At 44.4% G+C, this 57,671-nt stretch carries 31 protein-coding genes, 1 tRNA gene and 1 CRISPR repeat array (2 of these 33 cut by a window edge); of the genes, 13 read left to right on the forward strand and 19 right to left on the reverse strand.

Features of this window, described 5'->3' with window-relative positions; translation table 11 throughout:
* Together ACE1CD_RS11735 and tnpA are read right to left on the reverse strand one after the other, a co-directional pair.
* A protein-coding gene (locus ACE1CD_RS11735) for a phosphatidylglycerol lysyltransferase domain-containing protein (protein ID WP_374824143.1) crosses the window boundary here: on the reverse strand, positions 1–1,439 show its 5' portion. Its footprint begins 244 nt before the window's first position; the window shows 1,439 of its 1,683 coding nt (coding positions 1–1,439); its start codon is at positions 1,437–1,439; its stop codon lies off the left edge, out of view.
* Between the two features lie 211 nt (positions 1,440–1,650).
* Positions 1,651–1,998 (reverse strand): IS200/IS605 family transposase, encoded by a 348-nt coding sequence (gene tnpA / locus ACE1CD_RS11740; RefSeq protein WP_374795990.1) that lies wholly within the window; start codon positions 1,996–1,998, stop codon positions 1,651–1,653.
* Between the two features lie 28 nt (positions 1,999–2,026).
* On the opposite strand from tnpA, the gene ACE1CD_RS11745 reads away from it, so the two are divergent.
* A complete protein-coding gene (locus ACE1CD_RS11745; RefSeq protein ID WP_374795991.1) occupies positions 2,027–3,322 on the forward strand; it encodes an RNA-guided endonuclease InsQ/TnpB family protein in 1,296 nt (431 codons plus the stop codon).
* On the opposite strand, the gene ACE1CD_RS11750 is transcribed toward ACE1CD_RS11745, so the two are convergent.
* On the reverse strand, positions 3,255–4,223 hold the full coding sequence (locus ACE1CD_RS11750; RefSeq protein ID WP_374824146.1) for an alpha/beta hydrolase: 969 nt from the start codon (positions 4,221–4,223) through the stop codon (positions 3,255–3,257). The two genes, ACE1CD_RS11745 and ACE1CD_RS11750, sit on opposite strands and share 68 nt — an antisense overlap.
* A gap of 5 nt (positions 4,224–4,228) precedes the next feature.
* Positions 4,229–4,525, reverse strand: coding sequence for a PepSY domain-containing protein (locus ACE1CD_RS11755; protein WP_374795993.1), 297 nt, complete (start codon positions 4,523–4,525; stop codon positions 4,229–4,231).
* A gap of 187 nt (positions 4,526–4,712) precedes the next feature.
* On the opposite strand from ACE1CD_RS11755, the gene ACE1CD_RS11760 reads away from it, so the two are divergent.
* Both ACE1CD_RS11760 and ACE1CD_RS11765 read left to right on the forward strand, forming a co-directional pair.
* On the forward strand, positions 4,713–5,423 hold the full coding sequence (locus ACE1CD_RS11760) for a response regulator (protein ID WP_374824149.1): 711 nt from the start codon (positions 4,713–4,715) through the stop codon (positions 5,421–5,423).
* Between the two features lie 6 nt (positions 5,424–5,429).
* Complete coding sequence (locus ACE1CD_RS11765) at positions 5,430–6,521, forward strand: sensor histidine kinase (RefSeq protein ID WP_374824152.1); 1,092 nt, start codon at positions 5,430–5,432, stop codon at positions 6,519–6,521.
* Positions 6,522–6,526: 5 nt separating this feature from the next.
* Here ACE1CD_RS11765 and ACE1CD_RS11770 read toward each other — a convergent pair whose 3' ends face one another.
* The gene (locus tag ACE1CD_RS11770) at positions 6,527–7,381 is read right to left on the reverse strand and encodes a GGDEF domain-containing protein (RefSeq protein ID WP_374824154.1); all 855 of its coding nucleotides are present in this window, start codon (positions 7,379–7,381) and stop codon (positions 6,527–6,529) included.
* Positions 7,382–7,515: 134 nt separating this feature from the next.
* A complete protein-coding gene (locus ACE1CD_RS11775; protein ID WP_374824157.1) occupies positions 7,516–8,805 on the reverse strand; it encodes an HhoA/HhoB/HtrA family serine endopeptidase in 1,290 nt (429 codons plus the stop codon).
* 165 nt (positions 8,806–8,970) lie between these two features.
* On the opposite strand from ACE1CD_RS11775, the gene ACE1CD_RS11780 reads away from it, so the two are divergent.
* The 3 genes from ACE1CD_RS11780 (at position 8,971) to ACE1CD_RS11790 (ending at position 14,911) form a co-directional block, all read left to right on the forward strand.
* Positions 8,971–9,408, forward strand: a complete 438-nt coding sequence (locus ACE1CD_RS11780; protein ID WP_374795998.1) for a DUF2127 domain-containing protein — start codon at positions 8,971–8,973, stop codon at positions 9,406–9,408.
* Between the two features lie 392 nt (positions 9,409–9,800).
* A complete protein-coding gene (locus ACE1CD_RS11785) occupies positions 9,801–11,591 on the forward strand; it encodes an efflux RND transporter periplasmic adaptor subunit (RefSeq protein WP_374824160.1) in 1,791 nt (596 codons plus the stop codon).
* Between the two features lie 188 nt (positions 11,592–11,779).
* Positions 11,780–14,911: an efflux RND transporter permease subunit gene (locus tag ACE1CD_RS11790; RefSeq protein WP_374824163.1), complete on the forward strand. Its 3,132-nt coding sequence runs from the start codon at positions 11,780–11,782 to the stop codon at positions 14,909–14,911.
* A 217-nt stretch (positions 14,912–15,128) separates the two neighbouring features.
* On the opposite strand, the gene ACE1CD_RS11795 is transcribed toward ACE1CD_RS11790, so the two are convergent.
* Both ACE1CD_RS11795 and ACE1CD_RS11800 read right to left on the reverse strand, forming a co-directional pair.
* Complete coding sequence (locus ACE1CD_RS11795; RefSeq protein WP_374824166.1) at positions 15,129–16,586, reverse strand: response regulator; 1,458 nt, start codon at positions 16,584–16,586, stop codon at positions 15,129–15,131.
* 2 nt (positions 16,587–16,588) lie between these two features.
* Entirely contained in the window at positions 16,589–22,588 is a 6,000-nt protein-coding gene (locus tag ACE1CD_RS11800) for an AAA family ATPase (RefSeq protein ID WP_374824169.1), read from the reverse strand.
* 817 nt (positions 22,589–23,405) lie between these two features.
* Here ACE1CD_RS11800 and ACE1CD_RS11805 point away from each other — a divergent pair.
* The 3 genes from ACE1CD_RS11805 to ACE1CD_RS11815 all read left to right on the forward strand — a co-directional run bounded on the left by ACE1CD_RS11805 (position 23,406) and on the right by ACE1CD_RS11815 (position 29,627).
* Positions 23,406–24,491 carry an EAL domain-containing protein gene (locus ACE1CD_RS11805; RefSeq protein WP_374824172.1) on the forward strand — a complete coding sequence of 362 codons (1,086 nt, stop codon included), beginning with the start codon at positions 23,406–23,408 and terminating at the stop codon, positions 24,489–24,491.
* Positions 24,492–25,102: 611 nt separating this feature from the next.
* On the forward strand, positions 25,103–26,842 hold the full coding sequence (locus tag ACE1CD_RS11810) for a sensor histidine kinase (protein WP_374824174.1): 1,740 nt from the start codon (positions 25,103–25,105) through the stop codon (positions 26,840–26,842).
* 199 nt (positions 26,843–27,041) lie between these two features.
* Entirely contained in the window at positions 27,042–29,627 is a 2,586-nt protein-coding gene (locus ACE1CD_RS11815) for a response regulator (RefSeq protein WP_374824177.1), read from the forward strand.
* Between the two features lie 327 nt (positions 29,628–29,954).
* On the opposite strand, the gene ACE1CD_RS11820 is transcribed toward ACE1CD_RS11815, so the two are convergent.
* The 7 genes from ACE1CD_RS11820 to pbpC form a co-directional block, all read right to left on the reverse strand.
* Entirely contained in the window at positions 29,955–35,675 is a 5,721-nt protein-coding gene (locus ACE1CD_RS11820) for an alpha-2-macroglobulin (protein ID WP_374824180.1), read from the reverse strand.
* A gap of 195 nt (positions 35,676–35,870) precedes the next feature.
* On the reverse strand, positions 35,871–36,065 hold the full coding sequence (locus ACE1CD_RS11825; protein ID WP_374824183.1) for a hypothetical protein: 195 nt from the start codon (positions 36,063–36,065) through the stop codon (positions 35,871–35,873).
* Positions 36,066–36,069: 4 nt separating this feature from the next.
* Positions 36,070–36,615, reverse strand: a complete 546-nt coding sequence (locus ACE1CD_RS11830) for an Hsp20/alpha crystallin family protein (RefSeq protein WP_374824186.1) — start codon at positions 36,613–36,615, stop codon at positions 36,070–36,072.
* 100 nt (positions 36,616–36,715) lie between these two features.
* The gene (locus ACE1CD_RS11835; RefSeq protein WP_374824189.1) at positions 36,716–37,102 is read right to left on the reverse strand and encodes a response regulator; all 387 of its coding nucleotides are present in this window, start codon (positions 37,100–37,102) and stop codon (positions 36,716–36,718) included.
* Complete coding sequence (locus ACE1CD_RS11840) at positions 37,099–41,721, reverse strand: PAS domain S-box protein (RefSeq protein WP_374824192.1); 4,623 nt, start codon at positions 41,719–41,721, stop codon at positions 37,099–37,101. Before ACE1CD_RS11840 ends, ACE1CD_RS11835 begins: the two co-directional genes overlap by 4 nt.
* 25 nt (positions 41,722–41,746) lie before the next feature.
* Entirely contained in the window at positions 41,747–43,657 is a 1,911-nt protein-coding gene (locus ACE1CD_RS11845; protein ID WP_374824195.1) for a response regulator, read from the reverse strand.
* A gap of 8 nt (positions 43,658–43,665) precedes the next feature.
* Positions 43,666–46,047 carry a penicillin-binding protein 1C gene (pbpC, locus tag ACE1CD_RS11850; protein WP_374824198.1) on the reverse strand — a complete coding sequence of 794 codons (2,382 nt, stop codon included), beginning with the start codon at positions 46,045–46,047 and terminating at the stop codon, positions 43,666–43,668.
* Positions 46,048–46,111: 64 nt separating this feature from the next.
* Between pbpC and ACE1CD_RS11855 the strand changes: the two genes are divergently transcribed.
* A complete protein-coding gene (locus tag ACE1CD_RS11855; protein ID WP_374824201.1) occupies positions 46,112–46,618 on the forward strand; it encodes a class I SAM-dependent methyltransferase in 507 nt (168 codons plus the stop codon).
* Between the two features lie 320 nt (positions 46,619–46,938).
* On the opposite strand, the gene ACE1CD_RS11860 is transcribed toward ACE1CD_RS11855, so the two are convergent.
* Both ACE1CD_RS11860 and ACE1CD_RS11865 read right to left on the reverse strand, forming a co-directional pair.
* Complete coding sequence (locus ACE1CD_RS11860; protein ID WP_374824204.1) at positions 46,939–49,515, reverse strand: tetratricopeptide repeat protein; 2,577 nt, start codon at positions 49,513–49,515, stop codon at positions 46,939–46,941.
* A 173-nt stretch (positions 49,516–49,688) separates the two neighbouring features.
* Positions 49,689–49,761: transfer RNA gene (locus ACE1CD_RS11865), tRNA-Ala, on the reverse strand.
* 161 nt (positions 49,762–49,922) lie between these two features.
* On the opposite strand from ACE1CD_RS11865, the gene ACE1CD_RS11870 reads away from it, so the two are divergent.
* The 3 genes from ACE1CD_RS11870 (at position 49,923) to ACE1CD_RS11880 (ending at position 56,138) form a co-directional block, all read left to right on the forward strand.
* Positions 49,923–50,756, forward strand: a complete 834-nt coding sequence (locus ACE1CD_RS11870) for a rhodanese-related sulfurtransferase (RefSeq protein ID WP_374824431.1) — start codon at positions 49,923–49,925, stop codon at positions 50,754–50,756.
* Positions 50,757–50,813: 57 nt separating this feature from the next.
* Positions 50,814–53,713: a CRISPR direct-repeat array (repeat unit 37 nt; unit sequence GTTTCAATCCCTGAAAGGGATTTTAGTGGTTTCCAAC).
* Between the two features lie 607 nt (positions 53,714–54,320).
* A complete protein-coding gene (locus ACE1CD_RS11875; RefSeq protein WP_374824207.1) occupies positions 54,321–55,358 on the forward strand; it encodes a CobW family GTP-binding protein in 1,038 nt (345 codons plus the stop codon).
* A 411-nt stretch (positions 55,359–55,769) separates the two neighbouring features.
* Positions 55,770–56,138, forward strand: a complete 369-nt coding sequence (locus tag ACE1CD_RS11880; protein WP_374824210.1) for a hypothetical protein — start codon at positions 55,770–55,772, stop codon at positions 56,136–56,138.
* 14 nt (positions 56,139–56,152) lie between these two features.
* Here the strand turns inward: ACE1CD_RS11880 and ACE1CD_RS11885 are convergent, their stop codons facing one another.
* Both ACE1CD_RS11885 and ACE1CD_RS11890 read right to left on the reverse strand, forming a co-directional pair.
* On the reverse strand, positions 56,153–57,100 hold the full coding sequence (locus tag ACE1CD_RS11885; protein ID WP_374824213.1) for a phosphorylase: 948 nt from the start codon (positions 57,098–57,100) through the stop codon (positions 56,153–56,155).
* A 31-nt stretch (positions 57,101–57,131) separates the two neighbouring features.
* On the reverse strand, positions 57,132–57,671 hold the 3' portion of the coding sequence (locus ACE1CD_RS11890) for a prephenate/arogenate dehydrogenase (RefSeq protein WP_374824215.1). It continues 315 nt past the right edge of the window; only the last 540 of its 855 coding nucleotides appear in the window; its start codon lies off the right edge, out of view — the gene reads right to left on this strand; it ends in the stop codon at positions 57,132–57,134.

Below are 57,671 nucleotides of genomic sequence, written 5' to 3' on the forward strand. Positions count from 1 at the left end.
AGCGCTGACAAACCGAGATTGAAACTATCGTATCCCATTTCTTTGCCGTGCTGAAGCATAGATACGAAGAGAAATTCCATTATCCCGTTTTCAACTTCAGCGCGTCGCCGCATCAAATCGACAGCAATTTGATTGAGTTGGTAAGCTCCTATTAAGTTAGCGAAAGCGCTGACGCGACCTTCTGAGTTATGTATGACTGCGATCGCACTATCGCGGATATAATTATCGTCAAACCAACCCACAGAAAAACGCTTCTCTGCACCCTTCATCATCTGAAGCCATTCATCGCTGACAGATTTCAATTCGCGCAGCAAATCATCTGCAATCGGGGGCTCGTAAAATTTGAATTTATATCCCAACTTAGTGAATTTATTAACGGCAGTTCTTAAATTTTGATTGGCTTTACCTTTGGTAGAAAAAGCATTGAGATCGACAATAGCTTCTTGACCGATTTGCAACACTCGAAAGCCAAGCGATTTGTAAAGTTCCAGTTCATCGGGTAATGTTTGGTAAAAAGCGGGATACCAATCATTGCGATCGCAATATTTTTGAAATCCCAAAATCACCTCTTGCCGCTCTGACGGTGGGCCAATGGGGTCTCCTAGCGCGATCGCACCCCGACCCTTCGGGACATAAGCAATTACACTCTGACCAGAAGCGCTAAAATAATAAGACTTATCATCAAATAAAACAAATCGCGCCAAAGAAGACCGACCGTACTGCTGCACAATTTCTTTCGCCATTTCTCGCTCTTTTGATGTCGCTGAGTTACGCAGCAAAACAGGTCGAAAAAGCATAAAGAGAGCATAACTCAATGTGACAGCACCGACAATATAAATAGAATCGGCAAAAAAGTTACCAAATCGAGTTTTAGGTTGCAAACCGGCATTGTCTTCTGTGAAGAACATCGCCAAAGTTTGCAGGATAGCGCCGGGAAAATCGAAGTTAATCGGTTGTTTGTTGACCTGGAACTTTCCATCCATGATGAAAAAGCCAGCTGTTCCATATGCCAAAGTGAACAACAATGCGCCAATCAGCACGCGAATCCCTTGCGCGATCGAAGGTCGATCCGACTGCGCCGTAAACGCATTTCGCATCACCAGTAAATGAATTAACAGCACTCCCGCTAGCAAACTTTCCTCATAGTCAAATCCTTTTAATAAATGGCTGACTATGGAGACAATTAACAACACAATTGTGAGCAACCAAGCAACTCGTTTGCGTCTTAACAAATTAGCTGCTAAAGTTAACAATATAAAACCTGCGATCGCCGCAAACAAATGCCCGCCCGCTCGAATATAAAATGGAAATATTTCCTTCAGCCACGCTGTCCGCTCTGGTTCGCTGGGCGTCACAGCAGACCACAGGTTGACAATTCCCACCAACCCCGTCAGCAACGCCGCAGTCCACAGTCCAATACGAGTGTGTTTTGCCAGCACAGTATCTCCGCTACTTTTACCCCCATCGACCCTAAAGTAGCGATTTATTTGTTTAAGTGCAAATTGAACTGTCTTCCGCCGCGCATTCCTCCTCCAAATCTTTGATTTGGGGGAGGTTAGCGGCGGTCAGGATATTAAAACACGCATCAATCAGGTTCGTCTTGGTGCAAGGATATAAGTTTTTAGAATTTCTAATGGCGCTCCACCTGCACTAATTACACTTGGGAGCGCCAGTCCAAAAAACAGGTTTCCAGTAAAACTTATTAATATGTTCTGCAAATTCTTTTCTAATTAAACGCGTCGAAACTGTTTTGAAGCTGTTCACTAATTTTGCTGGAGCTACATCGGGAGATCTATCTATTAAAAGATGTACGCGATCTGACTCTCCCCCAAACTCAATTAACGCAAGATTTCTGTCCAGCACATATTCTGGAAAATATCTCCTAATCCTCGTAAGTATTTCTGAGGTAATGACCTGGCGTCGATATTTAGTTACGAACACTATATGTAAGTTGATCTTGTAAACGCAATGCCTGTGAGAGTTTAAGTTAGTTGACATCTTTGTACACTAATGTTAGATTAGTTATATGTTAGCAACACGACGCACAACTTTTCGCTTATACCCGAATCAAAATCAAACGGCAAAATTGTTTGAGTGGCGACGGTTACACTGCTGGTTCTATAACCAAGCATTAAGTGACCGTCAAGTTGCGTATAAACGGGATAAAAGAAGTGTTGGCTATTTTGACCAACAACGTGCAGTTAAGGTTATACGCCAAGTATTACCAGAATTTAAAGAACTCGGTTCTCACGCACTGCAAGCAACTGCTAAACGGGTTGATTTTGCCTTCGTGCGATTTTTTCAGGGATTAGGAAAATATCCACGTTTTAAGTCATTAAGACATTATTCGGGTTGGACTTATCCTTGTACATCTGGATGGAAAGCGCATACAACTGGTACTAATGGTTATCTCGATATTTCCAATCTGGGACAGATCCAAATGAGGGGAAAAGCGAGAACTTGGGGCAATCCTACTACTTTAACTATTGTTTACCGTAACAAAAAATGGTATGCCTCAATCACAGTTGTTTGTGATGTACAACGAGAAACTGGTAACGGCTTAATTGGCTTAGATTTTGGTTGTAACGTTGCAGTAATGGGAGCAGTCCATTTAGGTGATGGTGAGTATGAACAAGTAGCTATCGACAATCCCAGACACCTAAAACAAGTTCAAACCAAAATCAAATCAGCTAACCACCAGAAACGGCGGAAACGCTCGCATAACTATAAGAAAAAGATTAAAGCATCAAAAGGATGGAGGAAAGCTCAGAATAAAATTAGTAAATTAGTCCGTAAAGTTGCCAATCAGCGACAAGATTTTATTCACAAAGTAGCGGCACACATTGTCAGCAGTAATAGCATGGTTGCTACTGAGAAACTTCATCTCAAAAACATGACCAAGAAAGCCAAAAAGGGTAGTAAACGGAAACAGCAAAAAACTGGATTAAACCGTTCTATCTTAGATGTGGGAATGGGAATGTTACGGTCAGCGATTGAGTATAAGGTTGAGGAAGCTGGTGGGATATTTGTAGAAGTTACTACCCAGAAAATTAAACCTTCTCAACGCTGCCCAAAATGCGATTATGTTAAACCTAAAACTTTAACAGAAAGAATTCATTATTGCGTTCAATGCAACTATACCTGCGACCGTGATTTTGCTTCGGCTCAGGTTTGTGCAGAGTATTTACGCACGGGGTTGGGAACCAGCCTCGAAAAGCATGGATGTTCGACCTCTATTTCTAACCCCAAAGTTGTCAAAAACTGCGGAGGTTTAAAACAAGTTGGACAGAAGAAGTGCCAGAAACTTCGTCCAAATCTTTGATTTGGGCGGAGTAGTTCATCTGCTTTCCTACATAAGTCAACGCATCCGCAAGGTGTTTGTGCCAATAGTTCCAGCCTGCATCTGGGCCAACAATCCCATGTCCCCCAGAAAAGGCGTGAAACTCATTGGCAATGCCTAATTGATTGAGCTTTTGGTGAAACTGTTGCGTAGAGGTGAGAAAATTGCGATCTTCTTCTCCCGCATCCAAGTATACGCGCAGGCGCTGACGTACTTGCATTGGTAGCTGTTGTACAAAAGATTGCGGACTATTAGCTGCGCCACTGGAATCAATAAAGTAACCGCTGGAACTGAACAAAATATTAAAGTTATTCCAATGTCGCAAACCAATATTAAACGCACCCCAACCGCCGGATGACTGACCTCCCATCGCCCAAAACTGCGGTTCTGGCAAAGTCCGGTAGCGCGATTTTACCACTTGTACCAGTTCGGAGCCGATCGCAGTTCCCACCTTGCCATTTGGCCCATCGTAGTATTGCGGGTCCCAGAAAGGACTCGTACCCCGGCGATCGTTCCCATCCGGCGTAATTACAATTGAAGGAGGCAATTTGTTGCTTTTGTAGAGGTCGTGAAGTACGGAGGTAACAGCAGCTTTCTCCTCCCACGCACTCGCATCCCCATGTCCCCCGTGCAGCAGAAAAATGACTGGATAGCGTTTTGTAGCATTTTGGGCATAACCTGGTGGCAAAATCAAGCCGTAGGTACGTACCTCACCCATCGCCGCGCTATTGTACGTCTGGAGCTGAAAAGTCAACCCAGTATTCCTTTCCACTTGAGGCGGGTCTAACTGAGGGACACCTGCAATAAACACGTACCAGTAACCACCACCAGCTAAGATAGTTACCGTACTTGCACAAATAATAAGTATCTTTCTCAGTTGCACGGCGGTCAAATTTCCTCAGAGCGGTTTCTAGACTTGGGTCGCGTCCGGAACCACAACATGATACCGGTGATAGCGAGAGTTAGCAAACCCAAAGCGTTCAGGAAAGGGTAGATAGCTTCTAAATTCAAGGGGCCAAATTCACCCTTGTGCCAATCTAGCAACCAATCAAAATCGCCCGCTTTGTCTGTCATATCCGCAACCTGATAAAGCGATCCGGTAATCAACGTCAGCAGGATCGGTAAAATCATGATGGGGGCAAAGATCCGATGTAGCTGACGCAGACGTGCTTGATAAATTCTCATAGCAGTGTTTTGATTAAGTAGAAAGAACAGCGATCGTCTATGAATGCCTGACCGATCGACTGGTAAATCTTAATTTAAGACTTACACAGCCATTTGTCATTGCCATGACAATACAATAAACCTGATATGACAAATCTTAAACTTTGCTGAAATCTAACTTTTGACTTTTAACTTTTGACTTTCTCTGATGGATATTTTAATTGTTGAAGACGAACCGGAAATCGCCAAACTTATCCAACTGACTTTGGCAGCAGAGGGATTTTCTTGCCAACAATGCCGCGATGGACTGACGGCATTGCAAATGTTTCCCAAATTGCAACCCGATGTAATTTTACTCGACCTCATGCTTCCCGGTTTGGATGGATTGGAAGTATGCGCCCGCATTCGCCAAAAACCCGGCCCCAAAGACCCCTATATTTTGATGCTGACGGCTAAAGGGGAGGAAATCGATCGCGTCATCGGTTTGTCTACTGGTGCCGATGACTACTTAGTCAAACCTTTCAGTCCCAGAGAACTGGTAGCCAGAGTGCGTGCCTTATTGCGGCGCAGTCTTCGTCACAGTGCAGAAAACTTGGTTTATCGCACCCAACATTTTACCGTTGATGTCGATCGTCGTACCGCCTACCGCCATATGAATGTCGATCGATCTGAAGAACTCGACTTAACCACATTGGAATTTAACCTTTTAACTACTTTTATCAGCCATCCGAATCGCGCTTGGAATCGCACCCAATTAATCGATAAACTTTGGGGAGACGACTTTTTTGGCGACGAACGGGTAGTAGATACTCATGTAGCCAGACTCCGTAAAAAAATCGAACCCGATCCGGCTAATCCCATTTTTATCAAAACAGTGATCGGCATTGGCTACAAATTTGAAGACGGCGTGAGTAATTAAATTTTTATGCCAAAGCTTAATCTGGGAACGCGCTTATTTCTTTCCCACCTGCTAGCGATCGTAGTAGGAATAGGCAGCTTTTTCATTATTGGCAAAGTCTCTTCACCCCGTTTATTTGTGCTGCACCTGCAAGAACTCGAAGGAAGGGGATTTTATTTACGCTATGCGCGTACTCAGCTAGTGCAAGGATTTGAAAGCGCCTGGAGTCGCAGCAGCTTTTGGGCATTCATCGCCGGAGCCACCGCCGCCGGTGGATTGAGCTATTGGGTATCCCAGCGCATTATGCAGCCTCTAATCCAAATGGAACAAATTACCCAAAAGTTTGCCGCTGGAAAATTAGATGAGCGAATGCCTGCATTGGAAATTCCAGAACTCCATCAATTGGCTGTCAGTTTTAACCGCATGGCATCCAGTCTGGAAGGTGTGGAACAGCGCCGCCGAGAATTAATTAGCGACCTCACTCACGAGCTGCGAACGCCGCTAACGGTGATTCGCGGTTACTTGGAAGAACTTGCAGACGGCAGGATTCCACCATCTCCAGAAATTTATCAGCAATTAACAAAAGAGACAAAGCGCCTAGAGCGATTGGTAAACGATTTGCAAGAACTATCGAAGGCAGAAGCAGGTTATTTACCGATCAATTTGCAGTCAGTTAATTTGCGTCCTTTGTTGGAATCTTTGGTACGAAGATTTGCCGACCAGTTACTGGAAGACGGCCCCGTTTTGCGATTGGAATGTCCGCCCCAATTGCCTCTCGTAAAAGCCGATCTTGACCGAGTGGAACAAGTTATGGTAAATTTGCTGGGAAATGCCGTGCGGTATACTTCGGAAGGTTCTATTACTATTCGCGTCTGGACTGAAGCAAGCAAACTTTGGATTGCAGTTATCGACACAGGACAAGGTATTGCACCGGAGGATTTACCTCATGTGTTTGAGCGTTTTTTCAGGGCCGATCGCTCGCGTGCCAGACATTCTGGAGGGACAGGAATTGGTTTGGCTATTTCGCGCCGATTAGTTGAACTTCAAGGCGGTAATATTCAGGTGGAAAGTCAACTTGGCAAAGGTAGCACTTTTCAGTTTTGGCTTCCTTTAGTTTGAAAAACTTATTGTTCGATTATATGCTCTACCTTATTTTTACCTTCATTCTTGATGCAGTACATTAAATAATCAGATTTTTCGATGATTTCCTCAACTGATTCTGGTGGATTTAGGAAAGTTATCGCCCCGATACTAAAGGTTGCAGGCCATTTGTTTTCATCCATTAGATGCACAAGTTGCTGTTGAAGTCTGGCGATAACTGTCTCGGCTGTGTCGTATCCTATTCCAGGCAGAAGCACAGCAAATTTATCGCCTCCCATGCGAGCAATTATATCTGTATCGCGAACATTATTTCTTAATTTTTGGGCTAAAGTTTGTAGAACTATATCTCCTAATTTATAACTACCGTAATCGTTAATTTTTTTAAAATCATCAATGTCTATATATACAACTGTAAAAGAATGTCCGTATCGACGGGCTCTTTTTATTTCCATGCTAGCTAATTCGCTAAACGCCAGTCTATTTTCTACGCCTGTGGTGGGGTCTGTTCTGACTAGCTTTTTCTCTCGGTTTCGGGCTATCTTCAATTCAGATAAAAGATAGCTAACCGTTAAAAAGAAACCTAGTCTGACTGATGCGTTCCAATAATGAAATGCAGAAGACAGGGGTGATTCTATGGGATTTACGTTAGATATAAACCATGCAATTGCACTGGCAAAGCATATTAATATACCAAACTTGTCTCCCGTATACCAGGTCGCTATGCTAATTGGAATTAAATAAAATATTGATAAAGAAATATCGTTGTTTATCAGATAGTCAATACAGCCAATAAGAAACACCAACAAAAACGATAATACTAACAAGAATGGCCTTGGTTTATTTTCGAGATGTTTTGTTATATAGCGCAAAAAAATCATAAATCCATATAAAAACAAAATGCTGGTATGGATTATAGTCTAATTACAACAAAAGGGATAGGCAGCACACCCTATCCCTTGAGAAAAATTTGCGATTGCCCTGACAAATCCGTCAGCCATCCCCGGCCAGCAGGCTACTGTTGTGCGGTAGGAAAAGCACCGGGTCGCACCGTTAAATTAACGTTTTGACCGTTCCGACGCACTTGTAGTTGCAGATTGCTGCCGACACGACTATCTTCTACTGTCTGCTGTACAGTTTTGGCGTCGGCGGCAGTTCGATCGCCAATTTTCTGGATCACATCACCGGCACGCAATCCCGCTTTGGCAGCCGGAGAGTTTGGCATCACTTTCACGACCAAAACACCATTATCTTCATCCACAGTCAAACCGCTGTTAGGATCGCTGTTAATTCTTTGTTTGATTTCCGGAGTAAGATCGACCATTTGCACACCCAAGTAAGGATGTTCCACTTTACCGTTGGCAACTAGCCCAGAAGCAATGCGCTGGGCGGTGTTGATCGGAATTGCAAAACCGATGCCTTGGGCACCTTGGATAATCGCCGTATTCATACCCACCACCTCACCGGCGGCGTTCAACAGCGGGCCACCGGAGTTACCGGGATTGATAGCGGCATCAGTTTGGATAAAGCTGACTCGCTTATCGGGGACGCCAACTTGACTGCTGGTACGACCTGTGGCGCTAATAATGCCTGTAGTGACGGTATTATCCAAGCCAAGGGGGTTACCGATCGCGATCGCCCATTCTCCTGGTTTCAAATTATCCGAATTTCCCATCCTAATCGCTGGTAAATTGTCAGCTTCTATCTTGACAACAGCCACATCTGTAACCGGATCTGTACCCAAAACTTTGCCCTTGAAAGTGCGACCGTCTTTCAACGTCACCGTTACGGTATCGACACCATCCACCACATGGGCATTAGTTAAAATTTGACCGTCCGAGTTAATAATAAAGCCCGACCCGGTACCCTGTTCCACTCTTTCTCTCGGTACACCCGGTAACTGAGAACCAAAAAACTGACGGAAGAAGGGATCGTCGAAAACAGCCGGCATATCGTTCTTGACTGTTCGCGAGGAATCGATCCTGACCACCGCCGGCCCAACTTTGTCCACCACTTCTGTCACAAAATTGGTATCTGCGGTTATCGGTAATTTCGCCTCCAGCTTTGGCGTCACTGGCACAATAGAAGCCTGGGAAATAGAAGGCTGGGAAGAAGCTTTGTTTTGCGAACCCAGGTAGCTACCTGTAAAGCTGACACTTGCCCCCAGCAGCACTAGGGATAGATAAGTTACTGGCTTTTGCCAGGAAGAATTATAGGACTTAGCAGTCTTGCCATCTGAGAAATTGTATTCTATGTTGTTCGGTTCTCTGGAACCATTACTTAAATAAGATTCTTTTGTTTGCATATCGGTTGCCCGCCGCCACAAGGTTAATTTTTCACACTTCTGAATATATAAATTCGCTGTGACGTTCCTGTGACAGGATGATTACTTCAATGTGAAAATTAGCGTGGGTGCATTCGCTCGATCGCATTCCCTCTTACAAAAAAAGGACAAACACCTAAAATTGCCATGAAAAAATTCCAGAAGCGCCCGCCAGCCTTATTAGCCATTGTTGTTTACAAAGCGATTACTTCCTTATTGCTGGCTGTAACTTCGATCGCTTTACTGTTAACGTTTAAAAACTATGATAACTTGGTTGATTTTTCCCAGTCTTATGTTTGGGCAGACAGATTGCCAACCGTCGAATGGTTGTTGAATCTGCCTCCTAAAACTATAGAATTCAGCAGTCTTGCCGCTGGAATTTATGCAGTTGTGACCGCAATTGAAGCCTTCGGTTTATGGGCTCAGAAAACTTGGGCGAAAATTTTAGTATTGGTGCTTGTCGGCCTTAGCATTCCAGCCGAAATTTTTGAACTATTTAAAGGAATATCGCCCCTGAAGTTGATAGTTTTTCTTATAAATGTAGCAGTATTTTGGTACTTGCTGCGCCATACACAATCTAAATGATCGAGGCTTTCAGCGCGGCTCGATCATTTGGTTGAAAACTTTGATTATGACGACTTACGCTGCGATCGCTCTCACAAATAAACGCGATCGCCATCAATTTTTTTACCTTGTCCCTCTATTCCGTCATCCCGACGCCCTAACCCCGACGCCTTAGTTTCTATCTTACTTGCCTATTTCCTAAATTTATATCAAACTGATATAATTGTCATTAACTTTTCTTCATAAATCATCGCGATCGAAAATCGATATGTGGTGCTGCCAGCCCTGGCGTCAGGTAGGTGGCAAAGGCTCCAGAGAGCAGTTTCGGTATCCTTCCTGGGAATTTGGTTAGGGCTGTTTGTAAAAGTGGTTCTAAGTTAAAAAGTTTTTGCCCTAGAGAGGGATAGATAGCAGTGGCGCAAAAATCCTTACCAGAACAAGAAAAATACGAACTCAATGGCAAGGGAACTCCCCTGAGTTCCGGACTAGAAAAACAGGAAGTCGATCTCGCGATCGCAGATAGCCCTACTACTGCTGAGATAAAGCCAGAAATCTTATCCCAGGAGGAAGAGGAATTCGAGCAAGACTTACCTCCCAGTGAAAGGAAACGCAGAAGCAAAGGAGGATGGCTTACCCCTGCTGTGCTGGGGATGGGAGTCGGTGCAGCCGTAGCGGTAGGAGTAATGCACTCTCAATCAAACCAAAACAGCCAAAAACCCGCCTCAGCACCGGCACCCTCAGCAGCAGCCCCAGCACCACCAGCAAGCATGACCGTTACCGTCGCGTCGGTAGAAACGACTCCCGTAGCCAACACCGTCACCGCCACAGGTACAGTTGCGGCATACAATCTTCTGCCAGTATTACCCCAGGCCAGCGGCTTGCAAATCAAGCAAGTCTCGATCGAAGAAGGGCGACCCGTGAAAGTAGGTCAAATTATGGCCGTACTCGATAATTCCGTGCTGCAAACGCAACTGAGTTCCACGCAAGCACAGCTAGAAGCATCACTAGCCGCAGTGCAGCAAAAACAAGCAGGTTTGGCACAAGCACAAGCAGAGCTAGCTAGGGCACAAGCGACTTTAGCACAAGCGCAAGCCGATCGCGGTAGGGCAGAAGCCAACTTAGCCGACGCCAAGAGCAAGCAAGCAGACGCCGACAGAACTCGTAAGCGGTACGAATACTTAGCCGAGCAAGGCGCAATCAGCCGTGAAGTTTTAGAAAGCCGCGTTACCAGCGCGACATCGGCGGGAGAAGCAGTGCGAGTTGCCCAAGCCGGAATTAGCAGCGCCGATGCCAATATTACCAGTGCCAAAGCCAGTATCGGCAGCGCCCAAGCAAATATCAACAGTGCCAAAGCTTTTCTATTGAGCGCTCAAGCCGATGTCCGCAACAGCGAAGCCAAAGTGCGGCAGATCCAAACTCAACTGGGACAAACTCAGGTTGTCGCTCCTGCTAGCGGTATTGTAGTCGCTCCCAGCGCTGACGGTCGTTGCGATGGGAATGCCGCCGCCGGGACAACCGTCGCCAGTCAGTCGATCGCACCCACAGTCGCTCGCGTGGGCGATACCTCTGGAAATAAAGCACTTTTTTGCATTATTCGCAATGGCTACCTGGAACTGCAAGTCAAGATTCCGGAAACCGAGTTAAACAAAGTGCATTTAGGCGCACCAGTCAGCATCAGCAGCGATGCCGATCGAGACATCTGGCGAGGGAGAGTGCGAGAAATTGCGCCCGTAGTCGATCCGCAAACCCGTCAGGCAACTATTAAAGTCGATTTACCTTCTAATGCCCCACTCAAACCGGGAATGTTTCTCAAAGCAGCGATCGCTTCTTCGATGACTCAAGCCCTCTCAGTTCCGGCAACCGCAGTTCAGCGTCAAACTGATGGTAACCCCATTGTTTATTTGTTAGATGGTAACGAAATCGCCCACGTCGAACCAGTGGAAGTGGGTGCAACTTTGGGCGGTAACAAAGGCGATATTTCTGGAGCCAAAACGGAAATCAAAAGCGGTTTGAAATTAGGCGATCGCGTTGTAGTTGCCGGTGCTGGCTATCTTAAAGAAGGTGACAAAGTGCGCGTAGTCGATCGAATAGAGGAGCGGGGTCGCGGGGTCGCGGGAGAGCGGGGGAGTGGGGGAGTGGGGTCGCGGGGGAGCGGGGGAGCAGGAGAGCGGGGTCGCGGGGGAGCGGGAGAGCGGGGGAGCTAAAAGTCAATCATTCGTAGGGGCGGGTGAGAGTCAATCACTCCCGATCGCAAGTCTAGGGTTTGTACAAAACCCGCCCGTACAAAGTCAAAATTCCTCTTCTTCTCTCTCCCTCTTCCCCGACGCCCTAACCCCTAACAGCCAATCCAAAATCCAAAATCCAAAATCCTTGCATCGGGTGACCGATCTTTATGTCTTTCAACATTTCCGCTTGGTCTATCAAGCAACCGATACCCACAATTGTTTTATTTTTAGTTCTGACAATAGGTGGTTTATTCTCATTTCCAAATTTGGGTATTGACGATTCACCTAACGTCGATATTCCTTCAGTTTCCGTCTCCGTCGCCCAACCGGGAGCCGACCCAGCCGAACTGGAATCCCAAGTTACCAAAAAAGTAGAAGATGCCGTTGCGGGATTGGGCAACATCGATCATATTCTCAGCACTGTCACCGATGGTGCCTCTAGTACAACGATAAATTTTGTTCTGGGAACGAATAGCGATCGCGCTACCAACGATGTGCGTAACGCCGTCGCCCAAATTCGTCAAAGTCTGCCGCAAGACATCAACGACCCCGTAGTCAAACGAGTAGATTTTGTCGGCGGTTCCATCATGTCCTACGCCGTCACCTCCGAACGGCTATCCCCAGAACAGTTAAGCGATTTAATCGACCAAAAAATCAGCCGCGCTATTCTTGCAGTCCCAGGTGTCGGACAAGTGCAGCGCATTGGCGGCGTAGACCGGGAAATTCGCGTAAATTTGAACCCAGACCGCCTGCAATCGCTGGGCATTACCGCCACTCAGGTAAACGACCAGATCCGCAACTTCAATGCGAACTTGCCTGGAGGACGCGCCAACGTAGGCAATTCCGAGCAAACTGTCCGCACCTTGGGTAGCGCACCCAGCGTGGATGACTTGAAAAATTATCAGATCACTCTCCCCAGAGGCGGTTTTGTTCCCCTTTCCAGTTTGGGAGAAGTGACGGATAGTTATGCAGAAGCTCGTCAGGCGGCGCGTTTGGATGGCAAACCAGTGGTTGCTTTTTCCATTCTTCGCAGCACTGGTAGCACCCTTGTCACTGTGGAAGAAGCGGTGCAGAAAGCTGTCAAAGAAATGGAAAAAACCCTGCCGGGGGATGTGAAGCTGAAACTGATCTATACTATGGCCGATCGCATCCGCCAATCTTACGAAGCTTCTGTGGATGCGGTAGTTTTAGGAGCTGTCCTGGCAGTAGTCACCATTTTAGTTTTCTTGCGCGATTGGCGAGCAACGTTAATTACGGCGGTGGCGCTACCCTTATCGGCAATTCCCACTTTTGTCGTGCTGAAGATGTTGAACTACACCCTCAACAGCATGACTTTGCTGGCGCTGGCGTTGGTGGTGGGGATTTTGGTGGATGATGCGATCGTCGAAATTGAGAACATCGAACGCCATATGCAGATGGGCAAAACGCCCTACAAAGCTGCTTTGGATGCTTCCGACGAAATCGGTTTGGCTGTTGTCGCTACTACGATGACGATTGTATCGGTATTTGCGCCTGTGGCGTTTATGGGCGGAATTCCGGGTCAATTTTTTAAACCGTTTGGCGTTACTGTAGCGGTATCGGTTTTATTTTCCCTGTTGGTAGCTCGTACTGTGACGCCGATGATGGCGGCGTATTTGCTCAAAGATAAAAAACATCATCATGACGATAAGCAGCACAAAGACATTCTCTCCTGGGTATATCGTCGGCTGCTGAAGTGGGCGTTAAACAATCGGGTGCTGACGCTGATTATGGCGGTAGCGTTATTTTTTGGCAGTCTTCAGTTAATACCTCATATTCCCACTGGGTTTATCGATCGCGATGATAGCGGACTTTCTAGTGTTTCGATCGAATTGCCTCCCGGTTCTACTTTAGAGCAGACCGATGCAGCTGCCCAGCAAGCCGCGCAAATCTTAAGTACTCATCCGGCTGTAGATACTATCTTGGCAACAATTGGCGCTCCTGCGGTGTCTGGTGGTGCTAGGGGTGGTGGTGGCTCTGGTAGTAGTGGCGTGAATACTGCCAACCTCAACGTTAAACTAAAAGCAGAAGAGGAACGCCCACCCGGTCAACATTCCAAACACATCGGACAAGTGGAATTTGAACAGCAAATGCTGCCGAAATTACAGCAAGTTCCGGGGGTACGGATCGGTTTTAGCCAAGGGCGACTGGGAAGTAAAAAGCAATTGGCAATTTTGCTCAAAAGCGAAGATGGTAACTTGTTGACTCACACCGCAGAAACTCTCGTCCAACAGATGAGTCAAATACCGGGAATTGTGGAAGTTACATCGACTGCAAGTTTAGTGAAACCAGAGATTTTGGTGAAACCAGACCCTCTGCGGGCGGCGGATCAAGGAGTATCGGTGTTGTCGATCGCTCGTACTGCTTCGATCGCTACCATCGGAGATATTGATGCTAATTTAGCTAAGTTCGATTTAGCCGATCGACAAATTCCCATTCGAGTGCAGTTAACTCCTGAATTTCGCAACGATATCGACACGATTAAAAATCTGCAAGTACCCGGTAAAAATAATACTTTAGTACCTTTGATGGCTGTTGCCGATATCAGTCTGGGTAGTGGGCCTTCTCAAATCAATCGGTACGATCGCTCTCGTCAAGTATCTGTAGAAGCTAACTTGGCACCTACTCCGGAAGACCCAACTAAAGCTATTTCTTTAGGAGATGCTCTCAAGAAAGTCAACCAGCAAACCATACTCAGGCAATTACCCGCAGGCGTCACTCAGGAACCTTTCGGTGATGCCAAAGTGATGAAGGATATTTTTACTGGTTTTGCTTTTGCTCTAGCAACGGCGGTGCTGTTTATCTATGCTGTTTTGGTGTTGCTGTTTAGCAATTTCTTGCACCCGATCGTGATTATGGCGGCGTTACCTTTGTCTATTGGCGGCGCATTACTCGGACTGCTTGTGGGGCAAAGAGCTTTGGGGTTGTACGCGCTGATTGGAGTTGTGTTGCTGATGGGAATTGTGACGAAAAATTCCATTCTTTTGGTGGATTATGCTTTGATGAATGAGAAGGAAGGAAAACCTCTGTATAAGGCAACGTTAGAATCGGGTGTGGCTCGCTTGCGACCGATTTTGATGACGACGATCGCTATGATTGCCGGGATGATGCCGATCGCGCTGGGAATTGGCGCTGGTTCTCAGGTGCGAGCTCCGATGGCGATCGCAGTTGTTGGCGGTTTGATGACTTCCACTTTACTTACCTTAATTGTGATTCCGGTGCTGTTCACTTATATGGAAGGTTTGCAAAAATGGTTCCGTAAGCGCGTGCGTTTCGGTTGAACAGAGAGGGGTGAAAAAAGTCAAAAGTCAAAAAAGGGGTTAGGGGTTAGGGGTTAGGGAAGAGGGAGAGGGAAGAGATTAATTCTTTCGCTCCCCCACTCCCCCACTCCCCCGCTCCCCCACTCCCCCACTCTCCCACTCCCCCACTCCCCCGCTCCCCCGCTCCCCCGCTCCCCCACTCCCCCACTCCCCCGCTCCCCCCTATTCCCTAGCTATATCAAGCCGAGATTGCTAGTACGGTAGACTCTTGGTGAATTGGAATTTCGATCGCAAACTCCGTCCCCTTTCCCGGCTCTGAAATACACCGCAAACTTCCTCGGTGTTTTTCTACCACAATTTGCCAGCTGATCGATAAGCCAATTCCCGTGCCTTTTCCAGGGGCTTTCGTGGTAAAAAACGGGTTAAATATGCGGCTGCGTACTTCTTCTGTCATCCCTGGCCCATTGTCAGAAATTTGGATAGCTATTTTATTGTTTTCTATTACTTCGGTGCGAATCATAATGTGGTTGGGATGAGCTTGAATTTCTTGTATCGTTCTCTGTTTGTTGTACTCATCTAGGGCATCGATCGCATTAACCAGGATATTCATAAATACCTGATTTATTTCTCCGCATAAACATTCCACTGGTGGCAAGTTAGAAGTATATTCTTTAATTACTTCAATTGCGGGACGTTCGGGCTTAAATTTCAGCCGATTGTGTAAAATCATCAGTGTGCTATCGATGCCTTCGTGGATGTTAACCGCGCTCATCTCATACTCTTCTTGACGGGAGAAGTGGCGTAAAGATAGGACTATTTCACGGATGCGATCGGCTCCGATCTGCATTGATTGCAGTATCTTCGGTAAGTCTTCTTTGAGAAATCCCAAATCTATTTCTTCAGTTTGTTTTTCTATTTCCCCGGACGGATTTGGATAGTTATTTTGATAAAGCTTGATGATATGGAACAAGTCTTTTGTATAGTCGCGAACGTAAGAAATATTTCCATAAATAAAGTTAACTGGATTATTTATTTCATGGGCAACACCGGTTACTAATTGACCTAAAGCCGACATTTTTTCACTTTGAATAAGCTGACTTTGTGCCAGTTTAAGTTCGTGCAGCGATTGCTGCAAAGCTGCTTCGGCAAGTTTGCGATCGGCTATTTCTTGTTCTAGGCGTTCGTTAGTTTGGGAAAGTTCGGCAGTCCGCTCTTTTACTCGCGTTTCCAAATTCTGTGCCAGAGTTTGGAGTTCTGCTTGGGCTTTTTCGCGATCGGCAATCTCTCGGAGCAGTTTTTTAGTCAGATTTCGGATACTCAAATGCGTTTTTACGCGAGCTAAAACCTCTTCATGTTGAAGCGGTTTTGTGATATAATCAACCGCACCTATATTAAACCCTTTCACCTTACTTTCGGTGTCGTCCAGCGCGGTCATAAAAATAACCGGAATATCTTTAGTTGACTCATTCGCTTTCAAGTGTTGGCACGTTTCAAACCCGTCCATTTCCGGCATAATCACATCCAGCAATATCAGATCTGGGGGTGAATATTGCACCTTTTTGATAGCGCTTTGTCCACTGCGAGCCACCCAAACTGTGAAGCCCGATTTTGTCAAAAAATCCACCATCGACCCCAAATTAGTGGGCGTATCATCTACGATTAAAATTATGCCTTGTTCTGAAGCTTCCCCGCTCATTTTCAATCCTCCATAAAATTTTGCACAAATTCTAAAAGTTTTTCTTCCTCAAACTCTTTAGCTAATTTAATCACCTGGTTAGCAAAGGGCACATATTGTGCGTGAGACACAGCCAGTTTTTCAGATCGTTCCTGAATGCTTACGAGTTCCCCCTTCATGGCTAAATCCAAGAGGACAGCAAGTTCTTCAGGAGGAGGAGGTATCATCTTTTGATTTTGTATTTTAGAGTTTGGTTTGGGTAATTCTTCCCTGTCTCCCTTATCCGTAGATACCTTGCCTGAAATTTCTCTAGACTCCTCATAAATCCATTCTAACTCTAAATAACGACCCAGACAATCCAAAAGATCTTCAGCCCGAATAGGTTTGGGAAGAAAAGCATTGCACCCCGCATCGAAGCTTCCCTGCCTTTCGGTATCGAAAACACTGGCAGAAGTAGCAATTATCGGTACATTTTTCAACTCAGTAGTTTTGCGGATCTGCCGAGAGAGTTCAAAGCCATCCATCACAGGCATCACCAAGTCGGTTATGATGCAATCCGGTTGAAAATCATGTAACTTATTCAGACAATCTTGACCGTCGCTTGCTTCCATAATTGTAAAGCCAACTGGCGTTAGCAGATTAACCAGGACAGAGCGATTTTGCCATTTGTCATCTACTACGATAATTTTGCGTTTCTCACCCAGGAATCCTGCGATGATTTTTTCGGATGAGTGTCGCTTGTCTGCCCATTCTTCAACTACAGGCAAATCCAAATCGAACCAGAAAACACTTCCCTGTCCGAGGGTACTCTTGACTTTTATTTCCGAACCCATCATGTTTACTAATTGGCGACTTATTGCCAATCCCAAACCAGTTCCTTCTGTTTGACGAGAGCAATCGCCCACCTGCTCGAACGGCAAAAATATCTTCGTCAATTCATCGGGTGTCATACCAATGCCAGTGTCTTCGACTTGGAAACGGATTTTTGCCATTAGTTCTCGGTCATCATCGCTAATGGCTGATGAATAATAACGAATGACAATTACTTTCAAAGCTACGCCGCCTGCTTCGGTAAACTTAGCTGCATTTCCGAGTAAGTTAATCAGGACTTGACGCAATCGTTTTTCGTCGGCGCAAACAGCAGGAGGAAAATTGGAAAGCGGTTCGTAAATAAAGGAAATTCCTTTTTGGTTAGCGCGGATGCGGCAGATTTCCGCGATGCTTTGCAGAAATTCGGGAAAATGAAACTCTGTTGGGTGCAATTCCATTTTCCGCGCTTCGATTTTCGAGAGGTCTAAAATATCGTTAATCAGAGTCAGCAAGTGTTCGCCGCACTGTTTAATAATACCAATTCCATCTTTTTGCGGAACGGTGAGATTCTTTTCGTGTTTGAGGATTTGGGCATAACCCAAAATACCATTGAGCGGCGTTCGCAGCTCGTGGCTCATGTTGGCGAGGAATTCGCTTTTGGCGCGGCTAGCTGCTTGTGCTGCTTGCTCGGCTTTCTGCCGCTCTTGAATTTCCACTTCCAAGCGTGCATTTTTCTCTTTTAATTCCTGGGTTCGCTCTTCTACTTTGGCTTCCAAAGTGTGATAGAGGCGTGCATTTTCTAGGGCGATCGCACCCTGCGCCGATAACATCCGCAACATTTCCACCCGCTTCGGGGTAAAAGCACCCGCAATCAGATTGTTTTCCAGATAAAGGATCGCAGTTATTTTGCCTTGATAGACGATCGGCGCACACAGCAAAGACTTGGTTTTGTGTTGCGCGATGTAGGGATCTTTGTTAAATATTTCTTCGCGGCTGGCATCATTTAAGATCGCATCTTTTTGCGTTCTGGCAACATAATTAATTACGGAAACGGGTAGTTGCCCACAAGTTGACACTGGCAGAGATTGCAGTACTTGTATCTCATCTTTATTTCCGGCTGCTTCTATAAAAAGTTGACCGTCTTTTGATAAAATGAGCGCACCTGTTTCAGCGCCAGCATTTTCGATCGCAATTTTCATCAACTTGTCGAGCAAGTTAGCGAGAACGATTTCGCCGGATATGGCTTGCGAAGCTTTCATCACCGTTGCCAAATCCAGAGCTTGCGTCTGGCTACCCGTAGTAGTTAAGGAGACAATGGTTACTGTGCGATCGAGCGTAGTTTCTGTAACAGGCGATCGTGCTATCAATTGAGGATATCGCAGCTCCAAATCTTCGACTTTCGCTTTCGCACCCCAACGGATATACCCATAGTAGGCATCTGTCATGTAAGTTTTGGCAATCTTCTCTCTACCCAGAGATAGCTGAAATTCTGCCGCCAGTTCATTCGCTAAGGCTTCATCTTGGAGGTATCCGTGCTTTTGCGCTCCAGCGATCGCTCGTTCGTAGTAATCCATTGCTTCCTGCTGACGTCCCAAAACCCCATACTTGACGGCTTCCACCAAATCGTACTTGTGCTGGAAGTTCACCGGAGCATGGTACGCCCAAGTTTTCATGATTTCTTGATTTGCAGCCACTTCCCTTAAGTATTCTTCTTGCTGGCTCGATCGTGCTTGGGGATATAGGGCTAGAAGAGCCAGAGAACTGTGGAAGTTGGAGAGGACATTTTGGATCAATCCGACGCCGTAGCTGGCATATTCTGATACTAATTTGACGTTAGCAACTGCTCCTTCATAGTCTCTAAATAAATAAAGAAGAATTGTTTTCGCCGTATAGTAAAAGAAGAGCAAAGTTCCACTTGTAGACTTCTGGAAGGCTGGCACCATCTCTTCTTCATTAAAACTTTCACCAGTTAACCGATACTTATCGGCGGCTTGACCGAGCAAATTTTTCACCAATTGCTGGTAAATTTTGATGCCAAAAGTATCGTATCTTTGTTTAAATTTGATGGTTATCGCGACATATTTTGCGTGGTCTCGTTCAATTTTTTCTAGTTCTTCTCCACTGAAAAAGATGAGATAGGAATAATTAAGAACGCAATGACAAGCACATTCTAAATCTCCTACTTCCAAGCCACTGTGCAGCGCATCCCTCAAAGGCTCTAGGCTCTCCCGAATGGGATCTTTCCAGGTTCTGACAACTGCATTAAATATTAACTGGATTTTGCAGTTAAGCGAGTATGCCTCAAATTTTTCTAACAGAACGACAGCCAGTTTGCCAAATCGATATCCAGCCTCTATATCTCTCAATGGCCCGCACAGGAGACCCCCATACCAAACATAGCCGTAAGCAGATTCGGGCGAGTTCCCATACTTGACAGATAACTCGATCGTCGAGAACAGAATTGACGGCATCATTGCCCCATTGCCAATATAAGCTGCGATGACGATACTCGTTAATATCTGCATAGCCGCCAGTTTATCTGGATCGGTCATGGGCGGCAGATCGGCTAAATCCTCAATAATCAGGTCTTGGGGTGGTTCTTGCTCCAGGGAAACGCCCAACATTTCCAAAACTTCAATTCCGGTATCTATGGCTGGTTGCATCCGGTTTTCAGCCATGTGAAACAGAATTTTCAGCTCGTAAACTTTGATTTTTTCGAGGAGGGTTTTAGCTCGCTGGAGAACGATCGCAGATAACTGTTGCGATCGCTCGAAGTTGGTGCTGATGAATTCAGCTTCTACAGCTGCCAGATAAAGACTTAAGGTCAGATCGTATTGGCTCTCCCAGCTATCGGCAGCTAGCAACGCCAAACCCACATTCAAATATTTGGCAGCCGACTCATACGCAGTTGCTGTTTTTGCTTTTTGTCCGGCGATGAGATTGAGAAAAGCCAGTTCGTATTTTTCCTCTTCAGTTGTCAGTAAATCCGTGCCGTAATTCAGTTGGTTGACTAAAGCGAAAATATTTTCTTTTCGTTCTTCAATAGTTGTATTTTGGAGCAATAGTTGACCGATTTTCAGGTGCGTTTCTTTTTTCCGATCGTCAGGAATCAGAGAATAGGCGGCTTGCTGCACTCGATCGTGCAAAAACTTGTAGTCAACTTTGACATCTGTTAATTGAATACCGCCCGATTCTTCATTATTAAACACAAGTGGAATTTTGTATTCATTGCCTTGAGGCAAAATCAAACCCGCCTGAAGTGCTGACCACAACTGTGCAGCCGTGACTGGGGAGGATGCTTCGTTGACAACGCTCAAGACTTCTAAGTTAAAGGTGTTGCCAATACAAGCTGCCAGTTTTAATACTTTCTGCGTATTTTCTGGCAGTTTGCGAATATTTCTGGCAATCAGTTCGACGACATTTAAATCTGTAATGCCGATCGATTGAATTTGCGCCAAAGACCACTGCCAAGCGCCCGAATATAAGTCATAAGTTAGCAAGTTTTCCTGATAAAGTGTCTTCAGCAGTTGCGTCAAGAAGAAGGGATTCCCCTGAGTTTTATTTAAAAGTAACTCGGATAGCAGCTTGGAACGAACCGATTCATTTAACGTATCGGCGATTAATTCTTCGACGTGAACGAGTTGTAATGGTCCCAGTACGATATTATTTACAGTTGCACCCGCTTGTTGAATTTTTTCAATAGTTTGAATTGTCGGATGGGTCGGAAAAACTTCGTTATCTCGATACGCGCCAATGAGCAATAAATATTGGCTGTCGCTGTCGGTCATCAGCACTTCGATTAATTTCAGTGATGCCGAATCTGCCCACTGCAAGTCATCTAAGAAGACAACTAGCGGGTGTTCTTTGGTTGTAAATACGCCGATAAATTGTTTGAATACCCGACTAAAACGATTTTGCGATTCAGTTGCCCCCAGTTCTGGTACGGGTGGCTGTTTGCCGATAATTAATTCGACTTCGGGAATAACATCAATGATAATTTGTCCGTTAACTCCTAAAGCCGATAATAGTTTTTCTTTCCAAATTTCGATTTGTTCCGAGCTTTCTGTCAGTAATTGCTGAATTAATGACTGGAAAGCTTGAATCAGAGAAACGTAGGGAATATTCCGCTTGAACTGGTCAAATTTCCCGGCAATAAAATATCCCCGTTGGCGAACAATCGGTTTGTGTACTTCATTGACTAAAACTGTTTTACCGATACCGGAATAGCCGGAAACGAGCATTAATTCTGTGGTGCCATTACTAACGCGATCGAATGCTGCCATCAAAATAGCAACTTCCGCTTCGCGACCACACAATTTCTGAGGGATAAGTAACTGACCTGCTTTATCTGCAAGACCGGGGATAAAATCAGAAATTTCTCCGCTTGTTTGCAGTTTCATCAAACAATTTTCCAGGTCGAATTTTAAGCCGTTAGCGCTTTGATAGCGGTCTTCTGCTGTTTTGGCTAATAATTTCATTACGATTTCCGACACGGCTGGCGGAATTTCTGGATTCAACTGGTGAGGTGGCGATGGTATTTTCGCAATATGGCAGTACACTAATTCCAGCGGATCTTCACTTTTAAAAGGCAACTCACCTGTGAGCATTTCATAAAACGTAACGCCCAAAGAATAGAAGTCTGTGCGATAATCGATCGCCCGATTCATTCTTCCTGTTTGTTCTGGCGACATATAGGCAAGCGTGCCTTCTAACAAGTGAGGATGCGAAAGATTTGAGTTTTCTCGCTCCAAACGCGAGGCAATGCTAAAATCTGTTAACTTTACTTGTCCTATTTGAGTATTTATAATAATATTATCGGGTTTAATATCTTTATGTATAATGTTATTTTTGTGGAGTTCCGCCAGTGCAGACGCTAGCTGAATAGCGATAGAGAGAAACGATCGTACTGAGATTTTTTGAGAAACGATCGCGTTTTTGAGGTCTGTGCCCCCAAAATCTTCTAAGATCAGCGCCAAACTGTTTTTATAGTTTTCTAAGCTATAGCTTTTGACTACTCCTTCTATTTCCAACTCGTGGGAAATTTTATATTCATGGCGCAGGCGGGTAATTTCATCTATGGTAGGATACTCAGATTTGAGGGTTTTGACGATCGTTTTTTGGAGGTCGCGTTCTCTCAAAGCGCGATAAATAACCGTACTGATACCTTGATGAATTTCTTCTGTAATTTTGTAACCTGGTAGTGTCGCAATCATTTTCGTTTGGTGAGTGTTCCCATCACATCATTCTTCTTTGCTCTGTGTAAATTGCGATCGCGATCGGCTTCCTACTGGTAGGATTTGTAAAAGTACGAGCGATCGCTATTTTTTTTGCTCAGTTGTCGCTATGGCAGTAGATTTGCTATATCACTATATAGATATTTATCTATGTTTATTTTTACTGATTTGCATGACTCGTAGGTAGCTTTTGAAATGTGTTGCATTATTCAGTATGAACTAAAAAATTAAGTAAATCTTAAGATGCAAAGCAAATTTATAAAAAAACATAAAAATTAGCATCTAAAAAGTACAAGCTTTCGGTTTTAACTTCATTATTTTAATTTTATTCGCATATATAAGACTTTTCTTGCGTTATCTTAAGATTATATGCTAAAATATAATGTTTGGGATTTTTATAGCGATCGTCCACGCTCCTGTTGCTATGAGATCGATCGAAAAGTATTCTTGGCTAGTTGACACAACTATACATATACAAGCAAGGTAGCTAGTTTTTCACACTATTTAATCTAACCGAACTCTCAATTATCAGAATTTACTTATACATATACAGGCAAGCTTGTTAGTTTTCACAATATACTTCTAACGGTATATCCCCAAAGATATAGAATATATGCAGACACAACAATAAAATTTTGCTTCCTTGAAGTTAAGTATTCGCATTAGGCACTAAAGCATTACAATTTTTTAGAAAAAAACCTCATAGATGGGGAGCTTTTTCTCTACTTTTTCACCTTTAAGATCTATCTTATAAAGATGCTCAATTGTGGTGCATCTTTACAGAAACTTAACAAAAATGACAAAAAGCACTGTTAGCGATCGAGACCACACTTGGGAAAATAATCTACCTGATATTTTCGCTGCCAGCGATGCAGACCAATGTGCAACGCTTGTCAGTTACGAGTTGCGTACACCTCTAACTTCTATTCGCGGAGCTTTGAGTCTTTTGCTGAGCGGCAAGCTTGGCACCCTGACAAAGCAGAGTCAGCGTTTACTGGAAATAGCCATCAAAAACACAGACCGCTTAATGCGTTTGACCAGAGCAATTGAGAATGACGAAGAACTCTCGTTAAGCATTCTTACCGCGACAAATCTAGCACTCTACCGATTGGAAAATGACTTGCGACTGGCAATAGAACACAAAGAATTGGAACTTTACTATCAACCCATAGTATGCTTGGAAACTAACAAAATTATTGGCTTTGAAGCGCTGACGCGGTGGCGGCATCCCCAGCGTGGGTTCATTTCTCCCACAGAGTTTATCCCCATAGCAGAAAAAACGCGACTAATTAATCCTTTAGGAATCTGGGCCATAGAGTCAGCTTGTCGCCAGCTTAAGTCTTGGCAGCAGCAATTTCCCAATTACCGACCTTTAACAATGAGTGTCAATCTTTCGAGCATACAATTATCGCAACCCGATTTGGTTGCACAAGTTCAACGGATTTTGCACGAAACTGGGGTAGCGAGTAGTAGCTTACGGCTGGAAATTACAGAAAGCACGATTATGGAAAATCCCACACGAGCGATCGCTACTCTCAAGCAACTGAAATCTTTGGGACTTAAATTATATTTAGATGACTTTGGTACAGGTTATTCCTCATTAAGCTGTTTGCACGAACTACCCATTGATGTATTGAAGATCGATCGCTCCTTCGTCACTCAAAAAAAATGGGATTTGATTTGGACAATTATGATGCTCGCTTACAGTCAGAAATTAGAAGCGATCGCTGAAGGCGTTGAAACAGCAGAACAATTAGCACAACTCAAGTTGTTGGGATGTCAAAAAGCGCAAGGCTACTTCTTCTCTCAACCAGTGAACGCTGAAGCAGCTGAAGCTTTACTGGGTGGAAATTCAATTCATGAATTGACTGTCCATCTGTAGCGTATGATGCGATAAAATCAGTAAATTATCCTCTTGATTCTTTTGTCTTGATTGCTTCACCACTTTTTCACTTTTATAACTTCATTTTTTTATCTACCTTCAACAAAGCGGTTAAAGCTGCACGGGTCGGTTACTATCCTTCCGACAAAAAATAAGGCTTTCGCGATCGCACATTTTCGCGTAACTTTTTAGGCCCCAAGAACAGGAATGACGCTGACTTTGGCAGCGATAACTTGCCTATCTGTCTGGGTTTGAATACTTGGGAAAAAACCTGTCTATCTTCACGGGATTTTCACTATTGGTGCGATACATTGGATATATACGAATTTGCCTTGCGGAATTGTAGGTGGGATTGAGCTAACGAAAAGCAACAAAGCCAAAGTCAGCGTTGAGTTTCGCGATCGCTCTACCCAACCTACAAAATTTCCTGTTTAGGGCTTACCCGAACAGTATTGAGGGATGGGCTTTTTTCGCGCTATTGCTCTTATTGCTTCTTCAGAAGAAGAGTTAGTTGATGATGCTTGTTCCAGTTTTAAAGTCGTTTGTGCCCAGCCAAAAAAAAATCTGCTAAGACTGTTGTGCCAAGTCGATTTCAACACATTCACATAAGTTTGCCTAGCTTAAAAAGCCTGACTGCTTCCACGAGCATCCGGCAGAAGATCGGTTGTGGTTTTGCTATCACCCTTGCAGTGGCTACAGTAGGTACATTGTTTGGAAATATGGTAGATGCCTTTTATAGGGATCGAGCTGTAAAAAAGATAACCTTTGCCAGTCAAGAAGCAAACCGTTTGGCAGACTGGAAAACAACCATCTTGCAAATCCATCTTCACGAGCATCAGTTTGCTTCTCTCGACATGAAACCGGAAAAATTTGAGCAGGATTATCGTGACTTACTTAATAAAGTAAATCATCTCGAAATCCTATTAAATCAAAGTCAATCATATTTAAAATATTTAGAAGCATCAAATATAAATGTAGAAGATCGAAAAAAATATCAACGGTTTAATTATTTTATTATTAAGTACAAACAAAATATATCTAATTATTTGATAGAACTGAAAGCTGTAATGCGGCAGATTCCAGCCTCTAAAATGAGGCCCCATGACAGCCAAAAAGCACAGCAACTTTTCCGGAATTTTATTAATAGCAAACTTGCTCTTGAATTCGATCGAGTCTCAGATGAAGTCGCACAGCTAGCGGGCGACTTCTTCGCCGCAGAAGCCAAATCGCTGGATATTTTTAAACAAGCCAGTAATTTGCACGCGCTCATCCTCATAACTAGCTTACTGATTTCGGCGGCGATCGCATCAGCAGTAGCACTTCGCATCAGTCGGGCGATCGCTCATCCCATCGAATTAACCACCGCCGTCGCCCAACAAGTGACCGAGACAGCTAATTTTAACCTGAGCGCACCCGTAACTACCAACGATGAGATTGGAAAGCTGACAAATTCCCTCAATCAACTGATTCGACGAATTGCTGAGTACACAGAAGAATTAGACCAAACTCAAGCCCAACTAATTCAAACTGAAAAAATGTCGAGTCTCGGCCAAATGGTAGCAGGAATTGCCCACGAAGTCAATAACCCAATTAACTTTATCCACGGCAATCTCGAACATACTAATACTTACGTTCAAGATGTCATAGAATTGATTCGTCTTTACCAACAAGAATACCCCCTGCCGACTGCAAACATTCAAGACCATCTAGAAAAAATCGATTATAAATTTATAGCTGAAGATTTGCCCAAAACCCTCTTATCGATGCAGATCGGTACGCAGCGTATTCGTCACTTAGTCTTATCGCTACGGAACTTCTCGCGACTCGATGAAGCAGATGTGAAAGATGTGGATCTGCATGAAGGTATTGACAACACCCTGCTAATTCTCAATCACCGCGTAAAAACCCAAATAGAAGTCATAAAGCATTACGGTAACTTGCCGTTAATCGAGTGTTATCCCGCTCAGTTGAATCAGGTTTTTATGAATTTGCTGAGTAATGCGATCGACGCATTAGAAAGTATGCCTGATGATTACAACAAACAGATTGCGATCGCCACTGAATTTGTGCCGCCGGATCGAGTGAAGGTAAAGATTTGGGATAATGGAGCGGGAATCGCACCAGAGTTAAAAAATAAAATTTTCGATTTATTTTTCACTACGAAGCCAGTAGGTAAAGGCACTGGCTTAGGACTTTCAATTTGCTATCAAATTATCAAAAAGCATAACGGCTCCATGCAAGTCAATTCTGAAGTTGGTAAAGGAACTGAATTCGCGATATTTCTTCCGGTTCAACAATCTTCTCCCATGCAAAATAATGGTTTGGGATTAAGGCACAGCGTCCTTAACTAGGTTTAATTTAGCCGATCGACTTTGTGCTGGGATGTAGGACTCATATCTCAGCATATTTAATTATGTGTTGTTAGATAAACTTCGCTTCTGTCTTTGGGCATACTTAAGTAATGGAGTTATTGACAAAAGTAACTTATATACTTTACCCAGACACCAATCACTCCAAATTATAAAACGAGTATGACGGCAGGGTTTTGGCATGAGAATTTTGCTAGTGGAAGACGATGAAGCGATCGTAGCGGTCGTGACAGACTTCCTAGCCAACCAATATTATATTCTCGACGTGGCTCACGACGGAGAAGCTGGTTGGGATCTAGTAGAAGCTTTCACCTACGACCTGGTTTTGCTGGATGTCATGCTTCCCAAGCTAGACGGCATAACTTTGTGCCGTCGCATACGCTCTCATGGCTACCAGATGCCGGTAGTGCTGCTCACTACTCACCAAACCAGTACAGACAAAGTAATGGGCCCAGATGTAGAAGCAGATGATTATGTAGTGAAACCCTTCGATTTAAAAGAATTGGACGCTCGCATTCGCACCTTATTGCATCGGGGAAACTCTGCCACTCCAGTGCTGAAGTGGGCCAAGCTACGCCTTGACCCCAGCACCTGTGAAGTAACCAACGACGATCGACAGCTGCACTTAAGTCCAAAAGAAACACAAGACAAACAAACGCAAATTGTCGCCGCTGGTTTGCCTGACGAACTGACATCCTGGTTGCTGGAACGATTGGGAGTCGTATCGATACAATCCATTCATAGCAGCGAAGAAACGCTCTTATGCTTAGAGCAAAGCAACTGGTCATTACTCATACTCGATCGCAGTCTCATCACCGCAGATGTGGCAGCTGTACTAGACCAAAGTTATCTCAAATTCAAACAAGGGAAACAGTCAGTGCTTTACTGTCTGGAAAAAAATTTGAGTAGCAACTTACCTAACAAAATCATCGGTCAAATCTTGTTTTACCCTTTAGATTGGGAGAATCTAGCGGCGGTCATCGCAGACACTTTGCAGTTGTCTTTACCATCTCCCTCTTTGACCCCTAACCCCACTGCCAACTCCTCTTCGTTAAATCCCACATATGTAAACACAAGCTTAGCGCCGGAACCGCAGAGCAAACCAGCAAGGGAAACCGAAATTTCACCTCAAACCTCGCAAATAGCACACCTCCAAACTACAGTAGGCAAGATTTGGGAAAAATATAAAGACAAGTTTATCAGCCGCGTCGCACTACTGGAGCGCACCAGCAAAGCTTTACTGGCAGGAACTTTGAACGACGAAATGCGCCAGCAAGCTGTACGGGAATCCCACAAGTTAGCCGGTTCTTTGGGTATGTACGGTTTTGAGGAAGCTTCGCACCTAGCGCAGCAAATAGAGCAATTATTGCAGCCCCAAGTACACTTGGGGCAAGCAGAAGCGCAACACCTATCTCAATTCGTGGTACTTTTGCAGCAACAACTACAACAAACTCCAACTACAGAAGCTTCCGACGAGCTCAAAGTTGAAAGCCAGCCCCAGATATTAACAAAAAATTCGCCCCGACTACTAATCGTAGAAGACGATACAGAGCAAGCCCAACTTTTAGTATTGGAAGCCGCTAGTTGGGGAATGCAGGCAGATTGGGCCTGTAATTTGTCTGCTGCCAGAGTTTCCTTAAGTTCAAAACCACCGGATCTGGTATTGCTTGACTTATCCTTTCCCGATACCGACGAAACCGGACTGACGTTGCTCAAACAACTGTCCCAGCAGAATCCGCAACTACCGGTGGTAGTTCTCACACGTTGCGATACTTTTATCGATCGCATAGAAGTAGCTCGATTGGGAGGTTGTGGTTTTTTACAAAAGCCGATCGCTCCCAGTAAAGTGATGGAGATAGTCAGCCAAATGCTACATCGGGAAGACACTGCTAATTTGAAGGTGATGGTGGTAGATGATGACCGAGAAATGCTCCTGAGTCTGGAAACATTACTGCAACCTTGGCGACTGAGGTTGACAACCCTCAACAACCCCCTACAGTTGTGGGATACCCTGGAAGCTACCGCACCGGACTTAGTAATTTTAGATGTAGATATGCCCGATGCGAGCGGGATTGAATTGTGCAAGGTGATACGCAACGATCCTAAGTGGAACAGTCTGCCTGTGCTTTTTATTTCGGCAAGCACAGATCCGTCAACGGTGCAACGAGCCTTTGATGCCGGTGGTGATGACTACATAAATAAGCCAATTAAAGGGCCAGAACTGGTAAAGCGCATTTTCAACCGCTTGGAGCGAATTCGGTTACTGCGGAGTTTTGCGGAAACAGACCTTCTCACGGGACTCGCTAATCGGCACAGCTCGACTCAAGATTTGGAACGCTTCCTGTATATGGCTAAGCGTTATTGTTCTCCTTTCTGTTTTGGTTTTTTGGATCTGGATTATTTTAAGCACATTAACGATCGCTACGGTCATGCAACCGGCGATCGTGTGTTGCGGCGATTGGGAAAATTGCTCCTGCAAAGTTTTCGCTCTGCGGATGTAGTCGCTCGTTGGGGTGGTGAGGAGTTTGCGATCGGTATGTACGGTGTAACCAAACAAGTTGGCGCAAAGCGATTGTCTGAAATATTGCAAACCCTACGCCAACAAGAGTTTGTCGAACTTGATGGCAGTAAGTTTCATATTACTTTCAGCGCTGGGGTCGTGCAGTATCCAGACGACGGTACCGATCTGCAAACTCTCTATCAAGTAGCCGATCGGGTGCTTTATCAGGCGAAAACTTCCGGTCGCAATCGCGTTTTTTGTGCTTGATTAGGGGTTAGGGGGGAGCAGGGGGGCAGGGGGGCAGGGGGGCAGGGGAGAATTAATATTCTTTGTTATTCCTAGAGCGCCAGTCCAGTGGAATGAATTGACAAAAATAACGAAATATCTATTGTGTAGGGGCGTTCGCGTAGCGTGCCGGAGGCATTAGCATTTGGGCGACAATCGATCGCGATCGGCAACAATTTTTTTATCCAAATGCAACGCCGGAGCCGAGGTTTATATAGGCATACACACCTTAATTCTTTTGTCAACCTCTTTTACTGGACTGGCGCTCTAGCCCCTAATCCCGACGCCCGACGCGCTTTCTTTTGACTTTTACCGATCGGATATTACCAATGTAGAAGAAGCCGATCGACCAAATTCTTCGGGAGCGTATTGCAAATGCACTTCCGCACCAGGCCAAATAAATGTACCGGGAGTGACGGAGCGAACTAAGTAGTGGAGGCTATAAACTCCAGCTTCCAAACGATCGCCATAAGCGAGAATGCGATCGCGATAAATCGTTTTATAATCCAATTCCCAACTATCTCCTTGCGCTTGGAAGTAAGGCGTAGCAGTTTGGAAACTGCCATCCACCGCTTCAAAACCGGCAGGTAAATAATCAGTGACGATCAGATGATCCACAGGACGATCGGTAAAAATTTCCAACCCAATATCAAATACCTGTCCGCTAGGTAATTTCAAAGGTTCATCAACCGCATAAAGTCCGATTTTTCGCAGCACTTTATCTTGATTTGCAGCACGAATTTCTCGTACTACTCGCAGACCGTTCAATCGACCAGGTTGATTTCCTGGTAAGCGATAGCGATAAGCTGCCAAATAGTGCAGCGTCCCTTGACCGGATTTTTTCAAGATCAGATCGTGTTGACCGCGAGGTAATTGTGCCATTGGCACTTGCACATCTTGACTGCTTTGACGATAACCTTGAAAGCGAGTTGATGCTAACTGTTTGCCTGCCAGTTCGACTGTCGCGGTAAAGTTAGGCGGTGTAGGCTGAAGTTGAGCGTATTCTACTAAAGCAGTCAGCGCTTCCGCATTATCGTAAGTGTTAGGCCAAGTACCATTTCGGCGTAATGAAAGCAGACTTTGGACTAACCGATCCAAAACTTCCGGCTTGCTTTTTTGGGAAATAAATAAGCGCAAAGCTTGAGCTTGTGCGGTAGTGGGAGAATCAAACCACCGCCAGCGATCGGGTAAATTTATTGTTGCCGATCGACCAGTTTCGTAAACGCTTTCTTGAATTTGATTCAGCAGCGTTTTCGATTCATCCTGCCACTGCGGTAACTGGGATAAATAACGCGCCAACTTAATTTGAGTGACGAAATCGAAGTTATTTCGCTGTGCGTAAATATCTGCAATAAATTCATTGCGCTTGTCTCCTAATTCCCCAAGTGCCATCAGTGCTTGCAGGCGCACCTGATTTTTGCACAGCGGTTGTTTGCAAAAATCATATTGACCTGGGTCTGCCAGAATTTTGCTTAAATAAGTTTTCAGGCGGTTCACCATTGCCGCATCTACTTTCAGCTTGGCAGCAGATGCTTTGGCTAGACTTTCTGCGGCATAAGGAGAAACAAACGGATCTGAGGTTTCTTGTCCCGGCCAAGAGGCGAAACCGCCATCGGGTTTTTGGAGTTTTTGCAAGCGCGATATTGCTTGATTCGCCTGTTGTGCGGGATTGAAATTAGCCAAATTTTGTTGATATTTTTGATTGAGAATTTGCAGATTGGCTGCAATTAATAACTGACTGGCAGCAGGTTCCAAGAAAGGCAATTCGTTATCATCTAAAACTTGCCGTGCAGGTGCGGCAATTTCTGGAATGAGATTGCTGGCAATTTGCACTTCTAAACCGCCGCTGTCATTGGCAACGTTGCGATCGACTTTCAAGGGAATCTTCGCTTGATTGGTAGTTGTACCAGATTCCACAACTTCTTCCGTAACTTCTAAATTTTTCACCTCTAAAGGAACTGCAAAAGCATCGGTTGTACCGTTCAATTGGGTGGTAAATTTCACTTGAGTTTGACCGATACTATTGGCAATCATGGGGAAGCGATAAGCGCGAGTACCGGATTCTGTTTGCGTTTGCAATGTGTTATTTTGAGCAAACTGAATTCCGCCGTTGATTTCGCCAGCAATTGCTAAATTTCCCGTTTGTTGGGTATTGTTTGTTACGGAAAGTCCGCCGTCGAAGCGATCGCCTAATCGCACAAACTGCGGTAAAACAGGATTGGAGATGAGCGGTTGCGTGGCGATGAATGTTGTTTCGCCGTTCCCGAAGCGCAAATTACCATCGGTCGCTACCACCATCACCCGCCAAGTTGTCAAATCGTCGGGTAGTTTGAACTTGACTTGCGCTTGTCCGTTTTCATCACTTAGCACGGAACCACTGTAGTAAGCTAAAGGTTGAAAATCTGTACGAGTGCGCGTATTTGCTGCGCCTGCGGATAGTCCACCCCCATAACCCCAACCTTTTTCTAAAGGTGACGATAACGGTTGCAGCACCACATCGGGACGATTATCGGCAAAACGAGTGGAAATTGTTTGTTCTGCATAGACTGTTTTCACTAAATCTGGCGGTCGATATCCACTCAGTTGCAATACCGCTTCATTCACCACCATAACTGTGAATTGTCCTTTGACGGGATTGCCGCTATTATCGCTAAGTTTGAGTTGCAATGTTTGTTCTGCACCCGGTGGTAGGGATGTTTGTTGCGGCGTCACTTCTACTTTTAAATATTTATCGTCCAACTTTGTATTGAAAGGTGCAAAACCAATTCGCACCAATTCTTTTAAATTGGTTGGTTCTGCTTGCGATAAAGGTTTTCCCTGACGCACGAGTACCGCTTCTACGGCGGCGTTGGGTAGCATATCGGGGGTGACTTTAAATTGAATTTGCGGCGCACTACCTTTAACTTTGGCGATTTGGCGATAAATAATGTTGTGACGAATAACTGCAAACTGTAATTCGGCTTCTGGATAGGGAGATTGTATCAAAACGGTGGCAGTTTCACCGGGTTGATAGGTTTCTTTGTCGAGTTTGATTTCCAAGCGATTATTCTGATATCGATCGCCCCAATTTACGGCGCTATCCCCAGCTACCCAAATTTGCACATCGCTGGCAGTTAATTCGTTTTTGCTATCAGTAAAGTTGGCGCGGATGCGATAGGAACCGGATTCGCGAGGGGTGAGGGATACGGATTGGGGAGTGCTGGCAGAAACGAGTTCTGTTTGTGCGATCGTCTTGTATTCTACTTGATTTCGGGCTGTTACACTGCCTTCCACTACTTGCGTTACGTCGCTGTATTTCATTTGTTGCAATTCGACGCGCACTTTTTGTCCTGCGATCGCTTTACCTGTGGGGTCAGTTACGATTACTTGAATGGGGAAGGGTTTGTTAGCATCGGCGACAAAATCGCTTTGCAAACCAATTATGCGATCGCTTGGCAATGCTGTAAAGCTTTTGGAATCCGCCACCGATAAATTCGACACATCGGAAACTTGCACATCCACCCGATAATTCATCGGATAAGGCAAATCTTTCGCCACAGTTATCGTTTTATTTCCCTTACCTTCCTTATCTAGTAACTGATTGACTTGCAAAACATCGCTAGGTACATTCGGTTTTTCTTCCGGCCAAAACCATTGCCGTCCAAAGGAAAATTTTTCCCAACCTTTGGGAGTAAAGTCAACTGGCGTTCTCGTAATATAATAAGTTGCTTTGCCGCCTTCTACTGGCGAACCAAACAGGTAATTGCTGACAGGTGTGGCTGCTACCTTTTCGTCTATCAAAGCAAATTCTTTATCGAGAGTGAGAGCAACTTTGAAGTTAGGCGGTTTGAATTCGGCAACTCGAAAACTACCGGAAATTTCATTGCCATCTTTATTTTTAGCACTGATGGAATAGTAGCCTAAAGGTTGATTGGCAGAAATCGGTAATTCCACAGAAAACGTACCGAATTCGTTAGTTTTCTGCTTGCCTAAATCTGTAGTTTTACCATCCGGATTTCTCAGATTTACTTCATAAACTGCATTTTTATCAAGCTCGATCGCATCATTTTGCAGATAATAAGCTTCCCCAGTAAACCAAGCTTTTTCTCCCGGTTGATAAAGCTGCCGATCTGAAAAAATCTCTCCTCGCGATACTGGTTTATCGTTTTGCCAACCTGCATCAATACCGTAATCGTAAGAACCGCTATACTCGTTGGTGCGCGTAAAAGCCCAATCTTTATTTTCGCGAGCAATTACTAATAGTTGTGGGGGTTCTGCAAATCCGGTTGCCGATTTCATACATTGTTGCAAATTCTGACGATTTAGCAGCGACGTACCAGTGGCATCGGTTTTGGCAACAGCGCAAGGTTTGACTGGTTCTTTTGTTTTTGCTTCCAATTGAGATTCGTAAATTTCCACAGTCGCATTAGCTACTGGCAAACCATCAGAAAGATGATTGACTCGAATCAATCCCGCATCGGGAAACCATTGGGCAAAGACTCCCAAATTAGTTAATTCTACTAATCCATAAGTAGTATATTCCCGCCACTTTTGTTGGTTGTTTTCTTGATACCTGTTAGTGCGTGCTTGAATGCCATAAGCTAACATCCCAGTCGCCGCGCCTAGTTTTTCTCGCAAAGGAACCGCGACATCAGTAGATTGATTTCTTCTCCCCGCCACTTTAAAAGATTGCCATTCAGCAGTCGGCGGTAATAAATCGGTTTTGTTTCCTTTCGGATAGGCGGAATCAACGTAAACTAAATCTGTAGGTGCGACGACTCGATAAGCTGCTTTATATTGGGATTCGGGCAGATTAACTGTAGAAATATTCAACTGTAAATTTTTGCCAGATGGGAAAATATGCAAATCTGATGGAGCCCAGATATCGCCAGCTAAATCACCTGTTTCGTACTTAAGCGTTACTCGCTTTTCTAAAGTCTGTCCAAACTTATCTTTGAGATTGCGATCGATCGTAATTGTATAAGTTTTGGCCGGTTCTAACGCCCAAGGATTGAGATTGATGACTTTTTCTCCGTCATAAGCTTGCACCAATCGCGGTGCTGGTTTGGGCTGAGGATTTATGGTAATATTTTTTATAGCTGACTCTGCTGTTATGGGATTATTAAATAATAACTGGGCTGCACCTTTGACAAAGCGTCCGTAGCTTCCCGACACATCCGGTTGTCCGAAAAATTGGATTTTGTCAAAAGCTAGCGGTGCGTAAGTTTTTACTTCGCTAACAAACTTGTTTTCTGTGGGCAGATTGCCGATGACAGGACGAATGCCGGGGTCAAATTCTATATAGTAATTTTTGGCTTTTTCTAAGCTTTCTAGCAGAGTTATGATATAATTCCAGTTACGCGCCGAAGGATTGAATTTTTCTTCAGGTGTTTGCTCGGTTGCTGTTTTTTCTAGGTCTACTTTCAGCGGGACTAGATATTTGTCCCCTACTGGGGTTACGGCGAGATGTTCTTTTAATGAAACTGGGTCTAGTTCTACGTTGGATGTAAATTTTAAGGTGGGTCTTAAGTCGATCGCTTCAGGCTCATCTTGCGAACCTTCTGTTTTTCCTGGTAAATTTGTTAATTTAATTGATTCTGTCTGGAAAGTCCAAGCCAAATCCTCTGCCAAACGATGATTTTTGAGATCGGCTAATCCTTTTTTAAGGGTAACTTTTATTCGCGTTGCTTTCGGCAGCGCTTTATCTGCTTGGAATCCCACCATTCGCGGTGTTAAAAAGCGAAACTGACCGGGTAATGCGGGGAGGATTGCAAATTTTTGCAACACTTCCTGTCGATCCGGACTATCAATGCTTTCTACGGGAATTAACGGTTCTTTAAAGCGGATGCGAATTTGCGCCAAGGGTTCCGCTTCGCCAAGAGGACTGATTTGTTCTATCCAATCTGGTAATTGCGGGGTGGGTAGAGAAGAAACTTCTGGTAGGGGTTCGGTACCGGTAATACCCAATAGACCGCAGCCTGCTATTCCCAGGATGAGTGTCAGCGCCAAGCAGAACATCCACGTTTTGACAATTCTGCCGATAACTTGCATTGTTTTCCCCCTACAGCTAATTCAGCATCAATAACTGATGCTACCCGATCGATTATCAAACTTCCTACATTTCCCGCCTAGTAAGTTTCCGGGTTGAGCAATAAATCTTTACGGCTGTTTGGGAATTGTTATAATTCCGGTTGATTGGCTAGAATTCAAAACGTTGCAAGATGCGAGCGAAAACACCTCATTAAATCAAATAGTTGAAAATGAGTAAATAGGCTTGCTTTCTGGTAAAATTTTACTGCTGCCAGACAAACCTAAAATTGTCTTATTTTGTTCCACACACAGGTTAGGCATTTCTTGCCAGCAGTGCCGACAAAACCAATAAGTTTGATGCAGTCTGGCGTGACGAACCATTTGGTAGGAGCAACAAGGACAGTTTGTCATGAGATTATCGCTTTTTGTGATTTTCAGCATATAATAAGGGAGAAGTATTGCAGGTTTCTATTGTTGTTTCTTTTGGCTCTATATCGTACAATTGTGGCAGCATTAAATTCGCATCGATGACATCGATGCAAACTTTAGGTTCTGTAATTATCTGTTGTTTGAGTATGCGGACAATCAAAACGTTATCTTTGTATTCAGCTAGAACTGTTTTGGGATGAACTGGAGAAGGAAAAGGAATTAAGTTTTTAAAACTGCCGGGATGAAAATAACCTTCTACTCCTGTTGCCGTAGGCCACTTTCCCCAGATTAAAAGCGTTTCCTCAGTTACTTCGATATGGATGTCTTTAATATCGATATGGGGAAGAAGAGTTTTAATCACCAATAAATTGGCGGTTTCGTCAATTGTGATACCTGCGATCGCCGATGCTTCTGTGCTGCCAATCCAGAGAGTTGATTGCTGGCAATCTTCCAGCAAACTAGCCCAATAATTTATGATAGATTGGGTTAGTTCATTCAAGTATTCCATCGATCGCCAATAAATAGTGTTCATACGCTTCTAATACATTGAGGTTCTGTTTATATTAAAAGCTATATGCCAAAAATAAAGAACTGATAAAGAACTGATAAAAATACAAATTTTTTAACAAAAATTAATACTCAAATTTCCAGCCCAAGATTTCAGCAACTTCTTCGGTGATTGTAATTGGGTCAAAAGGTTTACTAATCACTCCTGCTATCCCCATTTGGGCAAAGCGGGCGCGATCGCTTGCTAAGACTTTTGCAGTGAGGAGAATGACTGGAATCGATCGCGTGGCCGGATTTGCCTGAAGTTGCTCGTAGAGCGCAAAGCCGTCCATTCCAGGCATCGAGACATCTAGGAGAATAGCATCAATGGCTTCTGTTTGGGCGATTTGTAGCCCTTCCTGGGCCGATCCAGCCGTAAGCGCGGTCCATCCTCCCAAATCTTCTAAGCACGCTTGCACAAGTTCCCGCAGTCGTTCTTCGTCATCCACGATTAACACTTTTTTGGCCATCATGATTGTGCTTCTTGTCGTAGTGAGAGCGTGAAGAAAAATGTACTGCCAACACCAAGACTACTTTCAGCCCAGATTCGCCCACCGTGTCGCTCTATAATACTACGGCAAATTGCCAGTCCTAACCCCGTTCCTCCTTTATCGCGAGAGTCGGAGGCATCCACTTGCTGAAATCGTCCGAAGATAACTTCCAGCTTATCAGCTGGAATGCCTCGCCCCCGATCGCGAACTTGGAACAGGGCCCGATCGATTTGCGGTTCGACACTTACAGTAATGGTAGAACCGGCAGGCGAGAATTTAACCGCATTACTCAACAGATTGATCAGCGTTTGGACAATTGCATCTGATGCTGCCCAAACTTCGATATCGGTGGGATGGATATCGAAAGCGATGTGTTGCCGATCGGCGATCGCTTGCACTGCCTCTACAGCTTGTCGGATCGAATCGATCGCCTTGCAAGCGGTTTTCTCCAAGACAGCTCGACCCGAATCTAACCGTTCGAGATCGAGAATATCGTTGACCAAACGCACCAAGCGCTCGCTATCAATGGCGGCAATCTCGATCATGCGTTTCAACTTGTCTGGCTTTTTGTCGTAGATTCCAGTTTGCAGCAATCCCAAAGATGCTCGAATCGCTGTTAGAGGAGTGCGGAGTTCGTGGCTGACAATACTAATAAACTCACTTTTCATCTGCTCGATTTTCTGTCGTTCGGTAATGTCTTCGCCAATGCTGACTGTACCGATAATATGGCCGACAGAATCTCTTAACAGGGTATTATTCCAAGCGATAAATCGGTGTTCTCCCGATTTTGTGAGGATAAAATTTTGATAGTAGGGATGAGGCTTAGATGTCAGCATTTCCGAGAAAATAGTGTGAAGATGTTGCCGATCGGAAGGCAACACAAAAGTTTCAAACCAGTTTTTACCCAAAGCTTCTGATTCTGTGTACCCAGTCAGTTTCAAGAAAAAAGGATTCACGTAATTCACAGCACCCGCGATATCGAGTCCGACCACGACTAATTGCACGTTGTCGAGGAGAAATCGCCAGCGTCGTTCCGCTTCTCGCAAAGTTGCTTCGGTTTGCTTGCGTTCGTGCAGTTCGATTTGCAGTTTTCTGTAAAGTTCCGATTGCTGAATGGCGATCGCTAGCTGATCGGTAACACGATGTAAGAGGTCTGCTTCAATAGTTTGCCATTGGCGGTAAGAGGAACAAGCGTGAGCAATCAAAAGCCCCCAGACTCTCGATCGATCTGAACCTTCAACTGTTTGGACAATGGGAGCGACAACTTTCGACTTGACACCAACTTCCTGCATAAACTCAACTAAGCAAGACCCCCATTCATCCGTTGCCACATCTGGCACAATGCGTGGCTTTCCCTGGCGATAAAATTTATAGCAGTCTGATGGGAAACATTCATCTAACCACCGCATTTTCTCAGTCACTGGATATTCAGGCAACACCGATTCTTCCACAACACTGCCCGAACCATCCTCATGCAGTTGAAAAATCAATACCCGATCGGCATTGAGGAGTTGTCGCACCTCTGTCACCGTCACCGCCAGAATTTCATCTAAATCCAGCGATCGCCTGATCTGATTGACAATTTGTCCGACCAGATGTTCGTAGTTTGCCTGTTGTCGCAAAGCTTCTTCTGCTTGTTTGCGATGGGTAATATCCTCAACTATGTAGGAAAACCTGGGATACCCACTAGGACTGACTGCAATTGGGCAAACGCTTCCCGATAACCAGCATTCCCGATCGCCAGTACTGTGAAGATATTCAAACCGAACGGGAGCTTGAGTCCGTGCGGCTTCTTGGTAATAGGCAATCCATCGCTCGATCGTCGCAGGCGGTACTCCCAGCGTACTAGCAAACTGATTTTGCATAGTTTCGATCGTTTTGCCGAAAAACTGAGCCGCCGCCCAATTATCGGAAATGTGCAAGATATCTCCGTTATGTAATTCAACAATACCCATCGGGATGGCAGCAGTGTTGAAGAAACTCCGCAATGTGGATTCGCTTTGCTGCAAAAGTTCTTGTGTTAGTTTGCGATCGGTGATGTCGGTAATCATGCCCAATGCGCCCAGAAACTGCCCGGTTTCATCGAAAATGGGGCTATTACCGATGATGCACCACAAATCTGACCCATCTTTGCAACGAAACTTAAAGTCATGTTGCTCGGAGATTCCCTGACGGCGGGCTTCCAGATAATAAGCAGCGATCGCTTGTCCCTGTTCATCCATAAAAGCAAACATCGATTGACCGATCATCTCTGGGACACTGTAGCCCAGCATTTGGGCCATCCCACGATTTACAAAGCTAGTATTGCCCCGATCGTCAATGACCCAGATGCCCTCATTGGCTGTGTCAACAATGCGGCGATACTTCTCCTCACTCTGTTTCAAGGCTTGTTCTGTTCGTTTGCGATCGCTGATATCCTGAACGATGCCATACCATACAGTCTCTCCATTATCCCGACGTTCTGGGATCGAACGACCGTGCAGCCACTTCAACTTGCCACAAGGGGTAATAATTCGCCATTCATTATCAAACGGTTCTAAATTCTCGCGACTGCGACTAATTGCTGCTTGATGTTCTGCCAGATCCTCTGGATGAATTGGGTTCACAACAAAAGAGGCATTCTCTAATATTTGTTCTACCTCAACCTCATACATTTCTTTAATCGCGGGACTGATATACTCAAACCAAACTGAATTATCTGGCGATCGCACGAGCCTGTAAATGGCTCCCGGTACGTTGGCAACTAGGTTTTGAAACTGAGCTTCACTTTGCCGCAAAGCTTGTTCAATTCTCTGGCGCTGGTAAAGTTCCTGTTGCAGGAGGGAATTTGTTTGAGTAAGTTCTGCCGTTCGTTCTGCTATTCGTTGTTCGAGTTCGGCATTTAATTGTTGCAGTGCAATCTCTGCTAATTTGCGAGCCGTGATATCGGTAGAAAGTCCAGCAATCCGGTATGGTTCTCCCGCCTCGTTATAAACAAAAAATCCCCGGTCGTAAATCCAACGGATGGAACCATCGGGACGTAAAATGCGGTACTCCTCCTCAAAATCTGCCTCGCCATTCACCAAACGATTTAGAGAGAGAGAGACGCGATCGCGATCCATAGGGTGAATGCTATCTAGAAATGAAAATGGATTTTGATAGAGACTTTTGCGCGGTTGCTGCCAGATAGTTTCATAAGCGGGATTGATGTAGAGAATTTGGCTGTAATCTGCGGTATAGAGAAAGAAAACATCTTCAATATTTTCTGCTAATTGGCGGAATTTTTGTTCGCTATCGCGCAAGGCGACTTCAGTTTGCCGACGTTGCTGCAATTCTATTTGTAATTTTTCTACCAGTTCGGCTTGCTGAATGGCAATGCCGACTTGAGTTACCACCTGTTGCATGAGTTCAATTTCAGAGGGTTGCCATTGGCGAGGTTCTCCGCAGTGATGCGAAATCAGCAATCCCCATAGTTCCTTTCCATTCAGGATGGGAACAACTAAATTGGCTTTGACTTGGAAATTTGTCAGCAATTCCACATAACAAGGGTCGATTTCCGGCGTGTCGATATCTGATTTGGCAGTAACTAAACCTTGTTGGAAAGGTTCAACATATTTTTCACCTAAGCACGGGTCGTAGATTTGAGTAGATAAAATAGCTGTCCATTCCGAGCCAACTGATTCTACTACTACAGTTCCGCTCCAGTTTGGGGCAAATTGAAAAATAATTACGCGACTCGTTTGCAGCAATTGCCGCACTTCGTCCACCGTTGTTTGGAGGATTTCTGCTAAATTGAGAGATTTTCGGATGCGCTGGCTAATTTCCACGATCGTCCGTTGTTGCTCCCATTGCTGGTGCAGCAAGACTTCTGCTTGCTTGCGTTCGGCTTCGCCGCGTTTGCGATCGTCAATATTGATGACTGTCCCTGTCATTCCTAGAGGTTGACCTGCGGCATCGTAAACACCGTGTCCCCGCGCTTCGATCCAATGAATGCTGCCATCCGGCCAAATAATGCGATACTCGTGCTGATAGATATGATATGTTTGGAGAGCTTGTTGTAGCGATCGATCCCAGCTTTCGCGATCGTCTGGATGAATAAAGCGATCGAAGGTTTCGTATCTGCCATCAAATGTACCGGGAGTTAAGCCAAATAACTGTTCTTGTTCTGGCGACCATTTGATTTTTCCCGTCGCGATATTCCAATCCCACATCCCCATTTGAGCCGCAGACAGAGCCATCCGCAATTGCTCGGCATTTTCATCGGATAATTGCTGGCTAAGTCGCTCTATCTTTTTTTTGTTCTCCTTAAGATTGCTGGTGAGCAAAACGATCGTTAAAGCAACTGCGAGAAAAAAACTTACCTGCAATAAATTCTCCACTCTATCGATCGAAAGTTGATGTAGGGGAGAAAAGAAGAAATAATCGATCACCAAAGTTGACAGCACCAGTGCCAAAATTCCCGGTCGCCAGCTGCCATACCAGGTAGCGATCGTGATGGCGAGGTAGAAAAATGTACCAATGGTGCGAAATGACAGAGGTTCTACCCAGAGTGTGAGTAGCACAGCGATCGCAGTCCAGACAATTGCAACTCCGTAGGGTAAAAATCGTCGATAAAACCTCATCGTTATTACCTCAAAGTCGCCGCTTCTAAACAGCTTTTTTTCGATATCTCACTCGCTCAATTCGACTGAGTACCCGCGTGACCAGTTCTGGGCCCAGTACTGGCTTGGTAATGAAATCATCAGCACCGGCGGCAAATGCTTGTTGAAGAGATTCCGCATCAGTATGGGCTGTTACTACCAAAATTGGTAAATCGCCCCAATGGGTATCTTGCCGCACCACCTGACACAACTCTAGACCAATGTATCGCCAAAGCGTTTGCCTGTTGAGGTTGTCGGTAAGTTCGTAATTATGGTCAGCAAAGACTTCGCCTCTACTCGGTATTTCTAGATCCAGCAACACTAAGTCTGGAGATGTGGCAATTAGCACTTCCCAAAATCGCTGGGGTTCTGTCAGAGTTGTCACCTCTAACCCCCAAGGAGTCAGCAACGCCGATAATCCAGCCAGGATTGCGGGGTCATCGTCTACGATTAAGATTTTAGCTTCGGAAGTTTTGGGTTGAGGTAAGACACGGGCGATCGTTTCAAAAATATCTTCGATCGCGGCAGGCTTGTGTAAAAATTGCTTAGCGCCTAATCGGGATACCGCCACTCGATCGGCAAGGCTATCTCGTGCGGTAAATACAACGACTGGAATCTGTGGCGATCGCTCTGCTAATTCTCTCAATAAGGTTAATCCATCTTCTTCTCTATCGGAAAAACTTAAATCTAGGAGAATCGCATCGGGAGTCGCCATTGCAAGGCGCAATCGGGCAGTTGGCAGATCGGGAGCAATTTTTAGGCGGATTCCCCATGAATTGGCTTGGGCTTGTAAATTTTCTGTTAGCACCGTATCGTCATCGATCGCCAACACGCGATGAGTTTTCATTGTCGGGGTTGGTTGGATATTTACAGGGATGGGAGGCTTTGTTAACTCCTCCTCCAATGCTGTTACCAATTGGGAAAAACGGCAAATTTCATCTCGTTTTAGGGCACTGTCTTTAATCAGTAAATGTTCTAGTTCTCGCGCCAGTTTAGAACCCTCTGGATAACCAAAGCTCCCCATCGATCCTGTCAGTTGATGCGCTTCGTGCTTTGCTTTCTGTTGTAATTCTTCCTGACAATTCCCTGCCAAGAGTGCGGTTTTTGCTTCTGCTAGTACGGCAATTTGTTCTGCAAAGGAATTACGAAATTTTTGCAGCACTCGATTTACAGAAGAGATATCTTTGACGCGAGGTTTTTGCAGGCTATCTTTGTTTGCTTCGGAAGTAGAAATGGAGCGATCGGGTGCGGGCTTTAACCGATATCCCATGCCATAAACTGTTTCCAGAATTTCTGCGTTCAGACCTCCTAATTTCAGTTTTTTTCGCAAGTCTTTGATATGAACCGTGACTGCATTTTCCGTTGGTGCATCATCAAACCCCCAAAGTCGGTCTAGAATAGCGCTGCGGTTGAAAATGCGATCGGGATTTTGCAAAAACAATTCCAGTAAGCTATATTCTGTGGCAGTCAGTGGAATTAGTCGATCGCCGCAAGTGACTTTCCCGGAGATTGAATCTAAACAGAGGTCTCCCCAACTTAGCGTGCATGATGGATTCCCACTACTCCAGCGCAACAAAGCTTGAATCCTTGCCAGCAATGCTTCCTGGTTATAAGGTTTAATCACATAATCATCCGCCCCGGCATCTAGCGCCGCTATAATATTTACATTGGTATTTTTCTCGGTTAGCAAAAGGATCGGTTTGCTGTAACCTTGCGATCGCAGTTGCCGACACAAGCTAATTCCGTCTAACTTGGGAATGTGCAAGTCCAGCAAAATAAGGTCGTACTCAATTGCTGTCACTAAGTCTAACCCGGTTTGTGCGTCGGTTGCCAAGTCGATCGCGTAATTATGCGCTGCTAATACTCCCGTTAATGTAGCCGCGACCGAGTTGTCGTTTTCTACTACCAGAATTTTCATCTTTTTTCCTATCGAGATGGACTGGCAACAGAAAAACCTCGACGCATACTTTTACTTTCAGCTAATTCTACCTGAAAATTCACTCGATCGCTCATTTCTTTGCTTCTAATTTCTAATGTCCAATTGCCCGGTTGCAGTTGCCAAAACAAGGTATTTGATGACTGAGTTGCCACTTTTTCTCCGTTCAACCACCACTCTACCGGTTGACTAGATCCATTTGCCAGTTTAAATTGTAGCCTTTGCCGAACATTTGATCGATCTGGATAAATAAGAAAAAAATCACCATTGCGAGGAGATAATATTTTCAGTTGGCTCGGTGCTAAATTTGGTTGCGTTTGCATTGCCAACCATTCATTATATTCGGCAGGTAAATTGAGGCGATATTCCGATGACTTGCCATCACGCGATCCCATTTGATAAAAAGTATCTGGATGACTTTCGTAATCGCTGATATCTTCTGGATAAAAATATTCTTGCACAACTGAAGGACAAGCAGCAGTTGGACGCAAGCCGGATAATGCACAAATGGGTTTTTGCACTAAACCTTTGGGAGCCGGAAAAGCTACGGGTTCTTCACGTTCGTGCAAGTGTAATATGATACGATTCCACAAGGGGGCTGCACCCATGACACCGGAGACTTTATCCATACGATCGCCATCAAAATTCCCTACCCAAGTCGCCACAGTATAATCTGTAGTAAACCCGACTGTCCACGTATCTCGAAAATTAGAAGAAGTACCCGTTTTCACAGCTGCTGGAAATGGCAAAGCTAGCACAGATTCTACACCAAATGCTTTGGCACGTGCGTGAGCGTCGCTCAGCATATTGGTAATTAAAGTCCATTCCGACCTCACTCCCAACCCCTCGCGTTTCCCCTCCTTCCCTTGCAGAGAAGAAGGCTGGGGCGTTAGGTTTCCCAAAATACTAACCAGCGGTATAGCGTCGCCTTGTCTAGCCATTGTCAGATAAGCGCGAGCTAATTCCCACAAACTGACTTCCCCACTCCCTAAAGTTAATCCCAAACCGTAATATTCTGCGGAATGATTGAGATTGGTAAAACCCAGTTGATGCAAACGTTCTAAAAATGTGGCTACGCCAACTTTTTCCAATACCCGCACTGCCGGAATGTTGAGGGAATTGGCTAAGGCAATGCGAACTCTTACCGGGCCTTGAAAAGTTTCGCTATAATCTTGAGGACTGTAAATTTTGGCTCCTGGAATCGCATAGCGAGTCGGTACATCTGCTAAAATTGTATTCGGGCGAATGATGCGTTTTTCTAAGGCTAATTCGTATAAAAATGGTTTGAGGGTTGAACCCGGTTGACGCAGTGCTTGTACGCCATCGTTCCGTCCTATTTGCGTTTCGTTAAAATAATTGGGGGAACCAACATAAGCTAGTACTTCTCCAGTTCGATTATCGATCACTAACGCGGCTGCGTGATGCACGTTGTTAGGCGCGAGGGTGCGGACGACTTCTTGTACTTGCGCTTCGACAAATTGCTGCAAAGGACGATCGATTGTTGTGCGAAGATTGCCAGAATGAGTTACTTTTAAATTACCATTATCCAATTGATTGGCTACCCAAAATAAAAAATGAGGGGCGGCGAGGATACCTTGCTTGCGAAGTTGAATAGTAATTTTTTCAGATAAGGCTCGATCGGCTTGAGTACGACTGATATATTTATCTTTGACCATGCGATCGAGTACGTAAGTTTGTCGTTGCTTCAGTGCTGACAAATTATGATAAGGATTGAGATTGGTAGGATCGTTCGGTAAGGCAGCCAGTAAACTCGCTTGTGCTAAATTTAAATCGCTGGCAGGTATGCCAAAATAAACGCGAGCGGCTGCTTCAACACCATAAATATTACCTCCCATCGGTAAGCGATTAAGATAAGCAGAAAGGATTTCATCTTTACTCATTCCTGCTGTTAAGCGCCACGATAACCAAATTTCTTGGATTTTTCCTGCCAATGTGCGCGGTACGGGGTCGAGCATTCGCGCTAGTTGCATGGTGATGGTAGAAGCGCCGGAGACAATTCTTTTGGCTTTAATTGCTTGCAGGATTGCTCGTGCGATCGCTTTCGCATCCAGCGCCCCATGCTGATAAAATCCCCTATCTTCGGCGGCGATGATGGCATTTTTGAAATGGGGAGAAATCTCGTTTAAAGGTACAACTGCGGTATGTTCTTGGTTACGGCTGAGCAATGTTCCTAATGGTAAGCCGTTGCGATCGCTAAATTCGATCGCTTGTCGGTCTTGCATCAAATCCCTGGCACGAATGGGAACAAGATACGGTATAATTCGCACAGTTATAACGAACAATGCTATAATAATTGTAGCTTGTACGATTATTTTTTTAATAGGTGTTAGTCTGCGGTAAAGTTTCTGCAATTTTCCACATCCTCTTTGACATTATATATTATTATTTAATAACTCCAAACAGGTTTTGGCTTTGATGCAAAATATAAAACAACGCAAGCCTGATATCGGTTATATTCCTACAGAAAGCGAGCAAGTTAACGCCGCACTCGCACTAGCTAATATAACATCTGACGATATTGTTTACGATCTCGGTTGTGGAGATGGAAGGGTAGTCATCGCAGCAGCTCGACAGTACGCTGCTAGAGGCGTAGGTATCGATATCGATCCGGAACGCATTCGGGAAGCACAGGAGAACAGCAAGAAAGCTGGGGTATGCGATCGCGTGCAGTTTCGCCAAGAAGATTTGTTTGAATGTGACTTCAGCACTGCTACAGTTGTCTTCCTTTATCTGTTACCACATCTCAATCTTAAACTCAAACCAAAATTATTTAGCCAACTCAAGTCCGGTACTCGCATAGTTTCTCACGATTTTGATATGGGTGACTGGAAGCCTTCCGCTAAGGTCGCTCTGCTTTTTCCAGAAGAATGCACTCTTTACTATTGGGTAATTCCTGAAGGGATTAGGGGAAGAAGGGTCTAGTTTGTAGGTTGGGTTGAGGAACGAAACCCAACTTATTAGTTTGTAGGTTGGGTTGAGGAACGAAACCCAACTTATTAGCAGAGAAATCTCAAAGTCAAAAGTCAAAAATTAAAGTAGATTAAGTTGAATCATATCATATTCGGTAGCATCAGTTGCATAAAAAATTTCTTTCTTATCTGCGTTAATCTGCGTTAATCTGCCTAATCTGCGGTAAAAATTTAACCCCCGATCTCCACAGATAATATGAGAGCATCACTCACATACTACCGATGCCACCGAACATGATATTACATTTCGACCCAACCTACTGCTAATGTGTCTCAACCTTCAAGCAATTGCCAGAATTGGCGAGAATTTTCAATTAACTCAAAATCCGGGTCATTTTTGGCTTGGACGCGATACTTGGGATTGAGAGAAATCGCCTTCTGTAAGTTTTCCAGTGCTAATTTCACCCGTTCCTGCAAAGCATAACAAACTGCTTTATTGTAATATGCGGGTGCATATTTCGGTTGCAAAGTCAAGGCGCGATCGAAACTTTCAATTGCTTCGCGATCGCGTTCCAATTTCACCAGCATCTCACCTTTATAGTTCCAGGCTTTATGAGATTCGGGATTCAATTCAATGGCTTTATCGAAAGAAGCGATCGCATCTTCATATCGTTCTAACACGCTCAAAGCCAAACCGCGATTTAACCAGGCTACCCCATCATCCGGCTGCACTTTGACAGCTCGGTCAAAAGAATTAAAAGCTTCTTCGTGTTGTTGTAATGTTCCTAACGCAACGCCGCGATTTACCCAAGCTTCCTGATAATCTGGTTTGAGTTCGATCGCTTTATCAAAGGATGCGATCGCTTCTTCGTGTTGTTTCAACCTCACCAAAGTCATTCCCCTTTGCACCCAAGCTTTGCAGTCGTCTGCTTGCAATTGCACCGCTTTATTAAAAGCTGCGATCGCATTTTCATAACGCTGCAATTCTTTCAACGCCAGTCCGCGATGATACCATATGCTGGCGTCATCGGGTTTGAGTTTTTGTGCTTTTTCAAAGGAAGCGATCGCTTTTTCGTATTCCTTTAATTCCCAGAAAGCCAAACCTCGACGATATAAGGCTTCTGGATTATCCGGCTTGATTTCGATCGCTTGTTCGTAGTTGGCGATCGCTTCTGCATAGCTTCCCTCCGAGAATAGCTGATTTCCGCGATCGACATAATCGTTCCACGTCATGAAAAACTCTGGATGATTCGCTTTCAGACGTTCTAATTGTTCGCTCAAATCTTTGACTTTCGGCCCGACTTCTGGTATAATTGCCTCTACAACTGATAGCGGCGAACTTGATGCCAGTTGTTTCAGGATTTGTGCTTTTTCGATTTCAGCTTGGGATAAAACTTCCGCCAGCTTTTCCGCAAATGTAGCTTCTACACTCTCCAAATTTTGAATAGTTAAATTCTTCCTTGTTTGAATTTCGCTTTGGAATTGGTCTATGCGATCGCTAATCTCTGCGTTTAACCTTTCCATATTCTCTACGGTCTGATTTTTTCTGCCTGTAATCTCCGTATTGAACACAGAGAATTGATTTGTCGCGCTTCTTTCGACTTTCTCCAAGGTATGAATAACTTGTTTCCGCTTTTCTTGGATACCAGATCGGGAATCAGAAACTCCAGCAGCAAATTCAGTCTCGATATTTTTGATATTTTGGAGTACCTGCGCCATTTCCGTTTGGATGTGCGACTGGGAATCGGAAAGTTGAGAACTCATCTGCACGCCTAATTTTTCCAAGTTCGCAAAGGCGTCTTCATACAGCTTTTTAATTCTTTGTTCCGCATTTCCCTGAATTTCTGCTAGTTTGGGAGCAAACTCGTATTCCAGCTTTTTCAATTTATCTAGGATCGAATCTCGTTGCTTTTGCGTATCTACCTGGAGTGCAGACAATTGATTCGCCAGTTCCGACCCAGCTTGTTTGATATTTTGCAATACCGATTCTTTCTGGCTTCTAATTTCTGTCTGTAATTCATAAAGTTGAGGGGCAAATTCCGATGCCAATCTCTCTAGGTTTTGGATGGTTAAATCGCGTTGCTTTTGCACATCATTCTGAACTTCAGCCACTTGCATTGCCAATTCTCTTTCCGATTTTTCGATATTTTGCAATACGGCTTGTTTCTGTGCTAAGACAGCAGTTTGAATTTCGTCAAGTTGAGGAACGAATTCTGTACTTAATTTTTGCAGATTCTCAATGATTAAGCTTTTTTGTTCGGCTGCATCCACACCGAGTTCGGAAAGGCGAGATGCAAACTCATTTTCTAATTTTCCCAGCGCCGCTTTCGCATCTTTGATTTGCGTTTCTAGTTCTGCGAACGCCTGTTGCTTCGATCGCGATAAGTCAGCTAAGACTACAGATATATTGTCTAATTTGACATCTATCTCTTGGTGGAAATCTTCTGCGCGATCGCTTAAGTCTTCTCCCACATCTTCCGCTTTTTGCAGGAGGTGTTGCACTTTTTGATTCGCAGCTGCAAGTCTTCCCTGCAAGTCTTCCAGTTCGTTGAGGTGTTTGGTGACGAGATCTGTGACTTCTCGCATCACCGATCGCCTTAAAATAAATAAAGCCGCGAGCGCACCTGCCAAAAGTATCGCCAGCGTTCCCAGCAATACGTTGAACAGGAGAGTCGTCCCACTAAAGGCGCGATTCGCCTCCGCTTTCACTTGTTCTTGAATGCGTCTTTGTTCTCTTAATTGCTCTAGTTCTTGCCGTTCGCTAGCGGAAAGCGCTAAATTAACACTTGCATCCTTTGTCTTAGACGAAGTAGGTTGAGCGATCGCAAGACAGAAAGACAACAGGACTGTCGAAAGAACGACACTTCCTTGCGATACAAAGGCTAAGACGTGAGGATGCTTGTGCTTCATGATAACTTCCTTTGTCTGTTGAGCGAGTTTGGCACGAACTATTACTAGGATATAAACTTGCTCTGCAAATGAGTTATCTGTCTTGAATATTGGTAGTTATATCAATTTGTTTTTAATTGTGCCACAAAGTCTATACAGATTCTGCATCTAAAAATTTCGTTATATCTTTTAAATGGAGGTAAGCGGACTCGAACCGCTGACATCCTGCTTGCAAAGCAGGCGCTCTACCAGCTGAGCTATACCCCCGAAACGGACTTTTTTTAAGCACTTCTGTTATCTTAGCTCTTCGCTTGCTTTTTTGTCAAGAGTCGAGCAAAAATTTTTTGGAAGCGCACCTTATTCAGAATAGCTCTGTTAAGTTATTTTGTAAAGTAGTACAGAAAAATTCGATCGGTGCGATTAAGGAAATGGGCCAAGTTGTTGCCGCTTTCTATAAATTTGTGAGATTGCCGGACTTTGCGGCGAAACGAGAGTTGTTGTTGTCGCACTGTCAAGCACAGGGTATCAAGGGGACAATTTTGTTAGCGGCAGAGGGGATTAACGGCACGATCGCAGGTGACCGGGAGGGGATAAACTCGGTGTTAGAGTTTTTGCGTTCCGATCCGCGCCTGGTTGACTTAGAGCATAAAGAATCCTATGCCGATTTTCCACCGTTCGATCGCATGAAGGTGCGCCTGAAGAAAGAAATCGTTACCTTGGGATTGCCGGACATCGATCCGCTTGTCCACGTAGGTACTTATGTCAGTCCGCAGGCGTGGAACGAGCTGATTTCCGATCCGGAAGTAATCGCGATCGACACCCGCAACGACTACGAAGTATCGATCGGCACTTTTAAAGGGGCAAAAAATCCACAAACTGCCTCATTTCGCGAATTTCCAGAATACGTTCGTCACAATCTCGATCCGAACAAACATAAAAAAGTCGCTTTATTTTGTACTGGTGGGATTCGCTGCGAAAAAGCCACCTCCTTTATGATTGCCCAAGGATTCTCCCAAGTTTATCACCTCAAAGGCGGTATTCTCAAGTATTTGGAGGAAGTTCCCCCAGAAGAAAGCCTCTGGGAAGGAGAATGTTTCGTATTTGACCAACGTGTCGCCCTCAGTCAGGGTCTGGAGTTGGGAACTCACGAAATGTGTTCCGCTTGCGGACATCCCATTTCTGAAGAAGATAAAAACTCGCCTGATTATCAGGAAGATGTTTCTTGTCCCCATTGTTTCGATCGACTCGCCGACCAACAGTGATTTTGGATTTGCGATCGAAAATGAGAAATCGCGTTTCTTTGTAATATGTTTCATTCTGTTTCAATCCCTGAAAGGGATTTTAGTGGTTTCCAACTTAGCTTCAATCACTTTGATGGGTTCCAGTTGGCGTTTCAATCCCTGAAAGGGATTTTAGTGGTTTCCAACCATAATTAATGTAATTGGTACTGTTGTTTCCGGAACGTTTCAATCCCTGAAAGGGATTTTAGTGGTTTCCAACCCCATCATACCTTTCAGGGCAAAAATATGCCAATTGGGAATGTTTCAATCCCTGAAAGGGATTTTAGTGGTTTCCAACCGAACTGCACCAATGGGGAAAAGATTCGTTGAGCGTTTCAATCCCTGAAAGGGATTTTAGTGGTTTCCAACTTCCAGGTTCAAGTCCTGGCTGTCTCTTTTTAAAGTTTCAATCCCTGAAAGGGATTTTAGTGGTTTCCAACGGAAGTAATAATGCAGTTGATAATCACGGATATTCGTTTCAATCCCTGAAAGGGATTTTAGTGGTTTCCAACCCTAGCTCTCATTCAGTAGAAAATGAGAAGCTATCAGTTTCAATCCCTGAAAGGGATTTTAGTGGTTTCCAACGCAAGCAAAGAGTTGGTAGCAACAGCAACCCCAGTGTTTCAATCCCTGAAAGGGATTTTAGTGGTTTCCAACATTATGAGGGCAAGGTAATTAGCTCTAAGGCGATCGTTTCAATCCCTGAAAGGGATTTTAGTGGTTTCCAACGTATGTGGGGGAGTGGCAGTGTGTACGCGCAAGCGTTTCAATCCCTGAAAGGGATTTTAGTGGTTTCCAACTTTGTGTGCGCCGCTAGCGGCATCGATCGCATCTTTCTTGCCGCCAGGAGTTTCAATCCCTGAAAGGGATTTTAGTGGTTTCCAACCTTGAAAGGCGTACAGCAGCCACCAGAAATTGATTTTGCTGTTTCAATCCCTGAAAGGGATTTTAGTGGTTTCCAACGGAACCAATAACACCGTGGATGTTGGTTGCAACGAGTTTCAATCCCTGAAAGGGATTTTAGTGGTTTCCAACCCTCTGGCATTGCCCATCCCGTTGCTGTGGTGGAGGTTTCAATCCCTGAAAGGGATTTTAGTGGTTTCCAACATTATTGTCATTTCTGATGTATCACTATCTCGTAGCCGTTTCAATCCCTGAAAGGGATTTTAGTGGTTTCCAACACTCACCACACCTGTAGTGTTTATCATCCCAGCCTGTAGTTTCAATCCCTGAAAGGGATTTTAGTGGTTTCCAACAATAGGTAGGCGATCGCTGTTAGTGTTGCTTTCAGCGTTTCAATCCCTGAAAGGGATTTTAGTGGTTTCCAACCCAATTACAAATGCTCAGCTTCGGTCAAAACTACCGTTTCAATCCCTGAAAGGGATTTTAGTGGTTTCCAACGCTTCTTAAGGTAATGGAAGATGCCGATATAGGAGGTTTCAATCCCTGAAAGGGATTTTAGTGGTTTCCAACAGCAGCCGGGAATGCCAGGGGATGCAATCAGGGCCGGTTTCAATCCCTGAAAGGGATTTTAGTGGTTTCCAACTGATTTTGACGGTATCAGTGGGGTAACGGGAACGGTGTTTCAATCCCTGAAAGGGATTTTAGTGGTTTCCAACTTAATTGGGGGATTCATTCACCAATTGAGGAAAAGTTTCAATCCCTGAAAGGGATTTTAGTGGTTTCCAACTGAAGGGATTCGATCGCTCCAATAATTGCCGGGAGTTTCAATCCCTGAAAGGGATTTTAGTGGTTTCCAACATCTGCTGCACCGTTCGCGATCGGAGCGAAATCGTTTCAATCCCTGAAAGGGATTTTAGTGGTTTCCAACGACTAAACCCAAAATGCCTGCAACCTTTATTACACGTTTCAATCCCTGAAAGGGATTTTAGTGGTTTCCAACGGAGTTGAAAGCTCCGGGTTAAGGACAAGGACAAGTAGTTTCAATCCCTGAAAGGGATTTTAGTGGTTTCCAACCTCTAGCTTGCACTTGCGATCGCTCCACTTCGAGAAAAAATGTTTCAATCCCTGAAAGGGATTTTAGTGGTTTCCAACCTACTAACAGACATTCAGAAAGCGATCGAGGAAGTTGTTTCAATCCCTGAAAGGGATTTTAGTGGTTTCCAACGCCTTCAATAGCTGATAGCAACGTACAGAAACTTTAACCACGTGTTTCAATCCCTGAAAGGGATTTTAGTGGTTTCCAACTCAGAGATAAATACAATGACTGGAATGAGCCAGCCGATGTTTCAATCCCTGAAAGGGATTTTAGTGGTTTCCAACAGTAAAAAACTTCTGCGATGGCAAGCTATTATACAGTTTCAATCCCTGAAAGGGATTTTAGTGGTTTCCAACCTTGACGCTCTAACCAGTCGATAATCTCGGTATTGTTTCAATCCCTGAAAGGGATTTTAGTGGTTTCCAACCGGGAACGGATGAAGCGCTTGAGTGGGATGGCAAAGATATGTTTCAATCCCTGAAAGGGATTTTAGTGGTTTCCAACGCAGTAAGGTTGTCTGGTGCGATCGTAGGCAAAGTTTCAATCCCTGAAAGGGATTTTAGTGGTTTCCAACATACCAAGGTATTTAGCGGAAATATCCGGCCTATGTCAGTTTCAATCCCTGAAAGGGATTTTAGTGGTTTCCAACAGTAGGATTTGCAGCCGGTCAGTTAGCTGGTAGCAGAAAAGTTTCAATCCCTGAAAGGGATTTTAGTGGTTTCCAACAACACAAGCTAACAAACCTACTCGTCAAGATAGAAGTTTCAATCCCTGAAAGGGATTTTAGTGGTTTCCAACGCTCCCAATAATCAATTTGAATTAATTACTGAGTGTTTCAATCCCTGAAAGGGATTTTAGTGGTTTCCAACCTGCTGCTCTTATTCTTAGTATTGCAGCCAATATGTTTCAATCCCTGAAAGGGATTTTAGTGGTTTCCAACTGCAACATCCTCAAACCCAGATAATATGAAGTTTTCAAGGTTCGTTTGCGACTACCGAGATAAAGAATAGCATTTCAGCAATCGGCTTGTAAAGCAGGCATCGAAATTTTTTCGTGAAACCCTTTGCTGGCAAGGGTTCCAGACACTGCGACTACCCCTTTCCACACCAAGGGCAGCCAAACGCTTAGCCAGAGAGGACTTCAGCCAAAATTTAGAGATTGCCAACCAAAACACCTCCACCCAGTCGCAGCGATACCCCTTGTCGATCGCACGGCTAACTCATTGTAATGAGAGAAAATTATTTCAGATGGATTGAGTGTATAACAACGGTGAAATTGGGGAAAAATCATCAACCTCTCTTTCTCCCCTGCTCCCCTGCTCCCCTGCTCCCCTGCTCCCCTGCCCCGCAGACATTTCGATCGCAAAGTCAGATAATCACATTTTGATTTATTTGTCAAGTATTCAACGCTACTAACTTGCCTGTGGCTGCATACAATATCAGCAGCGAATAGAGAGCGATCGAACCCTTATTCCCATGCGATCGCCAGCATCAATTATAATGAGAACCATTATAATTTTTGCAGTTAAGTCCGCTAAGATAAAAACCATGACCGTAACAACCACAAAACCTGAAAACGAAATTTTCGATCTTCCCAAACGGGGAATGCCAGTTACCATAATTACCGGATTTCTCGGCAGTGGGAAGACAACATTACTCAATCATATTTTGCAAAATTGCCAAAATTTAAAAGTCGCAGTTTTAGTGAATGAGTTTGGCGACATTAATATCGATAGTCAGTTGCTTGTCTCCGTAGATGAAGATATGATGGAACTGAGCAATGGCTGTATTTGTTGCACGATTAACGATGGCTTGGTCAACGCAGTTTACAGCGTGCTGGAAAAGAGCGATCGCATCGACTACTTAGTCATAGAAACGACAGGTGTTGCCGATCCGTTGCCGATTATTATGACATTTTTAGCAACAGAATTGCGAGAACTGACGCGACTCGATTCGGTTTTAACAGTTGTAGATTCCGAAACATTTACACCAGAGCATTTCGAGAGCGATGCAGCTATTAATCAAGTTGCCTACGGCGATATCATTTTACTCAACAAAACCGATTTAGTCCCAGAACAAAAACTTAAGGAACTGGAAGACTACATCGGCAGTGTCAAAAATGAGGCCAGAATATTGCGATCGCAATATGGCAAAGTTCAACTGCCTTTAATTCTTGATGTTGAACTTTCTCAACCAGACTCATATTCTACCACAAAAGCAACCGATACTCACCATCATCACGAACACGAACACGATGGCGAACACGACCATCACCATCATCATTCAGACCACTTAGCAAATGATGGTTTTATGTCGGTGTCATTTCAAAGCGATCGACCTTTCATCGTCGATAAATTTCAAAACTTTTTGACAGACCAAATCTCTAAAAATGTTTTCCGCGCCAAGGGAATCGTTTGGTTTAAAGAAAGTAATCTCCGCTATATCTTTCAGCTTAGCGGCAAAAGATATGACATGAACACAGATGAATGGCCGACGAAAAAGCGCAGCAATCAGCTAGTTTTCATCGGGCGAAATTTGCCAGCAGATGAAATTCGAGATTTATTACACAAATGTTTAGCAAGCTGAGAATGTCAAGATTCATCAATAATTTACAATATTGATGAATCGAAACATAATTTTTGATATTTAACCATAAGTACGCAGCCGAAAAATCTATTTTTTGTTTGTTGGTAGCGGCCAAAATACACTTACTAATCATTGCTTGAGATGTTTGGTTCGATCGCAATCAGTTAACTTGCTAAGTCAAAATAAATTATCTCTCTAGATATAGCTGCTTCATTGCCAAGCCAAACTTTAGGCAGAGACACTAGCCTTGGCTTTTTGCTAAACATAGGAGTATGGCCTTTTGAGTAAATAAATCTCAACAATGCCAAGGTTTTTGTTTATCCACATATTACTTACATGGTCGAACAATATCGGCAAAATAGGAGTCTGGGAAATGATTGGCTATTTACTGATTAGGCAGAGGTAAATTATATGTATAATGGTGAAACAGGCATACAAAATACGCCGAAAGAAATAACTTATGCGTCGAGAATCATCAGTAGCAGCAAACAGGATGGCGCAAAATCTGATGTAGTAAGCGCTCCCGATGCCGCAATATTTTCGCTTCCGTTGGCGCTGATTGTCTCCTGCGCGGTTGTGTTCTTAATGATGTATAAAAAATGGACGCTTGGCAGGCATGAAATTCCTTTTTCCGTCAAGCGATCGCAGCACATACCTTGCCGGAATTGTCAATATTTTTCAGGCAACTATCATCTCAAATGTGCGGTACACCCTGAGACCGCTCTAACTGAAGAAGCAAAGGATTGCTCTGACTACTTGCCTCAAAATGAAAAATCTTAGCAGTGAATATAATTTTAAACCGATTGCTGTCCTATAGCTACACTTTTGAGAATTTCCAGGGGGCCAAACTCTTTTAAAACTTTCATTTGTTCCTCATTGCGAACTAACAAAGCACCCGCAAATCCCAAAGAATTAATCGGGATGGATTGAAAATGCTCTTGCGATCGCGGTACAATTAACATCCATTCCCGCGTAGAGAGCAAATTGTAAGCACCAGTCGGCGAATTGCCGCCATTGCTGCGATCGTTTAGCAAACCAACTGCACGTAACAAGTTAAGATAGCACTCCAGCGTCACTTTTGCAGCTGCTTGCGGAGATGAGATTTCATGGCGATCGAATTTAACTAAAGCGTGGACAAACGGAAAACTGGGTATCCTCTCCACAACTCCTTCCCAGATAGCAGTCCCCAGCATCGGTGCGATCGGCATTTTTTCTCCGCTGGGAGATAGCGGTAAAGGAACCCATTGCAAATGCTTGTGTCGCTGACTTGCGCCTGCAATCTTGCCAGAATTATAGAAAGCCAAACCGTCAATTTCATCCAGCACCACCCACATCGCCTCAAAATCTTCTAAAGTCAGCAAACTTTCCTGTTCTTCAAAAGCGCGGGTGACAATTAACAGGTGATGTTCGACAACGTTAAATTTATTCAGCAAACACAAGTGAGTATCAGAAATATCGGTAACAAACAAATCTTTATCGTATGGTAGAAAAGGATTGAATTCCTTACTAGAAGTATTGCTATTTTTGGAAACGCTTTTTTTAGCAGCATCTTTACGTACCAGATTCGATATAATCCGCACCAAGAAATTAATCCCTTCTGCTTCTACATACTCGTACTCGGTGGGAATCGTTTCCAGAGCGCCACAGTTAATCCCGCGTTCTGTCTGCTTGATGACTAGATCCCATAAAATACCGGGTTCTAGCTGAATTTTCCCTGATGAAATTGACATTTCCTTTGGCATAGTCGATAAATTTCAGGTTTGATATTGGCAATCAGCTAAAATTCTTACCTGCTATAAAGTCAGGTCGTGACTGTTGATTACGCTGCAATTTATTTTCCAATTCTTGCCAATCTTCGCGCTCGATATCAGCAATCAAGCCATCAAGACTTTGGCGATATTGTTGAAGACTTCGCAACAAAGCATCGCGATTATACCGCGCCATCATTACCCCTAACTCCGGATTTCCGCCTCCTACCCTACTGGTATCGCGAAAGCCAGAACTAGCCAAATTTTGCGCTAGTTCCAACACATTGGAATTTGTTTCGCTCATACAAGCATCGATCAAACCAGCACTTACCATCACGGGTAAATGAGAAATCCAAGCCACAGCTTTATCGTGGTCTTCCGGACGGCAGATATAAAATTTTGCTTGCAGCGATCGCACAATTTCTTCTACTACTTTGACCGCATTTGCAGGCGTAGTTTCTGTCGGTGTCAGCACATAAGGATTGCCAGCAAATAAATTAGATAAAGCCGCATCCAAACCACTTTCGGCTGTACCGGCCATCGGATGTCCGCCCACAAAATTAGG

Origin of the sequence: Aerosakkonema sp. BLCC-F183, assembly GCF_041929145.1 — a bacterium.
In the GTDB taxonomy this organism is placed as follows: Bacteria; Cyanobacteriota; Cyanobacteriia; order Cyanobacteriales; family Aerosakkonemataceae; genus Aerosakkonema.

What these genes read in the sequence shown, in the direction of transcription:
- ACE1CD_RS11840 (WP_374824192.1), bottom strand. Translation starts at nt 41,721, where the DNA reads ATGAGGTTTTATCGACGATTTTTACCCTACGGAGTTGCAATTGTCTGG.
- ACE1CD_RS11860 (WP_374824204.1), bottom strand. Translation starts at nt 49,515, where the DNA reads ATGAAGCACAAGCATCCTCACGTCTTAGCCTTTGTATCGCAAGGAAGT.
- ACE1CD_RS11855 (WP_374824201.1), top strand. Translation starts at nt 46,112, where the DNA reads ATGCAAAATATAAAACAACGCAAGCCTGATATCGGTTATATTCCTACA.
- ACE1CD_RS11880 (WP_374824210.1), top strand. Translation starts at nt 55,770, where the DNA reads ATGTATAATGGTGAAACAGGCATACAAAATACGCCGAAAGAAATAACT.
- ACE1CD_RS11780 (WP_374795998.1), top strand. Translation starts at nt 8,971, where the DNA reads ATGAAAAAATTCCAGAAGCGCCCGCCAGCCTTATTAGCCATTGTTGTT.
- ACE1CD_RS11885 (WP_374824213.1), bottom strand. Translation starts at nt 57,100, where the DNA reads ATGCCAAAGGAAATGTCAATTTCATCAGGGAAAATTCAGCTAGAACCC.
- tnpA (WP_374795990.1), bottom strand. Translation starts at nt 1,998, where the DNA reads ATGTCAACTAACTTAAACTCTCACAGGCATTGCGTTTACAAGATCAAC.
- ACE1CD_RS11870 (WP_374824431.1), top strand. Translation starts at nt 49,923, where the DNA reads ATGGGCCAAGTTGTTGCCGCTTTCTATAAATTTGTGAGATTGCCGGAC.
- ACE1CD_RS11770 (WP_374824154.1), bottom strand. Translation starts at nt 7,381, where the DNA reads ATGATTTTTTTGCGCTATATAACAAAACATCTCGAAAATAAACCAAGG.
- ACE1CD_RS11795 (WP_374824166.1), bottom strand. Translation starts at nt 16,586, where the DNA reads ATGAGCGGGGAAGCTTCAGAACAAGGCATAATTTTAATCGTAGATGAT.
- ACE1CD_RS11755 (WP_374795993.1), bottom strand. Translation starts at nt 4,525, where the DNA reads ATGAGAATTTATCAAGCACGTCTGCGTCAGCTACATCGGATCTTTGCC.
- ACE1CD_RS11760 (WP_374824149.1), top strand. Translation starts at nt 4,713, where the DNA reads ATGGATATTTTAATTGTTGAAGACGAACCGGAAATCGCCAAACTTATC.
- ACE1CD_RS11775 (WP_374824157.1), bottom strand. Translation starts at nt 8,805, where the DNA reads ATGCAAACAAAAGAATCTTATTTAAGTAATGGTTCCAGAGAACCGAAC.
- ACE1CD_RS11820 (WP_374824180.1), bottom strand. Translation starts at nt 35,675, where the DNA reads ATGCAAGTTATCGGCAGAATTGTCAAAACGTGGATGTTCTGCTTGGCG.
- ACE1CD_RS11765 (WP_374824152.1), top strand. Translation starts at nt 5,430, where the DNA reads ATGCCAAAGCTTAATCTGGGAACGCGCTTATTTCTTTCCCACCTGCTA.
- ACE1CD_RS11835 (WP_374824189.1), bottom strand. Translation starts at nt 37,102, where the DNA reads ATGATGGCCAAAAAAGTGTTAATCGTGGATGACGAAGAACGACTGCGG.
- ACE1CD_RS11875 (WP_374824207.1), top strand. Translation starts at nt 54,321, where the DNA reads ATGACCGTAACAACCACAAAACCTGAAAACGAAATTTTCGATCTTCCC.
- ACE1CD_RS11745 (WP_374795991.1), top strand. Translation starts at nt 2,027, where the DNA reads ATGTTAGCAACACGACGCACAACTTTTCGCTTATACCCGAATCAAAAT.
- ACE1CD_RS11830 (WP_374824186.1), bottom strand. Translation starts at nt 36,615, where the DNA reads ATGAACACTATTTATTGGCGATCGATGGAATACTTGAATGAACTAACC.
- ACE1CD_RS11825 (WP_374824183.1), bottom strand. Translation starts at nt 36,065, where the DNA reads ATGACAAACTGTCCTTGTTGCTCCTACCAAATGGTTCGTCACGCCAGA.
- ACE1CD_RS11800 (WP_374824169.1), bottom strand. Translation starts at nt 22,588, where the DNA reads ATGATTGCGACACTACCAGGTTACAAAATTACAGAAGAAATTCATCAA.
- ACE1CD_RS11805 (WP_374824172.1), top strand. Translation starts at nt 23,406, where the DNA reads ATGACAAAAAGCACTGTTAGCGATCGAGACCACACTTGGGAAAATAAT.
- ACE1CD_RS11845 (WP_374824195.1), bottom strand. Translation starts at nt 43,657, where the DNA reads ATGAAAATTCTGGTAGTAGAAAACGACAACTCGGTCGCGGCTACATTA.
- ACE1CD_RS11815 (WP_374824177.1), top strand. Translation starts at nt 27,042, where the DNA reads ATGAGAATTTTGCTAGTGGAAGACGATGAAGCGATCGTAGCGGTCGTG.
- ACE1CD_RS11790 (WP_374824163.1), top strand. Translation starts at nt 11,780, where the DNA reads ATGTCTTTCAACATTTCCGCTTGGTCTATCAAGCAACCGATACCCACA.